The 57671-nt window shown below is 39.4% G+C and carries 49 protein-coding genes, 1 tRNA gene and 5 pseudogenes (2 of these 55 only partly in view); 37 read left to right on the top strand and 18 right to left on the bottom strand.

What is annotated here, in order from left to right:
• The 4 genes in view from E4O00_RS08775 to E4O00_RS08760 are tightly spaced (at most 15 nt apart) and all read right to left on the bottom strand, a layout consistent with a single transcriptional unit that may run on beyond the window.
• A protein-coding gene (locus E4O00_RS08775; protein WP_253676997.1) for a TRAP transporter large permease subunit crosses the window boundary here: on the bottom strand, window positions 1–164 show its start. It extends 1684 nt beyond the left edge of the window; only the first 164 of its 1848 coding nucleotides appear in the window; the start codon lies at window positions 162–164; its stop codon lies beyond the left edge, outside the window.
• Between the two features lie 15 nt (window positions 165–179).
• Window positions 180–1208: a TRAP transporter substrate-binding protein DctP gene (gene dctP, locus E4O00_RS08770; RefSeq protein ID WP_253676996.1), complete on the bottom strand. Its 1029-nt coding sequence runs from the start codon at window positions 1206–1208 to the stop codon at window positions 180–182.
• 2 nt (window positions 1209–1210) lie between these two features.
• On the bottom strand, window positions 1211–2179 hold the full coding sequence (locus tag E4O00_RS08765; protein WP_253676995.1) for a TRAP transporter TatT component family protein: 969 nt from the start codon (window positions 2177–2179) through the stop codon (window positions 1211–1213).
• On the bottom strand, window positions 2169–2429 hold the full coding sequence (locus E4O00_RS08760) for a hypothetical protein (protein ID WP_253676994.1): 261 nt from the start codon (window positions 2427–2429) through the stop codon (window positions 2169–2171). Before E4O00_RS08760 ends, E4O00_RS08765 begins: the two co-directional genes overlap by 11 nt.
• Window positions 2430–2554: 125 nt before the next feature.
• Here E4O00_RS08760 and glmS point away from each other — a divergent pair, with 125 nt between their 5' ends.
• From glmS to E4O00_RS08710, 10 genes are all read left to right on the top strand, one after another.
• Entirely contained in the window at window positions 2555–2974 is a 420-nt protein-coding gene (gene glmS, locus E4O00_RS08755; RefSeq protein WP_253676993.1) for a methylaspartate mutase subunit S, read from the top strand.
• A gap of 32 nt (window positions 2975–3006) precedes the next feature.
• Complete coding sequence (gene glmL, locus E4O00_RS08750; protein WP_253676992.1) at window positions 3007–4386, top strand: methylaspartate mutase accessory protein GlmL; 1380 nt, start codon at window positions 3007–3009, stop codon at window positions 4384–4386.
• Between the two features lie 123 nt (window positions 4387–4509).
• Complete coding sequence (gene rpmF, locus E4O00_RS08745) at window positions 4510–4698, top strand: 50S ribosomal protein L32 (protein ID WP_002670496.1); 189 nt, start codon at window positions 4510–4512, stop codon at window positions 4696–4698.
• A 13-nt stretch (window positions 4699–4711) separates the two neighbouring features.
• Window positions 4712–4948 (top strand): acyl carrier protein, encoded by a 237-nt coding sequence (gene acpP / locus E4O00_RS08740; protein ID WP_253676991.1) that lies wholly within the window; start codon window positions 4712–4714, stop codon window positions 4946–4948.
• Window positions 4949–4971: 23 nt separating this feature from the next.
• The gene (rnc, locus tag E4O00_RS08735) at window positions 4972–5712 is read left to right on the top strand and encodes a ribonuclease III (protein WP_253676990.1); all 741 of its coding nucleotides are present in this window, start codon (window positions 4972–4974) and stop codon (window positions 5710–5712) included.
• A 273-nt stretch (window positions 5713–5985) separates the two neighbouring features.
• Window positions 5986–6426: an Hsp20/alpha crystallin family protein gene (locus E4O00_RS08730; protein WP_253676989.1), complete on the top strand. Its 441-nt coding sequence runs from the start codon at window positions 5986–5988 to the stop codon at window positions 6424–6426.
• A gap of 113 nt (window positions 6427–6539) precedes the next feature.
• A complete protein-coding gene (locus E4O00_RS08725) occupies window positions 6540–7388 on the top strand; it encodes a hypothetical protein (protein WP_371922691.1) in 849 nt (282 codons plus the stop codon).
• A gap of 66 nt (window positions 7389–7454) precedes the next feature.
• Window positions 7455–8801, top strand: coding sequence for a CCA tRNA nucleotidyltransferase (locus E4O00_RS08720; RefSeq protein WP_253676987.1), 1347 nt, complete (start codon window positions 7455–7457; stop codon window positions 8799–8801).
• Between the two features lie 38 nt (window positions 8802–8839).
• Window positions 8840–9772, top strand: a complete 933-nt coding sequence (locus E4O00_RS08715) for a magnesium transporter CorA family protein (protein WP_253676986.1) — start codon at window positions 8840–8842, stop codon at window positions 9770–9772.
• 91 nt (window positions 9773–9863) lie between these two features.
• The gene (locus E4O00_RS08710) at window positions 9864–11471 is read left to right on the top strand and encodes an ATP-binding protein (protein ID WP_253679705.1); all 1608 of its coding nucleotides are present in this window, start codon (window positions 9864–9866) and stop codon (window positions 11469–11471) included.
• A 16-nt stretch (window positions 11472–11487) separates the two neighbouring features.
• Here the strand turns inward: E4O00_RS08710 and E4O00_RS08705 are convergent, their stop codons facing one another.
• On the bottom strand, window positions 11488–13047 hold the full coding sequence (locus tag E4O00_RS08705; protein ID WP_253676985.1) for an NAD-dependent epimerase/dehydratase family protein: 1560 nt from the start codon (window positions 13045–13047) through the stop codon (window positions 11488–11490).
• A gap of 101 nt (window positions 13048–13148) precedes the next feature.
• On the opposite strand from E4O00_RS08705, the gene E4O00_RS08700 reads away from it, so the two are divergent.
• The 12 genes and pseudogenes from E4O00_RS08700 to E4O00_RS08645 all read left to right on the top strand — a co-directional run bounded on the left by E4O00_RS08700 (window position 13149) and on the right by E4O00_RS08645 (window position 23977).
• On the top strand, window positions 13149–13994 hold the full coding sequence (locus E4O00_RS08700; RefSeq protein WP_371922728.1) for an FAD synthetase family protein: 846 nt from the start codon (window positions 13149–13151) through the stop codon (window positions 13992–13994).
• 3 nt (window positions 13995–13997) lie between these two features.
• Window positions 13998–14267: a 30S ribosomal protein S15 gene (gene rpsO / locus E4O00_RS08695; RefSeq protein WP_253676983.1), complete on the top strand. Its 270-nt coding sequence runs from the start codon at window positions 13998–14000 to the stop codon at window positions 14265–14267.
• Between the two features lie 114 nt (window positions 14268–14381).
• A pseudogene (gene pnp / locus E4O00_RS08690) lies at window positions 14382–16480 on the top strand (polyribonucleotide nucleotidyltransferase).
• Between the two features lie 63 nt (window positions 16481–16543).
• Window positions 16544–16978 carry a dUTP diphosphatase gene (gene dut / locus E4O00_RS08685; protein ID WP_253679703.1) on the top strand — a complete coding sequence of 145 codons (435 nt, stop codon included), beginning with the start codon at window positions 16544–16546 and terminating at the stop codon, window positions 16976–16978.
• Window positions 16979–16996: 18 nt separating this feature from the next.
• A complete protein-coding gene (locus tag E4O00_RS08680; protein WP_253676982.1) occupies window positions 16997–18130 on the top strand; it encodes an LptF/LptG family permease in 1134 nt (377 codons plus the stop codon).
• The gene (locus E4O00_RS08675; RefSeq protein ID WP_253676981.1) at window positions 18127–19200 is read left to right on the top strand and encodes an LptF/LptG family permease; all 1074 of its coding nucleotides are present in this window, start codon (window positions 18127–18129) and stop codon (window positions 19198–19200) included. Before E4O00_RS08680 ends, E4O00_RS08675 begins: the two co-directional genes overlap by 4 nt.
• 85 nt (window positions 19201–19285) lie before the next feature.
• Window positions 19286–19699 (top strand): YbaN family protein, encoded by a 414-nt coding sequence (locus E4O00_RS08670; RefSeq protein WP_253676980.1) that lies wholly within the window; start codon window positions 19286–19288, stop codon window positions 19697–19699.
• Window positions 19674–20036, top strand: coding sequence for a nitrous oxide-stimulated promoter family protein (locus tag E4O00_RS08665; RefSeq protein ID WP_253676979.1), 363 nt, complete (start codon window positions 19674–19676; stop codon window positions 20034–20036). The genes E4O00_RS08670 and E4O00_RS08665 overlap by 26 nt, the downstream gene beginning before the upstream one ends.
• A gap of 105 nt (window positions 20037–20141) precedes the next feature.
• Window positions 20142–20516 carry a 30S ribosomal protein S12 gene (rpsL, locus tag E4O00_RS08660; RefSeq protein WP_253676978.1) on the top strand — a complete coding sequence of 125 codons (375 nt, stop codon included), beginning with the start codon at window positions 20142–20144 and terminating at the stop codon, window positions 20514–20516.
• A gap of 10 nt (window positions 20517–20526) precedes the next feature.
• A complete protein-coding gene (rpsG, locus tag E4O00_RS08655; protein WP_002670537.1) occupies window positions 20527–20997 on the top strand; it encodes a 30S ribosomal protein S7 in 471 nt (156 codons plus the stop codon).
• Window positions 20998–21193: 196 nt separating this feature from the next.
• The gene (gene fusA / locus E4O00_RS08650; RefSeq protein WP_253676977.1) at window positions 21194–23281 is read left to right on the top strand and encodes an elongation factor G; all 2088 of its coding nucleotides are present in this window, start codon (window positions 21194–21196) and stop codon (window positions 23279–23281) included.
• Between the two features lie 12 nt (window positions 23282–23293).
• Complete coding sequence (locus E4O00_RS08645) at window positions 23294–23977, top strand: P-loop NTPase family protein (protein WP_253676976.1); 684 nt, start codon at window positions 23294–23296, stop codon at window positions 23975–23977.
• An 89-nt stretch (window positions 23978–24066) separates the two neighbouring features.
• Here the strand turns inward: E4O00_RS08645 and E4O00_RS08640 are convergent, their stop codons facing one another.
• The 3 genes from E4O00_RS08640 to E4O00_RS08630 form a co-directional block, all read right to left on the bottom strand.
• Entirely contained in the window at window positions 24067–24351 is a 285-nt protein-coding gene (locus tag E4O00_RS08640; protein WP_253676975.1) for a hypothetical protein, read from the bottom strand.
• An 81-nt stretch (window positions 24352–24432) separates the two neighbouring features.
• The gene (gene rd / locus E4O00_RS08635; RefSeq protein ID WP_253676974.1) at window positions 24433–24591 is read right to left on the bottom strand and encodes a rubredoxin; all 159 of its coding nucleotides are present in this window, start codon (window positions 24589–24591) and stop codon (window positions 24433–24435) included.
• Between the two features lie 68 nt (window positions 24592–24659).
• Window positions 24660–26393: a tetratricopeptide repeat protein gene (locus E4O00_RS08630; protein ID WP_253676973.1), complete on the bottom strand. Its 1734-nt coding sequence runs from the start codon at window positions 26391–26393 to the stop codon at window positions 24660–24662.
• A 188-nt stretch (window positions 26394–26581) separates the two neighbouring features.
• Here E4O00_RS08630 and E4O00_RS08625 point away from each other — a divergent pair, with 188 nt between their 5' ends.
• The 6 genes from E4O00_RS08625 (at window position 26582) to E4O00_RS08600 (ending at window position 33511) form a co-directional block, all read left to right on the top strand.
• Window positions 26582–27868 (top strand): sigma 54-interacting transcriptional regulator, encoded by a 1287-nt coding sequence (locus tag E4O00_RS08625; RefSeq protein WP_253676972.1) that lies wholly within the window; start codon window positions 26582–26584, stop codon window positions 27866–27868.
• A 43-nt stretch (window positions 27869–27911) separates the two neighbouring features.
• Window positions 27912–28595 carry a sigma 54-interacting transcriptional regulator gene (locus E4O00_RS08620; protein WP_371922690.1) on the top strand — a complete coding sequence of 228 codons (684 nt, stop codon included), beginning with the start codon at window positions 27912–27914 and terminating at the stop codon, window positions 28593–28595.
• Window positions 28596–28775: 180 nt separating this feature from the next.
• On the top strand, window positions 28776–29948 hold the full coding sequence (locus E4O00_RS08615) for a MalY/PatB family protein (protein WP_253676971.1): 1173 nt from the start codon (window positions 28776–28778) through the stop codon (window positions 29946–29948).
• Window positions 29949–29958: 10 nt separating this feature from the next.
• Window positions 29959–31293 carry a Na+/H+ antiporter NhaC family protein gene (locus E4O00_RS08610; RefSeq protein ID WP_253676970.1) on the top strand — a complete coding sequence of 445 codons (1335 nt, stop codon included), beginning with the start codon at window positions 29959–29961 and terminating at the stop codon, window positions 31291–31293.
• A 135-nt stretch (window positions 31294–31428) separates the two neighbouring features.
• On the top strand, window positions 31429–33309 hold the full coding sequence (locus E4O00_RS08605; RefSeq protein ID WP_253676969.1) for a methyl-accepting chemotaxis protein: 1881 nt from the start codon (window positions 31429–31431) through the stop codon (window positions 33307–33309).
• 1 nt (window position 33310) lies between these two features.
• The gene (locus tag E4O00_RS08600; protein ID WP_253676968.1) at window positions 33311–33511 is read left to right on the top strand and encodes a hypothetical protein; all 201 of its coding nucleotides are present in this window, start codon (window positions 33311–33313) and stop codon (window positions 33509–33511) included.
• 13 nt (window positions 33512–33524) lie between these two features.
• Here E4O00_RS08600 and E4O00_RS08595 read toward each other — a convergent pair whose 3' ends face one another.
• The 4 genes and pseudogenes from E4O00_RS08595 to E4O00_RS14280 form a co-directional block, all read right to left on the bottom strand.
• Window positions 33525–35294, bottom strand: coding sequence for an ABC transporter ATP-binding protein (locus tag E4O00_RS08595; protein WP_253676967.1), 1770 nt, complete (start codon window positions 35292–35294; stop codon window positions 33525–33527).
• On the bottom strand, window positions 35291–36223 hold the full coding sequence (locus tag E4O00_RS08590; protein ID WP_253676966.1) for an ABC transporter ATP-binding protein: 933 nt from the start codon (window positions 36221–36223) through the stop codon (window positions 35291–35293). The genes E4O00_RS08595 and E4O00_RS08590 overlap by 4 nt, the downstream gene beginning before the upstream one ends.
• Window positions 36165–37094, bottom strand: coding sequence for an ABC transporter transmembrane domain-containing protein (locus E4O00_RS08585; RefSeq protein ID WP_253676965.1), 930 nt, complete (start codon window positions 37092–37094; stop codon window positions 36165–36167). The genes E4O00_RS08590 and E4O00_RS08585 overlap by 59 nt, the downstream gene beginning before the upstream one ends.
• Before the next feature lie 111 nt (window positions 37095–37205).
• Window positions 37206–38547 (bottom strand): annotated as a pseudogene (locus E4O00_RS14280) (MATE family efflux transporter).
• Window positions 38548–38741: 194 nt separating this feature from the next.
• On the opposite strand from E4O00_RS14280, the pseudogene E4O00_RS08570 reads away from it, so the two are divergent.
• From E4O00_RS08570 to metG, 7 genes and pseudogenes are all read left to right on the top strand, one after another.
• Window positions 38742–39940: pseudogene (locus tag E4O00_RS08570) on the top strand (AAA family ATPase); the annotation flags it as partial.
• Window positions 39941–40075: 135 nt separating this feature from the next.
• Window positions 40076–41939 (top strand): annotated as a pseudogene (locus E4O00_RS14275) (ABC transporter ATP-binding protein).
• Window positions 41936–43810 (top strand): ABC transporter ATP-binding protein, encoded by a 1875-nt coding sequence (locus tag E4O00_RS08555; protein WP_253676960.1) that lies wholly within the window; start codon window positions 41936–41938, stop codon window positions 43808–43810. Before E4O00_RS14275 ends, E4O00_RS08555 begins: the two are co-directional and overlap by 4 nt.
• Window positions 43811–43841: 31 nt before the next feature.
• Window positions 43842–43930: transfer RNA gene (locus tag E4O00_RS08550), tRNA-Sec, on the top strand.
• A 79-nt stretch (window positions 43931–44009) separates the two neighbouring features.
• A complete protein-coding gene (locus E4O00_RS08545; protein ID WP_253676959.1) occupies window positions 44010–44735 on the top strand; it encodes an ISAs1 family transposase in 726 nt (241 codons plus the stop codon).
• Entirely contained in the window at window positions 44695–45111 is a 417-nt protein-coding gene (locus E4O00_RS08540) for an ISAs1 family transposase (RefSeq protein WP_253676958.1), read from the top strand. The genes E4O00_RS08545 and E4O00_RS08540 overlap by 41 nt, the downstream gene beginning before the upstream one ends.
• Window positions 45112–45186: 75 nt before the next feature.
• Complete coding sequence (gene metG / locus E4O00_RS08535; protein ID WP_253676957.1) at window positions 45187–47571, top strand: methionine--tRNA ligase; 2385 nt, start codon at window positions 45187–45189, stop codon at window positions 47569–47571.
• Between the two features lie 58 nt (window positions 47572–47629).
• On the opposite strand, the gene E4O00_RS08530 is transcribed toward metG, so the two are convergent.
• The 6 genes from E4O00_RS08530 to E4O00_RS08505 all read right to left on the bottom strand — a co-directional run bounded on the left by E4O00_RS08530 (window position 47630) and on the right by E4O00_RS08505 (window position 53881).
• On the bottom strand, window positions 47630–47839 hold the full coding sequence (locus E4O00_RS08530; protein ID WP_253676956.1) for a hypothetical protein: 210 nt from the start codon (window positions 47837–47839) through the stop codon (window positions 47630–47632).
• Window positions 47839–48996 carry an ABC transporter ATP-binding protein gene (locus tag E4O00_RS08525; RefSeq protein WP_253676955.1) on the bottom strand — a complete coding sequence of 386 codons (1158 nt, stop codon included), beginning with the start codon at window positions 48994–48996 and terminating at the stop codon, window positions 47839–47841. The genes E4O00_RS08530 and E4O00_RS08525 overlap by 1 nt, the downstream gene beginning before the upstream one ends.
• Window positions 48989–49981, bottom strand: a complete 993-nt coding sequence (locus tag E4O00_RS08520) for an ABC transporter ATP-binding protein (protein WP_253676954.1) — start codon at window positions 49979–49981, stop codon at window positions 48989–48991. Before E4O00_RS08520 ends, E4O00_RS08525 begins: the two co-directional genes overlap by 8 nt.
• Window positions 49978–50991, bottom strand: coding sequence for an ABC transporter permease (locus tag E4O00_RS08515; RefSeq protein WP_253676953.1), 1014 nt, complete (start codon window positions 50989–50991; stop codon window positions 49978–49980). Before E4O00_RS08515 ends, E4O00_RS08520 begins: the two co-directional genes overlap by 4 nt.
• Window positions 50992–50993: 2 nt before the next feature.
• Window positions 50994–52019 carry an ABC transporter permease gene (locus tag E4O00_RS08510; protein WP_253676952.1) on the bottom strand — a complete coding sequence of 342 codons (1026 nt, stop codon included), beginning with the start codon at window positions 52017–52019 and terminating at the stop codon, window positions 50994–50996.
• A gap of 89 nt (window positions 52020–52108) precedes the next feature.
• Complete coding sequence (locus tag E4O00_RS08505) at window positions 52109–53881, bottom strand: ABC transporter substrate-binding protein (RefSeq protein WP_253676951.1); 1773 nt, start codon at window positions 53879–53881, stop codon at window positions 52109–52111.
• Window positions 53882–54054: 173 nt separating this feature from the next.
• Between E4O00_RS08505 and E4O00_RS08500 the strand changes: the two genes are divergently transcribed.
• Both E4O00_RS08500 and E4O00_RS08495 read left to right on the top strand, forming a co-directional pair.
• Window positions 54055–56670, top strand: coding sequence for an ABC transporter substrate-binding protein (locus E4O00_RS08500; protein ID WP_253676950.1), 2616 nt, complete (start codon window positions 54055–54057; stop codon window positions 56668–56670).
• 111 nt (window positions 56671–56781) lie between these two features.
• Window positions 56782–57671: pseudogene (locus E4O00_RS08495) on the top strand (FprA family A-type flavoprotein) (it continues 339 nt past the right edge of the window).

Below are 57671 nucleotides of genomic sequence, written 5' to 3'. Positions count from 1 at the left end.
GTGATTATACCTGCAAGACAGGAAAAAACAAAGACTAATTGAACAATAAGTCTTTCAAATTCTAAACTACTATTTCCAAAGGCGGCTGCTATACGGCTTAGAAAGGGCAGTACAAGAAGTACTGCCGTAAGTGCTAAAATAAAACCTGTAACTATCTTTTTCATTCGAATATCATATACTTATTTTCTGTATGCTTCAAGCTCTTTTGTTATTTTTTCGTATATTTCTATATTTATAAGGTTCGGCATTATTTTGTGAACTTTTTTCATGTCTTCATAAAATTCTTGTGTCCAGTCCTTTTTTTGCTGAGGGCTCAGACTTATTATTTTTATACCTTCTTGCTTCATTTTTTTTACATATTCTCTTTCCATGTCCTCAAGGGCTGCATTTAAATTTTTTGTCGTACGATCCATAGCTTCTAACATTGCTGGTTTGTACTGATCCGGTATAAGAGCCCAGGATTCGTCCGACATAACAAAGCCGGCCATTATGGGGCATAGACGGGCATCAAGCATATAGGATGCATCCTTATATAGCCTGAGCGTGTAACTAAGGATAGAAACAGATGCAAAACTTTTTGCTCCGCCTGAGGCTTTGAGCTCCTGTGTGAATTTTGCAGGATCTACAGGTAATACATTGAAACCTGATATTTTTAAAACATCGGAAAAATCCTTTGTGTCGTTTGAGCATATCATCTTGATTTTTTTTAGCTCATCAAGATTTGAATAAGAATCCTTTGTATAGAAAGAAAGCCAGCCTACATTCGACCATGTTACAAGCTTACAGCCGTTTTTTTGAATTTCATTTTCAAAGGCATATCCGTATTTGTTTAAAACCAAATCAAGTTCTTCTTGGTTTTGGATTAAAAAGGGGAGAGAGAGGGTAAAAATTTTTGCATTAGGTGCAAGCTCATTTAAGCCTACAGGGCTTAGAATAGCTCCGTCTATTTGGGGTCTTTGCCCCGGGCGGGAAGGTTTCATCTTTACGACCCCTGCTTTTTCTCCTCCAAGGACAGTCATGTCCATAAACCTGACACTTACAAGTCCGTTGGTTATCTTATTCCACTCTTGGGCTAACTTTTTTAATTCGATATCCCAAGGTGTCCTAGCTGGAGCACTGCTTGCAATCTTTAAAACAATTTTCTTTTGAGCAAAGATGCCTGAAACCGTTATAATTGCAAAAAACAAAAACAATAATTTTTTCTTCATTTTCATTCTCCTAATATAAACATATCTTTATTTTCTTTTAGCCAACCGGCATATTTTTGTGAAATACCGATTACCAGCTTATTATTCGGATCAGATTCCGGATTTATTGCCATGGCTTTTTCTATTGCCTCATCAAATCCCTTACTGTCCTGCTTAGGTACACAAAAAGAAAGGGCATAGGTTACATATATTGAAGGATTTTTTCCTTCGGATAGTTCTAGGGCTTTTTTATAGGCCTTTTCGGCTTTTTCAATATTTCCGCCTAAACTTTCCGGTGCTGAGGCATAAAATTTTGCAAGAATTTCCCATGTTGCTCCTCCTGAATAGGCCGGATCAAGGCTGCATACCTTTTCAAGCATTAAGACGGCTCCCTGCAAGACCTGCAAACTTTGAATATCCAATGGGTCAAGGGAAAAGGCCGCTAAAATACCGGCTCCTGCCCAATGCAGGGCTTCTGTGTCGTAAGGTTTGCATTTTTTTAGCATTTTTTCTATATTTTCTGCATTATCTGAGTTTACTGCTTCAGTAAATCCCGGATAGGCCGTGTTTAGGGCTGAGAGGATTTTGTTATATCCTCTTTTGTAGAATTTTTTTGCTCTTAGAAAGGCCTTATCCTTTTTATCGTATTCATCATCAGACAGGTAGTTGGCAGGGCCTTCCACAAAGACATTTGAATACATTATATAAAGCTCGCCCGTCATTATGGCAAGTCCTCGATGCGAAGGATTTGCAATGTGCATTCCCTCATATAGCTTTAAAATAATGGGAAAAACCTCTCCGACAAGCTCTGCATCTTCTTCTCCCGTTAGGGCCGTAACCGGATTAGGAGCATCGGTGTCCGGTTTTACTTTTTTTTCCGGTAAAGGAGCCAGTGCGTTTGCTGCCGAGTTGTAGGCCATCTTTTTTATCGAACAAGAAGAAAAAATCAGGCTGACTAGAAGGAGCAGCATAAAGATAATCTTATTTTTCATTTTTCCAATCCTCTATAAATTTTTCATAGGCAGCAATAGATGCTGAAAGAGCTATTTCATGAACCTTACTTCTCCCCCCAATATTGTTTCCTTCAAGAATATAAAGGGCATCTAAGGTTCCCTGAATATCTTCGATGGTGCAGTCCTTAGAATTAGCTCGTCTTCTGGTTAAAACTCGTATTTCATCATCAAAGAGTTCGTTAAATTTTTTTATTTCCCAGTCCGTAATTTCCGATACATTTTCTGACATGAAGATAATATACCCGATTTTTACAATTTTTACAAGAAGCGTTTTGTCTTTTTAGCGTACTTGACATATCTTAATTTTAAGAATAGACTAACCCCTAACACGATAAATTTTTTAGGAGGCGGAATATGGCAAGAAAAATAAAACTTGTATTGGGCGTAATAGGTTCTGATTGTCATGCTGTCGGAAACAAGATTTTGGATTACTCCTTGACCGAGGCCGGTTTTGAAGTAACCAATATAGGCGTTTTAAGTCCGCAAGAAGACTTTATAAATGCAGCTCTTGAAACAAATGCGGATGCAATCTTGGTATCCTCGCTTTACGGTCAGGGAGAGCTTGATTGTAAGGGGCTACGTGAAAAATGCGATGAAGCAGGCTTGAAAGGTATCAAGCTTTATGTAGGCGGAAACATTGTTGTAGGTAAACAAGATTTCAACGAGGTGCACAAGCGTTTTACCGCTATGGGCTTTGATCACGTTTATCCGCCGGGAACACCGGTCGAAACGACGATAAAAGATTTACATGCTGACTTTCCTGATCACGCATAGGACTTAATATTTAACTTTAAGATTTACTTAAAATGAACTGTTATTTATTTGTTGACTTTGGAAGCACGAATACGAAGATAACCCTTGTGGATATCGAAAAAGAAGATATAGTGGGTACGGCAAAGGCCTATACGACTGTAGAAACCGATGTTATGATCGGCTATAATAATGCCTTGGCTCTTTTACACCAAAAGGTCGGTAAGGACTATACTGTAGTAAAAAGTCTTGCCTGCTCCTCGGCTGCCGGCGGCTTAAAGATTATCGCCATAGGCCTTGTGCCAGAGCTTACAAGCGAGGCTGCGAAAAGGGCTGCCCTAGGTGCCGGAGCCAAGGTAATCCATACTTACAGCCACAACCTCAATAAGAGCGAGGCAGAGGAGATAGTAAATTCCAATGCCGATATCATCCTTTTGGCAGGCGGCACAAACGGCGGCGATTCACGCTGTATAGTTCACAATGCAAAGATGCTTGCCGATTACGGGGTAAAGGTTCCTGTGGTTGTTGCCGGCAATAAAAGTGCAGAAGACGAAATCATCGAAATTTTTAAGGATAAGGTCGATTTTCACTTGGCCGAAAATGTAATGCCCAAGATAAACAAGCTCAATGTTGAAAGTGCAAGGGAAACAATCCGAAGTATTTTTATGAACAATATTGTGAATGCAAAAGGCATGACCCATGTTGAAAACAATATCGATAACATACTGATGCCGACACCGGCCGCCGTCCTAAAGGCTGCCCAAACTCTTTCAGAGGGTACCGAAGATGAAGACGGATTGGGTGATATAATAGTTTTGGATATCGGAGGGGCTACAACCGATGTTCATTCCGCTGCCGAAGGGGAACCGACGCAAGGCTCGGTCTTTTTATACGGTCTTCCTGAAGCCTTTTTAAAACGGACGGTTGAAGGCGACCTAGGTATGCGCTACTCCCTTCCTACAGTTGCTGATGTTCAAGGTCCTCACGGGCTCCGTCACTACCTTTCAAAAGAATATAAGTACAATATTGAACAAGAAGTCAAAAAAAGAAACGAGCACACCGATTTTATTTCGGAAAACGAAAAAGATTTGGCCTTTGATTGTGCCGTTGCCAAGGTTTGTGCCGATGTTTCTATGAGCCGCCATGTAGGAGTTTTAACCCCTGTCTACACCGGCTGCGGAGCCAGCTTTCAGCAAGAAGGAAAGGATTTAACTGATCTTAGACACATAATAGGAACGGGCGGAATTTTAGTTTATAATCCTAACTATAAGGAAATTATGGAAGCCTGCAAGTTCCGTGAGGATGACCCTTTTAGCTTAAAACCCAAAAATCCGCAATTTCTCCTTGATAAAGAATATATTTTGTCGGCTATGGGGCTTTTGGCCACCGAAGATCCGGATATGGCTATCAGGATAATGAAAAAACATTTGGTATAGGGGCGTTTTGTATTGACTTTTTGTTGGTTTTATTGTAATATGAACCCTTAAATGTATAACAGGGCCGCAGCGGTGCGGCAGATACGCTTTTAATTTTAGATATTTTGTAGTGGAGGATTGAGTATGGCTGTACCAAGAGCGAATACATCAAAAGCTAGAACAAGACGCCGACGCGGTGTTAATATGCGTTTACAAGCGCCAAATCTTGTTGAGTGTTCCGGATGCGGTAACCTGATTATGCCTCATCATGTATGCCCCAAATGCGGGTTTTATAAAGGCAAGCAGGTTATTAACCCCGATAAATTAGACTAAAAGGAGATAGTTTATGGACGATTTATTCAAAAAGATTCAGCAATTAATTGCAGCAAAGTTGGAAATTGAGGAAGATAAGGTTACCTTGGATTCTTCATTCCGGCAAGATTTAGGTGCCGACAGTCTTGACACCTATGAACTTGTTTATGCTCTCGAAGAAGATATGGGTATTAAGATCCCGGACGAAAAAGCAAATGAGTTTGAAACTGTCCGAGACGCCTATGAATTTATCAAATCTCAGCAAAAATAAGTTTTGTTTTAAGGAGCAGCTCTTTGTTTCCGATAAGATGCGGTCTTGAACCCAAGAGGAAGCAGGAGCTCCTTGAGTTCCAAAAGCAAGCGGGATTGAAGTTTAAAGATTTACGCTTGCTTGATCTTGCTTTCCATCACAGGTCCTTTTCCAACGAACATAATAATTTCCACGCAAATAACGAACGCCTAGAGTTTTTAGGGGACTCCGTCCTTGGGCTTGTTGCAGCTTCCTATCTTTATAAGTCCTTTGAAGATAAACCGGAAGGAGAGCTTGCAAAGATAAAGGCTTCCTCCGTTTCCGAAGAGGCTCTGTCCAGGGCTGCCTCTGAATTAAACATAAGTAAGTACTTGGTTTTGGGCCGGGGAGAGGAAATGTCCGGAGGCAGAGAAAAAAAAGCCATCCTTGCCGATGCCCTTGAAGCGGTTATCGGTGCTTACTATCTTGATTCCGGCTTTAAGTATGTTCAAAAATTTGTCCTAAAACTTTTGGAGTCTACAATCAATTCGGTTTTAGAAAAAAAGTTTATAAGCGATTATAAGTCCCTCCTCCAAGAATTGGTTCAGAAGAAATTTAAAACAGTTCCCAAGTACGAGCTTAAAAAGGCGAGCGGCCCCGACCATGACCGCACATTTTGGTTCTCCGTGTCGATAAGCGGGAAGGTTTACGGGCCTCTTTCAGGTAAAACAAAGAAAGAAGCAGAGCAGTCTGTGGCAAAAGTGGCCTATGAAGACCTCTCTTCAGACTATACTGTGTCAAAATAACTCTATTTAAGATGAAATTTTGGCACAATAGTATTTTTTGTCACTCTTTCATTTATATTTTTCTATTCTTAAAATTTAAAAATCACTTAATTTTATTCTTTTGAATTTTATAATTCTATATTGAATATATAGTTATAAAATTGTGCCGAAATGTACAGCTTTTTATTACATCTTGGCATAAAAATTGCTTGTATATAAGTGAAGCTTAAAAGGCAGGTTAATAAAAACCGCTTGAATAGCTTAATAAAACAAATAATAAGCAGGAGGTGCTTTATGAATAGTTTAAGTCTTTTTAGTCCGTCCTTTACGGACAGCGTGTTTGATGCCCTTGATAGGAGTTTAGCTCCCAATTTTGGAGTATTTGCTCCGATCAAGAATGCAAATTGCGGAATGCCCAGCGTGGATATCCGCGAAACAGAGAAGGCCTATGTCATGGAAATGGATCTTCCGGGATATACCGAAAAAGATGTTGAGATCAGCTTAAAGGATAGGCTCATGACAATCTCTTCTTCCAAAAACGAACAAAAGGAAGATAAGGGTGCAGAGTACATCATACGGGAACGAAGCACAAGGCATTTTATGAGGCGGTTTACCTTGCCTGAGGATATAAATCCTGATGAAGTTTCTGCAAAATTTGAAAACGGGGTCTTGGTTGTAGATATTCCGAGAAAGCCGGATACTCAGCCCAAACAAATTGAAATTAAATCTGCATAAGATTGAATTTTACCTCTGTTAACTAGCGGACTGCGTTCTGCCGTATGACTTGCCTTACGGCAGAACGCAGTTTTTTATAATGCTTTTTATAAAAACTGCCGATAAGATTATCGATGGTTTCCGTATATAGACAATATGAAAATTCCAACTTCTCGGTATTGAGCAATTCGCTTTTGCGCAGGGAATTCCTTTACGGCTTAAAATTTTTTTCCGTACAAGAGAATTTTATGAGCGAACAAGGAGAGGTATTGCGTATGAGAATTTCTTTGGCCTGTGTCGAAGCCAGAGCGGTGGTTATCGATGCCTATATTCAAACGGACGGAAACCTTTCATACCTCTTTGTTTTATGCTCATCCATTCTGTCCCCTCAAATTTTTTCTGAAGCCGTAAAAAACATTCTTCCGAATGCGGTTATAGAGGAATTTTATAAGACCCAAGCCGAAGGTTACTTGGAATCTGCCTCTGAAGAAGACCTTGCAAAAAAGCCTATTCCGTTTTTTTCTCCTATAGGGATAAATTCCGAATCAAACCATCTTCTAATTTCACTTTTTATTGAGCATAGGGCTGTCCTTTTGGAGAATAAAAAAGGAGGTCTTTTGGAAAGAGGTTTAAAACAAAGGTCGAAGAGTCTTTTAAATGAGGCTTCCGAAATAAGGAAATATTCTGCCGTTAATTTTAATGTAAACATTTTGTTGTTTGAAAAAGAAAATATCATCCTGTCTATTCCGGTTTTTCAGATTAAAAAAATGGATAAGGATGTTTTTCAAAAAAAGTTTATTCAAATTCTTCCCGAATACGGAGGAAAAAAAATCTATGTAGACGATATTTTTTGCATAAAGAGCATCAATCTTTCAAAGGTAAATTTTACTAAAAAATTGAGGAGGGGAATATATAAAATTATAATCCCTGGTGCTAAGACAATATTGGAATTTAATCTTTTAGTTCCTGCGATGTATGACTGAGGCTTGAAAATAATAGCAAAAAAGCCTATAGACAGACCATAAGTTTTTGTGTAAACTCGAATCCCTATGCGTTATCCTATTTCACAAAAAATGAGAGAAGTTGCTTCTATTTTATCAAATGCCGGTTTTTCGGCCTACCTTGTTGGCGGAGCCGTGAGGGATTGGGTTTTAGGAAAGCCGTGCAAGGATTACGATATAGCGACCGATGCCGAACCCAAGGAAGTTCAGTCCCTTTTCCGAAAGACAATTCCGACGGGGATAGCTCACGGTACAATCACTATTTTGTATAAGGGCGAAAAAATAGAATGTACCACCTTCCGCTGCGAGGCCGATTATTCTGACGGAAGGCGGCCGGACAGCATTAGCTATGTGCGTTCTATCGAAGAAGATTTAAGCCGCAGGGATTTTACGATGAATGCGATAGCCGTTTCTTTAAAGGACGGCTCCGTTGTAGATCCCTTTGAGGGTGTAAAGTCGATAAAAGCAAAGATTATTAAAACCGTAGGGGCTCCCCTTGACCGCTTTGGCGAAGACGGCCTAAGGCCTATCAGGGCAATCCGCTTTGCTTCACAGCTGGGATTTAAAATAGAAGAAGAAACCTTAAAGGCGATTCCTTTAAGTATTGAAGTGTGCAAAAAAGTTTCGATAGAAAGGTTTCGGGACGAATTCGTAAAAATGCTTTTAAGCGGGCATCCTATAATTTCCTTTAAGCTCTTGGAAGAAACAGGACTTTTACAAGTTTTTTTGCCTGAGCTTGCAGCCTGCCGAGGAGTTGAGCAAAAGGGGGTGCACTCCTTCGATGTGCTTGACCACAGTTTTTTAAGCTGCGATGCCGCTCCGCAAGATAATCTTATTGTACGGCTGGCTGCCCTCTTCCACGATATAGGAAAGGTGAGCACCAGAGAAAAAAATGAGTACGGGGACTACACCTTTTATAAGCACGAGGTAGAATCGGAAAGGCTTACAAAAAAAATAATGCAGCGTTTAAAATTTTCTAATAAGGAAATCGAAGATGTCTGCCATCTTGTGGGGCTCCATATGTTCCATTATACGGAAGATTGGAGCGATGCTGCCGTCCGCCGCTTTATCGTAAGAGCCGGAACCGAAAATATACCCAACCTCTTCGATTTGAGGCAGGCCGACGGTTTCGGGATGACAGGAAGGGCTCCCGATTTGAGCAACTTGGTTTCTTTTAAAAAACGGCTTGAAAAGGTCATAGCCGAAGAATCTGCCCTCAGCTTAAAGGACCTGGCTGTAGGCGGCAGGGATTTAATGGAAATCGGAATTGAGGCAGGACCCAAGCTAGGAACAATCTTACAAAAGCTCTTTGAGGCAGTCCTTGAAGACCCTGCACAAAATACCAAGGCACAGCTTTTAAAAATTGCGGCAGCAATAAACGCAAATTTGAGCTAAATTATTGATATAATATAAAAAATATGATAGGTTAAGCTATGTTTGTAAAATTAGATGCGGAATTAACCCCGATTGATCCTCGGACCGAAAAAATAACCGGCCCTGTTGCAGGCTACATAAAATTTAAGGAACTTATCGAGCTGCAAAGCCTCTTAGATCTAGATCCTCTTTTTATCGAGCAGTGCAGCGATTTTTCACAGCAAAACACCCTCGGCGTTTGGGAAGACTACAGTTTCGGCGTTATAAACATAGTCGAAATGGAAAATATTTTTAAAGACCGCGATACTATAGGTCTTTATATATCAAAAAATCTTTTTTTGGCCATAGAAATTATTGACAAGGACTATTCCACACAAAAAGCCTTTGAAGCTGCCTTACAGCAAACTATAGTTAGGGAAAGAAACATTCCTCGTATTTTGAACCGCTTTTTTAAGGAGCTTATCAAGTCCCATGCAGGTGTTTATCACCGCTTTAGAAAAAAAATAGCTGAGCTTGAAATGAGGGTTTGGGAAAAGATTGAAGAAGACAGTCACTTTGAAACAGAGCTTTCGAATATAAACAACGAGCTTTTAACCCTCTTTAGCTATTACGATCAGCTGGAAGATTTTTGCCAAGAATTGGCTGAAAACGAAAACGAGATTTTTACCGAAGAAGAGCTAACAATTATAAACCTTCTTTCAAAAAGGGTAGAGCGTTACGGAGCAAATATCCGTATTTTGAGGGAGTATTCAAATCAGCTGCGGGAGTCCTATCAAGCCCAGCTAGATCTGCACCTAAATAAGATTATGAAAATCTTTACGGTTGTAACTACAATCTTTCTTCCCCTCACCCTTGTAGTAGGCTGGTACGGCATGAACTTTACCCATATGCCCGAACTTTCATGGAAATACGGCTATCTTTCCGTAATACTTTTGAGCGTTGCAATTGTCGTTTTAGGATTAGCCTGGTTTAAGAAGAAAAAACTGATATAAAAATCCTTAGTTGAAGGCTTAAATTACTTATCTTCAACGGCATCGGCCTATAATTGACAAGCTATACTGCTTGTGCTAAACTTAAGATATGATGGATTTTAGTAGAAAACTGCCGATAGGCGTACAGAGTTTTAAGGTACTTCGTAATGATAATTATCTCTATGTTGACAAGACTGAATATGTTTATAAGTTAGCTTCTACAGGACGCGTTTATTTTTTAAGCCGTCCTCGGCGGTTTGGAAAGAGCCTTTTTCTTTCGACATTAGAAGCCTATTTTTTAGGCCAAAAAGAATTGTTCAAGGGCCTAGCGATCGAAAAACTTGAAGAGGCCGAAAAGGGTAAAAGAGAAATTTGGCAGGAGTATCCCGTTTTTTACTTGGACTTTAATGTCGGAAAATATGACTGTATTGAAGCTCTAAATGAAAACCTGCATTTATTTTTAAAAGAAAAGGAGGCGGAATATAATTTAGAGCCTGAAGAGATGTCCTATGCAAAAAGGTTTTCTGCTTTATTAAAAAGAGCTTACGAAAAAACCGGAAAACAGGTAGTTGTACTGATAGACGAGTACGATAAGCCTCTTTTATATTCTATGGAAAATCAGCCTTTGAATGATGAGTACCGTGCCGTCTTAAAATCCTTTTACTCCGTTTTAAAAAGTTCCGACCAATATATACGCCTTGCATTTTTAACGGGAGTGACAAAATTCAGCAAGGTCAGCATATTCAGCGATCTAAACAACTTAAACGATATTAGTTTAGTCCCTCAATTTTCAGGCATCTGCGGAATAACTCATACAGAGCTGCTAAAAACCTTTGAGCCCGAAATAAGGGACTTAGCCGAAGCAAATGAGCTAAGCTATGAGGACTGTATCAAAACCTTACAGCAAAAATATGACGGCTATTGCTTTGTGCCTGAAACAGAAAGAATGTACAATCCCTTCAGCTTACTAAATGTATTTTTCGGGAATCAATTTGAGTATTATTGGTTTGCGACGGGAACGCCTACATTTTTGGTAAATTCTTTAAAGCGGAGCGATTATCACATTCCCAATCTTGACGGCAATGTTGAGATGACTTCGGCTGGACTATCCGATTACAGGGCTGAGGCGGGCTCGGAAATACCCGTATTGTTTCAAGCAGGTTATTTAACGATAAAGGGCTATGATAAGCTCTTGCAGCTTTACAGGCTCGGCTTCCCGAATGACGAGGTTCGTTACGGCTTTTTGTATAATCTTTTCCCGAACTATTGTAATGTAGTTTATGCGGAAGGGCCGTTTTGCATAGCTCAATTTTATCGGGATATAATCGCGGGCCGGGTAGAGGAGTTTATGCAAAGGCTAAAGTCGATAATGGCAAGCCTCCCCTATGATACCGTAAAAAAAGAAAGCGGTGAAAGCATCGCCTTGAGGGAGCACAATTTTCAAGTGTGCGTATACTTGGTCTTTGCTCTTTTAGGACAGTTTATCGAGCTTGAAACTCCTGTTTCCAATGGAAGAACGGATGCCGTAATAAAAACTGACTCAAGCATTTACATCTTTGAGTTTAAGCTAAAAGAAGGTGCCGCTGCCGCCTTAAAACAAATCAAAGAAAAAAACTATGCCGAAAGATTCAAGGCAGAAAACAAAAAAATCGTGCTAATCGGTGTCAGCTTTGATGCGGAAGAAAAGACCGTCGGGGAGTGGATTATTGAAGATGTATAGCCGAATTTAATCAAAATTATGATCGGTGTAAAATATCCCTAAAACAGTCCTTGTCATAAAAACTACTTTCATCGTGGCTGTGGTCATCATACCAAACTTGAGCATAAAAGGGCGATTTTTGCGCCTGCTCGTCAAAATTCCACGGAGGGCACGCACATTCGGGACACCAGTGTCCGGTTTTTAAAACAAGAAAGGGGCTTGCCCTAAATTTGTGCCCGAAAGCACATTTCCACTCAAGCGGAGTGTAAAGGTCTCCTTCTTTCATTTCGGTGCTTAAACAATCTCCTCCCCTAAAGCGGGCAGCTTCCCTTACATCGCTTATATCAAGTTCGCTTTCTTTTTTTGATTCATCATAGCCGTGATTCAGCAAAAAGGATGAAGCCTTGCTTTCTTCTTTTAATTCACTATAGTCCAGGTTTTCACCCGTTTCGGGATTTTTATTTTCGCATAAGAGATTATAGTCCTCCCAGGTTTGAGGAATTTTATCAAAGCTCTCTTTTGAGCCGAAAAAAGCCCTTATTCTTCCTTCAAAATTGTGTTTAATCCAATAAAGAGGGGCGTTGCTGGTTTTTAAAAGAGGTTCTATGGCAAATTTTCTGATAAGACGTGGAAAGGGTTTTCCCAGTTTAAAATACCAAAACTTTTTATCTAGCTTTTTAAAAAAGTCTTCAAAACCTTCATATTGAAAATCAAGATAATCGTTTAAAATATGGGAGTCGTAGAACCAGCCGCAGTGAAAGTTTCGTGCCGCATTCCAATGCGGTTTAAAAACATCCTTTACTGATCTGCCCATGAGCTTAAAGCCCCTATCGAGGGTTTCATAACCTGTCACACGGGCTTCTTTTCCGTTTCCTATATTGTAAACTCTTTTCCAAAAATCTTCAGGCAGGGTTCCGTCTTCATCTTTTTCGATAAGTTTTTTCAGCATGAGGCCTGAGGTGCGGGCTGTTGCCCATTCGATTGGAGTGTTCCAGCCTGTATGGAACATGAGGCCGTCATCCATGTTTTTAAGCATGATGTCATCGTATAAAACTCCCGACTGCCTCAAGGAAACCCAATAGTTTAATCCCGACTCTATTACCTCCCGTTCGGCCATAATCTTTGTAGCCCCGTAAAAGTCAAAAGCTGAAACCAATAGCGGGTCTCCTGTTCTTATCCATGGGTGTTTAAATGTGCGGTTTCCGTATTGGGCTACCGTTCCTATATGGATAAACTTGACCTTGTTTTTGTAAGGCAGCTTTTTTACGGCATTTATCAAATTCAAGGTGCCTAAAAAGTTTGATTTATAGCCCTCGTCAGGATTGTGGTCTATTACGGGAGGAATCATTGCTGCACAGTGTATTATATAATCGGCACTTTCGACGGCTCTTTCGCAGTCTGAAAAGATAGATATGTCGCCGAAGATAATTTTTAAGTTTTCACGGTATTTTTTTTGCAAAGATGCTGCCAATCGGCGGTTTGCTTTTTTTTCGCGTAAGATAATTCTTATATTGTATTTTCCGGTTTCGGCAATTTGTTTTAAGACTTCAGAGCCCATTGAGCCGGATGCTCCGGTAATTAAGATTGTCTTTTTCATTTGTGTATAGTATAAGACTTTTTTTACTTTTTCAAGCCCCCGATATTCTGAACTGCTACTTGAAACAAAACAAAAAAAAAGATATAATCCCCTCCGTAGTAATGGATGATTTTAGAATAATTTCGTGGGATGAGCTTGTTGAATCAGGCTCGTGTGTTTTCCCCGAAGGAAAAGAAACAGCGATTAGTGTCGGAGGCTTTGACGGTCCTCACAAAGGCCATGACGAACTTCTAAGACGGGTCTTGGATTATGCTTCTCAAAAAGCCCTTATTCCGGGGCTTGTTACTTTTTTCCGTTCTCCTGCAGCATCTAAAAATAAGGCTTACGCGGGGGATGTTTCGTCATTGAGGCTTAGATTAAAAAAGTTTCAGGAATTAGGTTTTCATTTCATTGTACTTATTGACTTTTCCGCAGGATTTGCTAAAATAGAAGGAACTGCGTTCTTTGATATTCTTATAAAGACTATCCGTATGAAGTATTTGGCTGTAGGCAGCGACTTTTTATGCGGATATCGCCGAGGATTAGGGGCTGCCGATTTAAAGAAAATAGCCCCTCAGAAAGGCTTTTGCTTTGATTCCATCGATCCCATGAATCACGGCCCCGTTAAGGTTAGCTCAAGTGCTATCAGGGAGGCTGTAGGTTTAGGGGATTTTTCCCTTGCAAAAGATCTTTTAGGTTATCCTTTTTTATTTGATTTCGTAAGTTTGCCGTGGGAGGTAAAGGACAAGAATAATATTTTTGCTCCCAAGGCATATATATCGCAGATTCTTCCGCAAAGCGGGAAGTATAGGGTGTTGGTTAGAAAGGTAGACGGAAAAGAACAAGAAGCTCATTTGTTTGTAAATGCCGACTGTATTCTTTTAAGCTTTACCGAAGAGGCTGCAAAGGCCTTTGACCTAAAAAACCTAAATAATTTTGACACCATAGAGTTTATTTGTAAGGAGTAAGTAATGGCAGTTACTAAAGAACAAAAAGCATCGATTGTAAAGAAATTCGGTGCAAGCGAAAAAGACACAGGTGATGTAAAGGTGCAAATTGCTTTATTGACCGAAAAAATTAACCAGTTGACAAGCCACTGCAAAGTGCATCCGAAAGATGCAAGCAGCCGACGAGGTTTGATCAGCATGGTAGGTCACAGGCGCAGTTTGCTTAAATACTATCGCCGAACAGACATTGAAGGTTATAGAACTATTCTTAAAGATCTTAACCTTAGAAAGTAGTTTGATAAGGTACAAGGGCTGTTTGTATTATGACTTTTCCTTGTACCTTTATCTTTATTTATTGAGTTTTAAAATTGATTTAATTTTAAAGAAGAAATTTTGAAAGAGAAGAAGATGAGAAAAAGAGTAACTTATAAAATCGGCGAACATGATTTAATTTTAGAAACCGGTTATTTGGCAAAACAGGCCAACGGTTCTATTTATGCGGAATATGCCGGTTCCGCAATTTTAGCTACAATCTGCGCCTCGGGACAGGCTCAGGAAGGTTTAGACTATGTCCCCCTAACGGTTGACTATAACGAAAAATATTATGCAGCCGGAAAAATCCCCGGCGGCTTTATAAAGAGGGAGGGTAGACCCAAGGACAAAGAGATCCTTGTATCCCGCCTTATAGACAGGCCCATGCGCCCCTTATTTAAAAAAGAATTCGGAAGAGAGATTCAGCTGGTTCCTACCTGCATTTCGACCGATATGATAAATCCGCCCGACATCCTTGCAGTTATTGCAAGCTCTGCGGCTGTTCATATTTCGGACATTCCCTTTGACGGCCCTGTTGCAGCTGCCCGTGTTGCCTATAAAAACGGCGAATACATCATAAACCCGACCTTCAGCCAAATTGAAACTGCCGATATGGAAATTGTAGTTGCCGGAACAAAGGAAGGCATTACCATGGTTGAAGGCGGCGCTAACGAAGTTTCCGAAGAGGTTATGCTCACAGCCTTGGAAAAGGCCCATGAAATGATCAAGGCTCTTTGTAAGATGCAGGAAGACTTGCGCGAACTTGCAGGAAAAGAAAAACTTCCCCTAGTTCCCCTTGAAGCCGAGCTTGAAAACAAACAGGCCATTTATGACGAAGCCTTCCCCCGCTTAAGCAAGACCCTCTATCTTTCCACAAAGATGGAGCGCCGCGAAGAATCGGACAAAGTAAAAAAAGAATTGGCCGAAAAATATGCCGAGCAGCTTGAAGACGAAATTCAGCTGAAGCTTTTTAATGCCCTCTTTGAAGAGATGGAATATAATATTTTAAGAACAAACATCTTGGACAAGGGCTTGCGCGTTGACGGAAGAGGAACTAAGGATATCCGTCCCATAACCTGCGAAATCGGAGTTCTTCCCCGGCCCCACGGTTCGGCAGTCTTTACTCGAGGCGAAACCCAGTCCTTGGGGGTAGTAACAATCGGAACAGTCTTTGACGAACAAATATACGATGATATCGAAGGCGACAGAAGAGAAAACTTTATTCTTCACTATAACTTCCCGCCCTTCTCTGTAGGAGAGGTCGGAAGACTCGGAACAGGAAGAAGAGAAATCGGGCACGGTAACCTTGCTCACCGCTCCCTCTATCCTATGGTTCCCGAAAGAGAAAAAATTCCCTTATACTGTCCGCGTAGTTTCTGAAGTTTTGGAGTCGAACGGATCTTCTTCGATGGCTACAGTATGTTCAGGAACCCTTTCCATGCTTCATGCCGGTGTTCCCATGAAAAAGCCTGTTGCAGGTATTGCCATGGGTCTTATCACCGAAGGAAATGACCGCTACGCCATTCTTTCCGACATTCTCGGGGAAGAAGACCACTTAGGCGATATGGACTTTAAGGTCGCAGGTACGGCCGACGGAATTACGGGCTTCCAGATGGATATAAAGATTGCAGGTGTTTCGCCTGAAATTATGAAAAATGCCCTTGCTCAGGCCAAAGAAGGAAGAATGCACATTCTCGGTATAATGAATCAGTGTATTTCCGCTCCTAACGAGGAGCTTTCCCAATATGCTCCAAGGGTTGAAGTTATGACCATCCCCGAAGACAAAATCGGAGCTTTAATCGGCCCCGGCGGAAAGAATGTAAAAGCTATTTCCGATAAGTATAACGTAACAATCAATACCGAAAATGACGGAACGGTAACCATTTACGGCAAGGACGGTTCTTCCGACCTCAAGGGTGCAAAACTCATCGTTAAGGGTATCACAAGCGATCCTGAGGTAGGCATAATCTATGACGGAGTTGTAAAGAAGATTATGGACTTCGGTGCCTTTGTCGAAATCCTTCCCGGAAAAGAGGGGCTTTGCCATATTTCAAAGCTTTCTCGCTCCAGAGTAGAAAAAGGTCTCTGATGTGCTTAAAGAAGGACAAGAAATTCCTGTAAAGCTTTTGGAAATCGATAAGCTCGGAAGGCTCAATCTTTCTTATATTGATGCTCTTGAAGATCGTTCAAAATAAAAAAAGAAGCATGAGCCGATTTATCGGCCCATGCTTTTAAAATTTGCAGGGGAGTAGGTTTTGATGGAAGTTTTTACAAAATTAAAAGAGGGGACTGTTTTACCCGAATACAAAACAAGCGGATCTGCCGGTGCGGATTTGCGAGCTTTTATCGAAGAGCCCATTATCCTAAGACCCATGCAAAGATGCTTAATTCCTACAGGCCTTTCGGTTGAACTCCCTAAGGGAATTGAGCTTCAGGTGAGACCCCGTTCCGGGCTTGCCCTAAAACACGGTGTTACGGTTTTAAACACTCCGGGCACTGTGGATTCGGATTACAGGGGTGAGTTAGCTGTACTTTTAATCAATCTCGGCACCGAGGATTTTAAGATAGAAAACGGAGACCGCATTGCCCAAGCCGTTATTGCCCAAGCTATTCAGGCCGACTTTGTTCAAAAAGATGAATTATCCAATACGGAGCGGGGAACAGGAGGCTACGGCTCTACCGGAATTGCATGATCAAAAAGAGCTTGGTTTATGAAATGTCCATCATTTAATCATAAAATAATCTTTTTCTATGTTTTTAAAGAACTTCTTTTATATTTTATAGTTTCTTTTTTGTTCTTCTTTTTTATTTTTTTTGTAAACCAGATTCTTTTGATGGCCGAAGAAATTTTATCGAAAAAAGCTCCCATAAAAGATGTTTTATTGCTCTTGTTTTATTCTCTTCCTTTTATAATAGCAACTACAGCACCCTATGCAGCCTTGATAGGAACCCTCATGTGCTTAGGCCGTTTTTCGGCTGATCATGAATTTATTTCGATGAATGCCTTGGGGGTTTCGACCTCATTTATTTTGATACCGGTTTTTGCTCTTGGAGTGTTTGTTTCTGTAGGTTCATTTATAACAAACGATATTTTGATTCCCAGAGGGACTATAAAATTTAATGAGGTTCTTTATAACATTGCGTCTTCAACCCCAGCCCTTGAGCTTGAATCGTATTCGGTAAAACGAAATGACAATTCTATAGTTGTTTCAGGCTTGATAAAGGATAATTCCATCCATGATCTTTTGATAATAGACTCAAGCCAAAAAGGTGCAAAAAGATTTTTGTCAGCTTCAAGAACCGATGTAAAAAAATCCAACGATATATCGATTATTATGCAGCTTGAGATGCTCAATCCTCGTCTTATAAATTTGGACTTAAACAATAGGGCTAAATTTGATGCCGTATATGGAGAAAGTATAATCTACAATGTTCTTGCAAAGGATGTAGCTCCTAAATTTATTTCAAGCTCAGGTCCGGATAAGATGACCTCATATGATTTAATAAAGGATATAAGACAAAAAAAAGAAGCGGGGGATACAAGTCCGCGCCTTTTAAATATCTATATTATGGAACTTCACCGTAAATTTTCCGTTCCCTTTGGTTCCTTCTTTTTTGTATTGTTGGCCTTCGCGATAAGCCGTGCCGGAAAAACTTATGATCAGAGTACGGGCTTTATTGTTGGGCTTTTAATTTCCGTAGCTTATTGGGCCTTTTTGATAGGCGGGCAAATGCTCTGCCTTGAATCGGGCTTAGATATAAACGGGGCCATGGTAATGTGGTTTCCCAATGTTTTGTTGGTTATATGTACGGCAGTGATTGCAATCAAGAGGATTTTCAAATGAGTCTGCTTCAAAGGTATTTGCTTAAACTTTTTATTCCGGCCTTCATTGTTGCAATGCTTTTTTTTATTTTGCTCTTGCAGCTGGGCGACTTATTTGCTAACATAGTTGCATATCTTCAAAATGGGGCTCAGTTTAAAGATATTGTAATGGTTATGTGGCTCTATATTCCTAAATGTATTGCCTACTCCGTGCCTTTGGCCATTCTTTTTGCCGGTTCATATACGATGGGAAATTTATATGTGCAAAATGAGCTTACCTCGATATTTTCGGCAGGAATCTCTTTGGCTCGTTTTACGCTGCCGCTTTTGGTTTTGGGATTTGTCTTTTCGGTCGGTATGATTTTTTTTGAAGACAATATTGTCATAAAATATTTTTATGAAAAAACAAAGCTTTCAAAAAAACTTTTGCAAGAGGAAGAAAGTTTGGATACTCAGGATTTGGTAATTTTATCCGAACTTGGCAAAACCGTATACACGGCTGACTATTTTAATGCCGAAAATCAAACTCTTTTAAATGCCTACATAATAATCCGTGATGAAGACGGAAATTTGTCTTTTATTATTAAAAGTAACAGAATGATATGGCAGGATGACCGTTGGACTGCCGACAGTGCAGAGGTCTACGGCTTTGATTCAAAAGATACTGTAAGTTTTTTGACCTCTATTCCCGATGAGATCGTTCTTGCTGAACCTCCATCCAATTTTCAAAAAAATTTAAGCTCTGTAGACGAAATGAGAATTTCGGAAGCGAAAGAATTTATAGCAGCTCTCAAAAAAAACGGCCTTCCGTATTATGAGGCTCTTTCAAAATACCACAGGCGTTTTTCGTTTCCTTTTACTATTTTTATAGTTTTGTTTTTTTCGATTTCTTTGGGCGGTAAATTTAAAAAAAATATCCTTCTGATGAGTATCTTGTTCAGCTTAGGAATAGCGACCCTGTTTTATGTTACCGAAATGGTTACCATGTTAAGTGCCAAGTGGGAATACATCTCCCCCCTTGCAGGAGCTTGGACTCCTATTTTTATATTCTCAATTTTAAGTATCTTATTACTAAAAAAATCTAGAACTTAAAACAAGAATTTGCCTAAGTATAATTCATCTCTCTTGATAAAAATTAAAAAATAATGTAAAGTATGTCTTACTAGAGGTGAAGAATATGAAGATAATAAATATCTTTTGGATTGTGCTGGGCTTTATTTGTCTGGGTCTTGGAATTCTGGGAATTATTATGCCTATTTTACCGACAACTCCGTTTTTTATGGTAACTCTTGTATGCTTTGCTAAGGGTTCCGAGCGGCTAAAAAAATGGTTTATAGGCACATCTTTTCATAAAAAATATATTCAAAGTTTTTACGAAAAAAAAGGTATGACTCTAAAAAATAAAATTATCATTCTCTCTTTTGCCTCAATAATGCTTGCAACAGCCTTTTACTTTTCGGCTAAACCATATGCCCGCATCTTAATAGCCGGCGTTATAGCTGCAAAATACTATGTTTTTATCTTTAAAATCAAAACGCTTCCTCCCGATACGGCTTTAGAAGCAGATGCTGCCTGTGTTGAAAACAGATAAAAAAGAACAAGAGCAAAGACTCATCACAAAGATGGTAGAAATGTACCGTTCTTTTAAAGGCCGGGAAATAAACGATGATGAGCTCGATGAGCTTTTACTTTATGCCTTTAAAAGAAGTGAAAGCTGTCTTTATAGAAAAAACGGTGAAAAAAAGCCCTTTTGTAATGTTTGTCCTGTGCATTGCTATAAAAAAGATATGCGTGAAAAAATAAAAAAGATAATGAGGTATGCAGGCCCCCGGCTCTTATTTAAGCATCCTATTTTGAGTTTGGATCATCTTTTTAAGACAATTTATTCAAAAAAACACCCTCCGCAGCCTCCGATGAGATCTAATTAAGATAAAAACGCTTTTTTACGGCATTGACATTTTTTTTAAATTTATGTTATAATATACTTTCTGATATTCCGTAGTGCTGGCGGATAAATTAAGGAGATAAGGCTTATGCCTACAATTAATCAATTGATAAAGAAGGGACGCAAATCTGCTGCGGTTAAGACAAAGAGTCCTGCCTTGCAGTCTTGCCCCCAAAAGCGCGGTGTTTGCACCAGCGTTAAGACGATTACGCCTAAAAAACCGAACTCGGCTTTAAGAAAGGTTGCCCGTATCCGTTTAAGTAACGGTATCGAAATTACCGCTTATATTCCCGGTATCGGACACAACTTGCAGGAGCACTCTGTTGTTCTCGTAAGAGGCGGACGTGTTAAGGACCTACCGGGTGTACGCTATCACATTATACGCGGTACCAAAGATGCTCTCGGTGTAGAAGACAGAAAACGAGGCCGCTCCAAGTACGGAGCCAAGAGGCCCAAGGCTTAAGGAGTAAAAAATGGGTAGAGGAAAAATTACTGCAAGACGCCCTGTTGCTCCCGATAGCAAGTACAATAGCGTGGTCGTTACCCGCTTTATCGGAAGAATGATGCTTTCAGGTAAAAAAAGCATTACTACAAAGATCATGTACGATTCTTTTGATAAGATTAAAGAAAAAACCGGCGAAGAACCATTAGCCGTTTTTTCAAAGGCCTTGGACAATGTAAAACCTGTTGTTGAAGTAAAATCCCGCCGAGTCGGAGGAGCTACTTATCAGGTTCCTATGGACATTCCGGAGGGAAGGCGTGAAGCCTTGGCTATGCGCTGGATTATCGGCGCCGCCCGAAAAAGAAGCGGTCACGAGATGTCTGAAAGATTGGCTTCTGAGCTGATCGATGCATACAACAACACCGGAACAGCCTTCAAAAAGAAGGAAGAAGTTCACAGAATGGCCGAAGCAAACAAAGCTTTTGCACACTTCAGGTGGTAGTACAAAAGGGAGTTCAGACTACGAACTCCCTTTTTTTGTATTTAAATTTTATATCGCCCTCTTGTATATTATTGTTTTTTTTATTATATTGTAACATCTTGTATCTTGAAAAGTATTATAAACTTTTCGGTTTTATGAAAACATTTAGGGGAAAGCGTTTTTTCTCCTAAAAATCTATAAAAATGAGGTATTGATTATGGGTAATGATATTTCTAAGATGAGAAATATCGGTATTAGTGCTCACATTGACTCCGGTAAAACTACTCTTTCGGAACGAATTCTTTTTTATTGTGATAGAATTCATGCTTTACACGAGGTCCGCGGAAAAGACGGTGTGGGTGCAACGATGGATAATATGGAGCTTGAAAAGGAACGAGGTATCACGATTCAGTCAGCTTCAACTCAGGTTAAATGGAAGGATTATACGGTAAACGTAATTGACACTCCCGGGCACGTAGACTTCACTATCGAGGTTGAGCGTTCTTTACGCGTTTTGGACGGAGCCATCTTGGTTCTTTGTTCGGTTGGAGGTGTTCAGTCCCAGTCTATCACTGTTGACAGGCAGTTAAAACGCTACCATGTTCCTCGAATTGCATTTGTAAATAAGTGCGACAGAACCGGTGCTAACCCATTTAAGGTTAGAATGCAGCTTAGGGAAAAACTCGGCCTTAATGCTTATATGATGCAGATCCCGATAGGTTTGGAAGACAAACTTGAAGGTGTTGTAGACCTTGTTACGATGAAGGCTATGTATTTTGAAGGCGAAAACGGTACCCAGATCCGCATGGCCGAAATCCCTCAACATCTTTTAGCCGATGCTCAAAAATACAGGGAAGAAATGGTCGATGCAGCTACTATGTTCTCCGATGAATTGGCAGAAGCCTTTTTGGAAGGTGCCGAAACAGAAGAAATGATCAGAGCCGCAGTTAGAAAGGGAACTCTTGCAGAACAGTTTGTTCCCGTCTTCCTCGGTTCAGCTTATAAAAATAAGGGAATTCAGCCTCTCTTGGATGCAGTAGGTTATTATCTCCCCGATCCGACCGAAATTGAAAATACGGCTTTAAATATCGATGAAGATGAAAAGCCCATCGTATTAGGAACGGATGAAAATGCTCCTGTAGTAGCTTTAGGCTTTAAGCTTGAAGACGGAAAATACGGACAGCTTACCTATGTCCGAGTTTATCAGGGAACATTGAAGAAGGGTGAAGAGCTCTTTAATACCCGTGCCAAAAAGAAGTTTAAGGTAGGCCGCTTGGTTCGAATGAACTCAGCAACCATGGAGGATATCAACGAAGGCGGCCCCGGCGACATCGTAGCCCTATTCGGTATTGACTGTGCTTCAGGAGATACATTCTGCGGAGGAAACCTAAACTATGCCATGAGCTCCATGTATGTTCCGGATCCCGTTATCTCTCTTTCTCTTACACCGAAAGATAAGCAGGCTGCCGACCAAATGTCCAAGGCTCTTAACCGCTTTACAAAGGAAGACCCGACTTTCAGAAGCTATGTAGACAAGGAATCAAACCAGACCATTATTCAGGGTATGGGCGAACTTCACTTGGAAGTTTACATTGAGCGAATGAGAAGAGAATATAAGTGCGATGTTGAAACAGGTATGCCTCAGGTTGCTTACCGTGAAGCCATCACCCAAAGAGCAGACTTTAACTATACTCACAAAAAGCAGACAGGCGGTTCCGGTCAGTTCGGCCGTGTTGCAGGCTTTATCGAACCCATCACCGAGCAAGATTATGAGTTTGAAAATCAGATAAAGGGAGGTGCAATTCCTTCGGAATTTATACCTTCTTGCGATAAGGGCTTTAGAGAAGCTGTAAAGAAAGGAACTCTCATAGGATTCCCGATTGTAGGAACAAGAGTTACAATAAACGACGGCCAGTCCCACCCTGTAGACTCTTCGGATATGGCCTTCCAGGCTGCCGCAATCGGTGCTTTCCGCGAGGCTTATAAGGCCGCAAAACCTGCCATCCTTGAGCCCATTATGAAGGTTTCTATTGAAGGTCCTCAGGAATTCCAAGGTAATATCTTCGGTCTTATAAATCAAAGACGAGGAATTATTGTTTCATCAACGGAAGACGATAGCTTTACCCGTGTAGATGCCGAAGTTCCCTTAAGCGAAATGTTCGGATTCTCTACCATTCTGCGCTCTTCCACACAGGGAAAGGCGGAATACTCCATGGAATTTGCCAAGTACGGTAAGGCTCCTTCAAGTATTTCGGAAGAATTGATAAAAGAATACGAAGCTAAAAGGCTTGCAGAAAAGAAATAAGGAGGCTCTGTAATGCTCAAGGAAGATTTGATTGAAAAAAGCCCCATGAGAAAACTTGAGAAAGCTCTCGGCGGCGGTTTGGCTGCAGGTGAAGTAGGTGTTGTTACATCCAAAAAGGGTGTAGGAAAAACATCTATCTTGGTCCAATTCGGCTTGGATAAGCTCTTACAGGACCAGCCTGTTGTTCATATATCGTTCAGTCAGCATGTTGATTATGCCATCACATGGTATAACGATATGTTTAATGAACTCTCAAAGAAAAAGAACCTCGGTAATGCTCAAGAAGTAAAGGCTCAGGCCTTTTCAAAGAGAATTGTCTTAAACTTTAACCAAGACACGGTTAGAACAACTCAGATTTTAAAGACAATCAGAGCCTTGTCAGAGGGCGGCTCAAAGCCCGCTGTCGTTATGATTGACGACTTTAACTTTGCAAAGGCCCTGCCTGAAGCAATGAAAGAAATGAAGGCCTTTGCCAAGGAAATGGAAATAGCAGTTTGGTATACGGCAGCTGCAGATGTTTCCTCTTTTGAAATTGACGAGAGTTTAAAAAAGTATGTTGACGAGATTGATGTACTTCTCTATCTTGAAAATGATGGAGACTTTGTAAGGATTAAAACCTTAAAAGAGCACGGAAACGGAGCCTCGGATACGGGCTCTTCTTTTGATGCTAAAACCATGCTTTTAAGCGAAAAATAATCCGTCAAATAGGCATACAAAAAGCCGTGTAAGGTTGATACCTCGCACGGCTTTTTTATTTTTAATTTAAATTAATCTTAAAAGAGTGTTTACCAAATAAGTCTTTTTTTGACTTCAACCTTGGATACGCCGAAAAGCCGTCTGATTTGTTCTTTTTTGTAATTTGAATGGGAAATTTTATTATATTCATCTGCCACTTTTTGGAGATCCTCGCCGGATTCCATATAAACGGCATAGGCTGCCGCAGCCCTAAAGGCTCCTGCCTCCAAGAGTTGGTCAAGGTTTTTGTTTGAATTTTTTGATAGCCTTGCCTTATCTACTATGGCAGAATTTCCATCGTAACCTATTGTGTTTATAAAATCATTGATTTCCATAGCTTCTCCCGAATTGAACTTTTTATAAAATAAAGCCGGCCTTATTTTAAAAGCCGGCTTCGTATTTAGTACCCTAAAGCATCATACCTTTGTAAAGCTTTCTTTACCAACTCCGCAAAGGGGGCATACCCAATCATCAGGGATATCTTCAAATGCTGTTCCGGGTGCAATTCCGCCGTCGGGATCGCCTATGGCAGGATCATACACATATCCGCATAAATCGCATACATATTTATCCATACTTATACTCCTTATCATATTTATTTTTGCATAAAATGCAATATAATCTAATAATACACTTTTTTTTGTTAATCGGCAAGTAATCTGTCAAGGTTTTCCGATAAATTAATGATATTTTTATTTGAAGGATCCAGAGCCAATACCTGACCCAAATAGTATTTTGCCTTTTTAGGGTCTTTATTCTTTAGGTACCATTCATACATGGCAAAAAGAGAGTCTTTGTTTCTTGGGTTTGACAAAAGGCTTGATTGCAGAAAATTCAGATAGCCGGCCGGATTGCCTTGTTCTAATTTTGCATTATAATAATATAGGATAGATTTAAGCTCAGAATCTGCACCTTTCATTTTTTGGCCTATCAGCTGTCTTATAGCCGCATAATCCTTGCCTGCATATAAGGCTTCCAGATAAAGATTTATAAAAGAGTTTGAAGGATTTTTTGTGTTTGAATAAAGCTGTTTTGCAAGGGCTAAAGCCTTTGCTGTTTGTCCTGCACCAAGGTAGGATGTTAATAATAGCTCCTTGTTTGCCGATACGGGATATTTTCCCACTAAGTTTTCCGCCAGCTCGGCAGCCTGATTCCATTTTCCGTTATTAATATCGTTTTTCACCAAAAGAGCCAAGGCTGCCGCATTTTCGGGATAGCCTTCCAATACCTTTCGTATAAAAAAGTCAGCCGGCTTATTATCTATTTTGGTTGAAGCTTCAAAGCAAATTTCTGCACAGGCTAAAAGAACATTAAAATCTTCGGGGTAGTATTTATAAGCTTCGGTTAAAAATTCCGAAGAGCGAATCAGGTTTTTATTCCATTCTCTTGTTAAGCGTGCCCTGTACAAGAGATAGTTTTTTGCCGTTTTGTTCTTTGTAGCATAGGCATCTAAAAGAGAGTTTGCCTTTAGGTACTCCTTTTGTTCTATCAATATTCTGATCCGTAAAAGAAGGGCTGAAATATTTTCAGGTTCTTTTTTGAGCACCGATACAATATTTTCCGAAGCCTTGTTAAAATCATTTTTTGCTATATGGGCCCTAGCATATAGGAGTTTTACCTCGGTATTATCACTATAGAGACTGTTCAGCGTATCAGCTATTTTTAAGGCTTCCGCTCCGTTTCCCGATTCGGCGGCAAAGTGTCCGTATTTAAAACCTGCAGGGTAGCATGAAGAGTCGAGCTGCCATGCCTTTTGATATAATGCAACGGCTTCGGTCAATTTATTGTTTTTTTCTTTAAAGAGGCCTAAAAGATAATAGGGCAGAACTGATTGAGGTCTTAACTTTTGGGCCGCGGTAAGCCTTGATTCTATATCTTCGGAGTAGGGTGCAAGTATCGCGTCCGAAAAATCGTCATAGGTTAAAACCAAGGCCGGAATTATCAGGCCTAAAAACCCGTCTTTTTTTGTTGAAATGGGATATAAGCCTACTTTTACCTCTTTTAGAGCCTGTAAATAAGGTTCATCCTCGGCAGAAATCGGGGGCTTTACTCCGTTTGTTTCTAAGGGGTATGCAAGATACATTATATCTGCAATTATTTTTAGATAGAGTTTATTTTCGGCTGTGAGTCCCTTGCTGTCATTTTGAATAAAAAGTATTGCTTCTTTTAGGCTTGAAGGCGAGCCTTTTTCAATTAAGGATGCAAGGGCTGAGTCCAGCCTTTTTTCGGCTAGCTCATCTTTTCCAGGAAGGGAAAGAATAGTTCCCTCTCCTATAGGCTTTAAGCCTGCTCCATTTTGCTCTATAGATTCTATGGGGCTTTCATCTGTAACTGATTTTTTTGTGCTTACACACGAAAAAAAGGACAGACAGCTCATTACAGCTGCAAAAATTAATAGAGAAAAACATCTGCCTGCAATTTTTTTTATGTAAGACTTCACATTTCTATTATAATATATTTTAATGATGTTGCCAATATCTTTTTGAAATCTTAATTATGAATTTTAATTGCAATTTTTTTTAAGCTATGATAGCATATATCGATAGGCCGATTCAGGAGATGAGAATGCAAAAGGTTCTTATTATTACTATTTCCTCAAAGGTTGCTGAGGGATATAAAAATTTTTTAAAAAACTTTTTTGATGAAGATATCATTATCGGCACTAAAAGTGTAGATGCCGATAATTTCGATTATATCGAATGTGCCGATGTTTATTTGATAGGTGCTACTTCAAGTGAAAATTTTGAGCCTATTATGGCTAAAATCGATAAATCAAAAGCTGTATTTATACGTTTGACTTTCAGGCAAAAAGAGATAGATCAGCTTAAGGCTATAAAAAACGGAACTGAGGCTCTTCTTGTAAATTTGAGCAGGCAGATGGCTATAGAGACCATCTCTGACTTACACAGGCTCGGCGTAACAAATATTATCCTGTATCCCTGTTATCCTCATCAAGAAAATATACCTAATCTTGATATGGCGATAACACCCGGAGAACGCCGTTTTGTTCCCGGACATATTTCTGAAGTTATGGATATTGGAGACAGGCTTTTAACGGCGAATACTATAGCTGAACTGGCTTTAAGGCTTGATTACGCTCATATCCTTCAAGGCGAAAGTTATAGGCAATATGTTTCTACCCTTGCCGAGCAAAATTACAGCATAGATCTTCTTACAAATAAGACGATGAGCATTGAGAATGCTTATCAAATGCTGATGGAGTCGCTGGATGTTGCCGTTATAGGTATTGATGTAAGGGATAAGATATTTGTATGCAATAATGCCTTTTGCAAGATTAGGAATATTTCGAAGTTTGAACTTATCAACAGGGAGTTTAAAACTGCATTAAAAAATATTTATAATCATTTGGAAGATTCCGGGCTCACAAAAAAGGTTTCAAAAATTATCCGGATCAACCAAACAAATTTTGCTTTAAATGTTTTTCCGTTTTATTGGGAAAATCAATATGCAGGCAGATATATTCTGCTCCAGCGTTTTAGCGACACGGAAAAAACTCAACACCATCTTAGGATGCAGCTTATGAAAAAAGGGCACTCCGCTAAATATACCTTCGATGATATAATCGGTAACTGTCAGGCAATCCGTAAAATAAAGGAAATAGCGGAAAAGGCTGCAAGGTCTGACGCCTCTATTCTTTTGACGGGTGAAAGCGGAACAGGAAAAGAGCTCTTTGCTCATTCAATTCACAAGGCATCAAAGAGGTCTTCTATGCCCTTTATTGCCTTAAACTGTGCCGCCTTCCAAGACAGCCTTTTGGAAAGTGAGCTCTTCGGTTATGTAGAAGGCTCTTTTACAGGGGCAAAAAAAAGGCGGGAAGCACGGGCTTTTTGAATATGCTCACGGCGGTACTCTTTTTCTTGATGAAATAGAGGGGATGAGTGCAAACCTTCAGATTAAACTTTTGCGGGTCCTTCAAGAAAAAGAAATAATAAGGGTGGGCGGAAACCGCATCATCAAAATTGATGTCAGGATAATTGCAGCCTCAAACGAAAATATAAGAGAGCTTACCCTTCAGAACAAATTCCGAAAAGACCTGTACTACCGTTTAAATACAATACCTATCGAAGTTCCTCCTTTGAGGGAAAGAGAAGAAGATGTTTTGGTTATATCCGAGTACATTATGGAAAAAATAAAAGCCGGCTTTGTTTTATCTCCTCAGGTAAAAGAATTTTTTTTAAAATACCGCTGGGAAGGAAATATAAGAGAGCTTTACAATGTTCTTGAATATTTAAAGTATCTGGATGAAAAAGAAATAAGGATTGAACACCTGCCTAAATATATCACCGACTTTGAACCTCAGGAGCAGCATGCTGCCTTATCATATCGGGAAAAAGAAGTTTATATTTTAAGACTCTTGGAAAGCTCTTTTCCTGTCGGTATTGGAAGAAGAAAAATTTTAGATAGATGCCGCAAGGATGGGGTAGGTATTTCCGAAAGTCTTATACGCAAAATTCTTTCCGATCTTGAAAAAAAAGATTTTATAACGATAAATGAAGGCCGCTGCGGTACAACGATAAACGATAAGGGTGTCATGTATCTTAGGAGCTTAGTCCTTTAAATTATGCTTAGTAATGGGATGTAAATGGGCTTATCGGGATACCTCAACCAATTTATGCTTGTATAAAAATTCTATAAAAAGCCATTCTTTTCAATAAAACCGTAAATTTTTCTTATTGATTTTTGCTTGGTATACTTTTTGCTTTGTATAAAATAAAGTATCATTTTGGAGTAAAGTTGTATGAAGTATGATTTTGATGAAATAATAGACCGATCTTCAAACTACTCGGCAAAATTTGAAGAAGCTTATTTGCATTACGGTACAAATGATGTAATTCCCTTATGGATAGCCGATATGGATTTTAAAACTGCAAGACCCATAATTGATGCAATAATAGAAAGGGCTGAACAGGGTATTTTCGGCTACACCTTCAGGCCTGATTCTTATTTTGAAGCTGTTGCAGATTGGCAGATTAAAAGAAACAATTACAAACCCGATACGAATCTTATGGCCTTTGCTCCGGGTGTTGTGCCTGCAATGCGTATTATATTGCAGATGTTCAGTACCGAGCAAGACCGTATGATGATAACGACCCCTGTTTATCATCCCTTTACCGATATAGTTTTAAATACAAAAAGAACATTGGTGAACATTCCTCTTATAGTAGAAGGGGAAAAATATAAAATGAATTTTGAAGGTATTGAAGCGGAGTTTAAAAAAGGAATTAAGTTTTTTATATTTTGCAATCCTCATAATCCTGTCGGCCGTGTTTGGACAAGGGATGAGCTTGAAACCTTAACTTCCCTTTGTTTAAAATACAAGGTCAAAATCATTTCGGACGAAATTCATTCGGATTTAATTTTTTCAGGCTTCAAGCACATACCTACGGCTTCTATTTCGAAAGAGGTTGAAACAATTACATACACTATGATAGCTCCCAGTAAAACGTTTAACCTCGCAGGCTTGCAAGCCTCTACGATTATTTTCCCCAATGTAGAAGAAAAAGATCAATATATTGCAAACTTAAAAGAGATGGATGTAGCACGCAATAATTGTTTTAGTCTTGTTGCAACTATTGCTGCCTACCGAGAAGGAGAAGAGTGGCTTAATCAGGCAATAGATTATATTCACGGCAATATGGAATTTATATATGAATATTGCAAGAAAAAGATTCCGGTTTTAAAGCCGAACAAACCTGAAGCAACCTATCTTTGCTGGATAGATGCAAGAGATCTAAAAATGAATGACGATGAGCTTAAAAAATTTCTTGTAGAAAAAGCAGGACTTGCTTTGGGAAGCGGAATAGAATTCGGTGAAGGCGGAAGCGGTTTTGTACGCTTTAATGCTGCAACATCCCTCCGGGTAGTTGAAAGGGCTCTTATGCAGTTGGAAGCTGCAATAAAAAAAATATAGGAGAAAAATTATGGATGAAAGTAGAAGTTCAAAAAGGTACGGCTTTATAGCCTTTGTTCCGTTACTGGTCTTTTTAGCCTTGTACATCGGATTCGGTTTGTTTTTTACAGCTCAGGGAGTTCCGAAGGCTTTTAAACAATTCCCGCGACACGTTGCTCTTTTAATCGGTATCTTCATTGCAGTTCTTATGAACCGCAAGGAAAATTTCGGTACAAAGATTGATGTGTTTTCTAAAAATGCAGGAAACGAAGGGGTAATGCTAATCGGTCTTATCTACCTCTTGGCCGGAGGTTTTCAAGGTGCTGCAAAGGCGATGGGCGGTGTAGACAGCATTGTCAATTTGGGTTTAACTTATATTCCGAGTGCATTGTTGATTCCGGGTGTATTTTTAATGAGCTGTTTTATTTCAACGGCAATTGGAACATCTATGGGTACGATTGCAGCTATGGCTCCTATTGCTATCGGAGTTGCAACAAAGTCGGATCTAAACTTGGCTGTGGCTTGTAGTGCCGTAATCGGCGGTGCCTATTTCGGCGACAATCTTTCAATTATATCGGATACGACTATTTCTGCAACAAAGGGTGTAGGCTGCGAAATGAAGGATAAGTTTAGAATGAACCTTCTCATTGCTCTTCCTGCTGCTGTTTTTGCCTTTATCTTATATGCTATTATGGGCGGTAAGGGTACAATTACGGGAGACTTGGATTTCCACTTGATAAGAATTATTCCTTATATTGTAGTTTTAATTACAGCCCTAACGGGTATGAATGTTGTTGCCGTTCTTTTTGTCGGAATTGTCATGGCCGGTTTGATAGGCATTTTACAGGGCACCTTGACCTTTATGACCTTTGTTCAATCCTTAGGAGAGGGTATGGAAGATATGATGAGTATTACCATCGTTGCTATCTTGATATCCGGTCTAATCGGTTTGATAAAATACTACGGCGGTATTGATTGGCTTATAAATAAAATCACTTCAAGAATCAAGAACAGAAAAGGTGCAGAATACGGAATCGGTTTGTTATCGGGGCTTCTATCTATATCGTTGGTAAACAATACAATAGCAATAATTATATCTGCTCCTATTGCAAAAGAGATAGGTTTGCAATATAAGATTTCGCCGAAACGATTGGCAAGTTTACTTGATATCTTTGCTTGTGCCTTCTTGGCTCTTTGCCCGCATGACGGCGGTATGCTGATTGTAACAGGTCTGTCGGGGGTAGCTCCTACGGCAGTACTTGCTCATTCCTACTATATATTCGGATTGATAGCGGCTGCTGTCATTACTATCCAGTTCGGACTATTGCGGACCAAAGAAGAAAAGGCTGCTATCGGATTAAGTTAAAAAATAAGGTTTCCTAGAAAACTGTCCCGTTTTTAGAGTTAAATTCTCTGAGTGCGGGACTTTTTTCATTTTATTACTAGATATTTTTGATAAAATATATTAAAATAAGCAATAAATATTTAGTTTGAGGCTGTAATGAAAATTCGAACATCAGTAAATTTGTTTTTAACCCTTACCTTGGTGATTGTTGTATGCGGAGCTTTAACTTCCACTCTTTATTATACAAGATCTTTTATTGAAAATCTTTTTTATAAAAATGTTCAGTACATTTTGGACGCGTCTTTTTCTGAGCTGCAAAGCGATCTTGAAAGCGGTTTAACTCTTTCAAAAAATTTTGCAAGTCAGGATAATTTGATAAGATGGTTCGAATCTTATGAAGAGGAAGGAATAGACGGTGAAGATGTCAAAGCTTTGATGTTAAAGTTGGCAAATGAGGAAAAATTCACAACCTGTTTTGCGGCTTCCGGATTGACCGGCTCTTATTATACGGTGGATAAAAATAAAAATGTCGTTAGGGATCAGCTGTCCGAAACGGAACCGGCTGACTCATGGTTTTACGGCCTTTTAAAAGAAAAAGAAAGCATCTTTTATAATGTAGATTACAATAAGACATTAGGAACTACAAATTTTTGGTTCGATTGTAAAATTTTTAATAATAGAGGCAAAATCTTAGGCTTTGCAGGTTTGTCCGTAAACTTGGATAATACAATAGAAAAACTGAAAAAATCAGTTCCAAGTAATAACTCTTGGCTTGGTTTTATCGGAAACGATGATTCTGTTTTAATGTCTTCAAATTCCGAATTGATAGGAAAAAAGATTGATCTTATTACGGGAAATCTGCTTCCGCTTGAAGGCTTTCCGGGGCTTTATTATTACACGGATAAAAAACTTGGGAAGGTTATTATTGCAAAAGAGCAGTTAAAGCATTTTCCTTATTCGGTTATGCTTGCAGCTCCCATGAATGAGTTTATTCCCTCAATACTTTTGATTTTACGCTTACCCTTTATATGGTCGTTTGCAATTTTGTTAATTACGCTTGTACTCAGCTCTTTTTTGTTACGCCTCTTTTTTGCCCGCTTTGCAAAAATGACTTCCGTATTTAATAAGATCGCCGAAGGAGATTTTAGTATAAGGGCTGATGTTTCAAATGATGAAATCGGAGGCATAACCTCAGTTTTAAATAATGCAATCGAAAAAGTAAGTGCTGCCCTTGCAAGTATAGGTAAACATACTGATAGGATGCAGGGAATATGTGAAAATTTATCCGCAAATATGGTTGAATCTGCCGCTGCCTTAAATGAGATTACTGCAAATATTGAAGGGGTTAGGGGACAGGTTCTAACTCAAAATTCCAGTGTCGAAAATGCCGTCAGCAGAATTGACGAAATATCAAAAAATATTTCGGAACTTGATGCTCATATAGATAATCAGGCTGAAATTTTTACATCATCTTCAAGGGCTGTGGGGGAGATAGTTTCAAATATTGAGGGTGTAAGAGGAAAGGCTCAAGACAATTTAAAAGCCATCAAGGAGCTTGAACAGGCTACCCATCAAGGAAAAGAAACAGTAAAATCTGTAGTGGATATTACTAGAATCGTAACCGAACAATCCGAAGGACTTTTGGATGCAATTTCTGTTATTCAAAATACGGCAAGTCAGACAAACCTGCTTGCAATGAACGCTGCAATTGAAGCCGCTCATGCTGGAGAATCGGGAAAGGGCTTCGCCGTTGTTGCCGACGAAATCAGAAAACTTGCCGAAGAGTCAGGAGAGCAGGGCAAAAATATTACAAAGGTTTTGGAAGAATTAAAAAGCAAGATCGAAAACCTAAACGGTGCAGGCCCCCGTGTTTCCGGGCAATTTGAAAAGATAAGCTCTATGATGGATTTTATTTACCGTCATGAAGACGGAATGATACGAACCATGAATGAACAGCTCAAAGATGCTGAGTCTGTCTTGCATGAAATACACGGAATGGAAGAGGTAAGTCATGCCGTAAAAAAAAGGTTCCGATGAGATGCTTGTCAAAATAGAAAAAATATCACAAGAGCTTAAAACGCTTTCTTCCCTTTCAGAAAACATAACTCAAAGTATGACCGAGATGTCGGTTGGGGTAGGTCAGGTCAACAAAACGGTTCAAGATGTAACCGATATTGCAAGCCTTAATAAAGAAACGGCTATAGGGGTTGCTTCCGAGATTGCAAAGTTTAAGGTGTAGGTTGACAATAATTTTATTCTTCTTTTGCTCCTATTAAATTTACAAAGTAGGGGCAACTTTCTAAAAGTTCATCAAAGCTGCCTTGTGCAAGGGCCTTCCCCTCCTTTAACACCACAATTTTATCGGCGCTTTTTATTGTCGAAATTCTATGAGCAATAACGAGGCAGGCTCTTCCTTCCTTCAATTTTTTTAAGGCTAAATTTATAAGTCTTTCATTTTCTGAATCGAGATTTGCCGACGCTTCATCTAATACCAAAACGGGAGAATTTTTTAAGAAGGCTTGGGCTATCGAAAGCCGCTGTTTTTCTCCGCCTGAAAGTTTTAAGGCTCGCTCTCCTATTACGGTATTTTTACCTAAGGGAAGCTTTTCGATAAACTTATCTGCTTCGGCTTCATTTATTGCATTTTGGATTTCTTCCGTACTTGCCTCTCTTTTTGCAAGCCGCAAATTTTCTTCTATACTTATATTAAATAAGTATACATCTTGAGGAACTACGGTAATAAGATCCCTTAAAGACCTCAACCTTAATTCTCTTATATCGGTACCGCTGATTTTTATTGAACCTGCATCGGGTTCTCTAAATCTTTGCAAAAGACGGGCTGCGGTAGTTTTTCCGGAACCGGAATGTCCTACAAGGGCAAGGGTTTCGCCTGTTTTAAATTTGAACGAAAGTCCGTCTAATATTTTAGGATTCTGCTTCTCCTCATTTTTTTGAGGATAGGTAAATTCTACATTGTCGAATTCTACGCAAATTTCTTTTACATTGTGTTCTCCTTTGGCGATTATTTCTTCAGCCGTTTTTGTTCCCGTATCGTAAACTTCGGGCTCCATAAAAAGAAGATTAAATACTCTTTTTGAGGCTGCAGCGATGAGACCGTATTGGGTACTCATTTGCAGGGCATCGGCTATGGGATTTAAAAATGCCGAAGAAATTACCAAGACGGGCAAAAACCAAAGAGGGGCTAAGGAACCGTTTTTTACTAAAAAGGCTGCGGTAATCATTACAGAAAAAGAAGCCGTCAGCATTAGAATCGATAAGATTAAATTTTGGTCTGTTCTCCGTTTGGCATCCGTAAACACAGCCTTATTAAAACCTGTCACGGAGTTAAACATTTTTTTTAGATAGTGTTCTTGGTATCTAAAAGAAATAATATCCTTTAAGCCTTGAATGCAGTCAACAGATTCGGCATTTAGGCCGCCCGCAGCCTTCATGTAATCGAAGCCGTGTTTGTCTGCCTCTCTTTTTTTAAATTTAGGAAATAGCATGAGTAAGATAAGTGTGGGTAGGAGAACCAGAGAAAGATAAATTGAAAGGCTTCCCAAAAATATTAAAACTGCAAGGGGAATAAAAATTGCAACAAAAATCTGAGCAATGGTGTGAGCATAAAACCATTCGAGAATTTCGACATCGTTTAAAACTATTGAAGTTAAATTGCCGCTTCTTTCATTTTCAAGTCCTGCAGGAGCTATCTCATTTATTTTTTCGTAGGCTAACATTCTTAGCTTTGTCAAAATTCTATAAGCCATGTCATGGCCAACATAAATATCAAGATAGGCAAAGACTGCTTGCAGGGCAATAAAAATACAAATCAAAATGAACAGTAGTTTTATTCTTTCAGTTTGGGCTAAAAGTATTGCGCTTATGGTATAGGAGGTTAAAAGTGAAAGTACTATTGGAATGAGTTTAAATATTGCATTGCACAATATCGAAATAAATAAGTAAATTTTAAAACCTTTAATATATTTGGTCAGGGTAAAGATAGTGTCGTTTACTTTAATCATAGGGCTTCCTTTTTATTTTTTTGTTTTAAGATTTGCTCTCCCATGAGCTTACGGTAAGATTCCGACTTTGAGGAGAGATCTTCATGTGTTCCTGTATCTTCTATTTTTCCGTTATCGATTATGCAAATTTGTTCCGCTTTTTGAATAGTTGCAAGCCTGTGGGCAATTATCAAAACGGTTTTACCCTTACATAGTTCCGAAAAGCTTTTTTGGATTTCCATTTCGCTTTGCCTGTCAAGAGAGGAGGTGGCTTCATCAAAAATTAGAATAGGAGAGTTTCTTAAAAAGGCCCTTGCTATGGCAATGCGCTGTCTTTCTCCTCCTGAAAATTTTGCACCTCGTTCACCTAGGACTGTGTTATACCCGTCAGGGAGACTTGAGATAAAATCGTGAATGCGTGCTTTTTTTGCAGCCTCTATTACTTCTTCTTTTGTTGCATCCGGCTTGCCTATTAAAATATTTTGGTAGGCTGTCCCGAAAAAAATATGACTGTCCTGCCAAACGGCAGAAATCAAATTTTGAATTTCATCCACTGTTTTTTCGGATAGAATTTTTTCGCCCACCCTTATTGTTCCGTTTTTAATAGGATAAAAACCTGCAAGGAGATGTGCTATTGTGGACTTTCCGCTGCCTGAAGAACCGACAAGGGCCGTTGAAGTACCGTTCGGAATTGTAAAAGAGATATCTTTTATTACGTCAGTTTCCTCATAGGCAAAGTTTACATTTGTAAAAGAAATATCTCCGGTAAAATTATCTGTTGCCTGTTTTGATTTAAGTTCGCTTCCTTCCTTTAGATTATCTTTTTTGCTTACGTTTAAAAGATTTGCCGAAAGAGAAAGTTTTACCGGTGTTTTTAAAAAATTATAGATTTCATAAGAGGCCGTAACACCTCGATAACCCAAGTGCCAAATATTTATGAGAATATACATGGGTGAGAAACAAGCTGCGGTTAAAAAATAAAATGTAGATAAGGTTGTCGGGCGAAGAATATAGGTAAGCTCTTAATGCTGCAACTGCCGCCGATAAGGTTCCTCCGATTGCCGCACAAAGCTGTAAAACTCCGCTGTCGATCATAGTAACCTTTAAGTGATTCATAATTGTAACACGCAAGATTTCGCCCTGCTTTTTAAGTTTCTCTTTTTGGTACTCATCGGCATTTAAGGCTTTTAAAGAAGTAAGGCCTTGTAATGCATCCAGACAATCAGAATAGTATTTTGAATGGGCTGCATGTTCTTCCTTTCCTCTTTCTTGCATAATTTTAAAAAAGAACATTGGAAACCCCAACATACCTGCAGCTCCTAAAAGGCAGATTATACCTACTACATAATCAAGGTAAAATAAAATCGAAATTAATACTATGTCTAGTAATATGGTACCGCTTACAAAGGGAAGGTATTGGTAAAAGTATGGACTTAACCATTCTGTTTTTGCAAAAACCATGGAGGCAAGTTCTCCTGAACGTCTGTTGATAGTATAGGCTGGGCCTAGAGCAAAAAGTTTTTTAAAAACTTTTTCGCGCAAGATATCTTTAATTTTAATACTGCATTCTTGTCCTTTTAAGCTTGTTGTACGCTGTAATATGATGGAAAAAACCGCTAAAATTCCCAGACAAATAAATATTTGATTTAAGGAGGTAAAACATAAAATTTTTTCTTTTCCGAATATTAACTGCACCATCAACGCCGTGCATAAGGTAATCAACACCTTTGACGAAAGTAAAAGAAAATTTAAAACGGAAGAAAGAAGTAAAAGTTTTCTTCCTCCCTTTGAAAGAAAAATGAGTTGTTTGTTTATAAACATAAAAACTCCGTATAACCTTGATTATAAAGTTAATTTACTGTAAGCAGTTTATATGTTTTTTTTATTTTGGTCAAGTTAGATATTTCAAACAATTTAAAATTCTTTCTTCTCTTAACAAATCTTTTTTCTGTAAAAAAAATAATAAACCGTGAATATGATGCTTGTCAAAGTCCATGAGATGGGAAAGGCTAGTACAATCATTTCGATTACAGGGTTTATCGGAACAAAAAGAATTACCCACAAGATTCTAGTAACACAAACACCGATGAGGATCATCAGCATTGGCTTAAATGTTTCTCCTGTTGCATGAATTACTGCTGAAAAAATTTCCGTCAATACAAAGATGGTGTAAAATGGTGCAAGAAGCTGCATGAGCCTTTCGCTTATTATAAGAACCTCATAATCCTTTGCGTTGATAAATAGTTTTCCCAAGGGTACATTCCAAAAATAAAGAACTACACAAATGCTTCCTATTAGGATGCCGGACATTATAAGTCCTGACCGCACAACTCCGGTTATGCGGTCATATTTTTTTGCTCCGTAATTTTGAGCGACAAAGGCTGCAAGAGATGAGGTCATAGCCTCGAGTAAGATCCAAATTAAAAAATCAAGCTTGCCGCAAAGTGCCCAAGCCGCAATGTTGACTGTTCCTGTTCCGTTTACCTTAGCCTGAATTATCATATTGGCTATGGGGAAAAATGCCGACTGTATGCCGATAGGAAGCCCCAGCCTTGTAATCTTGATAGAAGCGAGTCTGTTAATTTTTATCTTGGTAAGTTCTAAGGGACAGTATGCTGTTTTTTTTGATGAGGGCAAAAAGAATTATTAGAGCGCTTATAAGCTGTGAAACTACCGTTGCAAGAGCTGCTCCTCCGATTCCCCAATTAAAGATTCCTATAAAGATCAAGTCTAAGATTACGTTTAATGCCGAAGAAACTATCAAAGCATAAAACGGAGTTTTGGAATTTCCCATTGCGCGTAAAATTCCCGAACCGATATTATAAAAAAGAGAAACGCCCATTCCTGCAAAATAAATTCTAACATAGCTTAGGGTCATCTCAAAAATATCTTTAGGAACGCCCATCACTAAAAGAAGAAGCGGAGAAATAAGAACCCCGATTATGGAAAGACCTATGCCTAGAATAAGTGTTAAACCTATCGAGGTGTGCAAGGCATCAAATAGATCCTTTGTTTTTTTTGCACCGAATAATTGGGAAATAATAATTGCCGCCCCTGCCGAAAGTCCGCTAAAAAAATTTATAGGTAATTTTAAAAGGCTGATAACGGAGTCGATTGCAGCGAGCCCTTCCTTACCTGTAAACTTACCTACAATTACGGCATCGGCTGCCGTATATAAGTGCTGAAAAAAATTTCCGGCCAAGATGGGGAGGGTAAAGATAATTAAAGTTTTCCAAATTACGCCTTCGGTCAGATCCAAGTTTTTTTTGTGCATAGCTTTGTTCCGTTTTGAGCCTTATTAAATTTTGGTCTACATAATAGAGAAAACATTAGGGGCTGTCAATATTGGATAAAACCTTCCCCTTATAAAAACTTAAAAAATATGCTATAATGGATTAATGAGTAATGTTTAATGTGTAATTGTTAATTATCGATTACACATTACCAATTAAATCCGGAGGGTAGAAAATGACCAATAGAAAGCTGCCTATAGGTGTTCAAAGTTTTGAAGATTTGCGGTTAAAAAAATTTATTTATGTAGATAAAACCGAATATGTGAGTCAATTGGCTTCGGAAACTAAGGTTCATTTTTTGAGCCGTCCGCGCCGATTCGGGAAGAGTCTTTTTCTTTCTACATTAAAGGCCTACTTTTTAGGTAAAAAAGAACTTTTTAAAGGGCTTTATATAGAAGATGCAGAGCAAAAACATGCTGAAGCCGAAGGGTGCGAAGCATGGGTGCAATATCCCGTTTTTCATCTGGATTTTAATCCTGCAAAATATGAAACAAGGGAAGATTTAGAAGGTCTTTTACATAATTATCTTTGCAGATGGGAAGATTTATATTGCCGTAACGAGTCTGAAAGATCCTTGTCTGAGCGCTTTTTTGGTCTTATCCGCCGAGCTTATGAAAAAACCGGTAAACAGGTAACTGTGCTGGTAGACGAGTACGATAAGCCTCTCCTTGAAACCATGATTATAAATGAAGCCTTAAATGAAGAGTATAGGCGTATCTTAAATGGCTTTTACGGGGTTATTAAATCCTGCGACGAGTATATCCGCTTTGCCTTTTTAACGGGAGTTACAAAATTCAGTAAGGTCAGCATCTTTAGCGACTTAAACAATTTGCGGGATATTTCCCTTGAAAAAAATATGCAGGTATCTGCGGTATTACTGAAACCGAAATGAAGGAAGCTTTTAAACCTGAAATTGAAGCCCTGGCAGAAGACCGAAAGCTAAGCTATGAAGATACCCTTGCCCTGCTGAAAAAACGTTATGACGGCTACCTTTTTCATCCTGAAGGAGAGAGCTTGTACAATCCATTCAGCTTGATTAATGCCTTTGTAAAAAAAGAAACGGGGCTTTATTGGTTTTCGACAGGAACCCCGACCTTCTTGGTAAGAACCCTAAAAGAACAAAAAGAAATCTGTATCCGCGATATTTTGGAAAATGCCGAAATGACTGAAAATGCCTTACAAGATTACCGTCCGGATATGAATAACCCTGTACCCATTTTATTCCAGTCGGGATATTTGACTATAAAAGATTATGATGAAAGATTGGGCTTGTACAAACTAGGCTTCCCCAATGACGAGGTAAAATACGGCTTTTTAGATAACCTTGTGCCGGACTATACCTCAATTTCAAAGGATGCAAGCGGCTTATTTATAGGTGCGGTCTTCGCCGACGGTATCGATGAAGAAACCGCCGATACATGGGTTGCCGAGGAAGTTTAGAAAAGGTCTTGCGGTTAAAGTAAATCCTCCTTTGACACTTCCCCCTCTTTATGCTATTATCTTTAGTCTATGGAAAAAGAGGAAAATAAAAAAGAAGAACCTATAAAATACGGTATTTTAAGCAATGTTTTGTTTATGCTTAAAACATCTTTTAGAACTTATAAGTCTGTGCCTGTTTTGATTTTGCTGGAAGCCCTTTTATATGCGGGCGATAATTTAATTTCGATATTTTTTGCGCCTGCCGTTTTAACTTTAATTCAAAATAATGCATCTATTAAAAATCTTTTAATAATTATTTTCGGCTTTGCATTTTCTTTAATGCTCCTCCGCGGTCTCCTTTCTTATTTGCAGACAAACCATCTCTTTGGGCGCATCGGCGTAAGGAGTGAGCTTATTTTTATGATAGGCGATAAGGCGATGACCACCTCCTATAATAATCTTGATAATAAGGATTTTGAAGCAAAGAAAAATAAGGCGATGGATGTTACAGGCGGTAATTCGGAAGCAACCGAAGCGGTTTGGACTACCTTGCAGGAACTTCTTCAATACCTTCTTTGCTTTATCATCTATCTTATCATCCTTGCTTCCTTAAACCTTAATATCATTTTAATTACCCTTTTGACGGCTTGTGTGAGTTTTTTTATTACCAACAGTGTAAGCTCTTGGATGTATAAAAAGCGTGATGAGGAAAATAAACATGTAAATAATTTGCGCTATATATCCCAAACCGGAAAAAATAAAAACCTTGCAAAGGATATCCGCCTTTTCGGAATGGAGGCTTGGCTTAAAGAATTATACGAAAAGCATTTAAGACTTTACAGTAATTTTCACCTCGAAGGAGAAAAGCGTTATTTTTTTGCCGACCTTGCAGATATTGTATTAACCTTTTTGCGGAACGGACTCATTTATTTTTGGCTGATAAATCTTGTCCTGCAAAAAAAATATAAGCGTTCCCCAATTTATACTTTATTTTGCCGCAGCCGGAACCTTTACTCAATGGGTGAGCGGTATCTTAAATATGGTTTCGGTTCTGCATAAGCAAAGTCTTGATATTTCCCGCTTTAGAGAATTTTTTGAATTCAAAGAAGATTATCGCTTTGAAAAAGGTGAAGCAATTCCTCTAAAAAATGAAAACGTCATCGAGCTAAAAAACGTGAGTCTTTTATATTCGGAAGGCGGAACTCCCGTTTTGGATAAGTTTAATTTGACCTTGAAGCCTAAAGAAAAACTTGCCATTGTCGGCTTAAACGGAGCAGGAAAAACAAGCCTCGTAAAGCTGATTACCGGCCTTTATGACCCCACCGAGGGAGAGGTCTTGTTTAACGGAAGAAACATAAAAGACTTTAACCGGGACGAATACTATAAGTGTTTTAGTGCAGTCTTTCAGGAGTTTTCTATATTGCCTACAAGTATTGCGGTAAACATTGCTCAAACCAGAGAAGGCATTAAAAAGGAACGTATTGAAGAGGTCTTAAAACTTTCGGGGCTTTACGATAAGGTTCAAAGTCTTCCGCAAAAAGAAGAAACCCGTCTTTGCAAGGATGTCTTCTTTGATGCCGTAGAACTTTCAGGCGGCGAGACTCAAAAGCTCTTACTTGCAAGGGCTCTTTATCGGGACAGTCCCTTTTTAATCTTGGATGAACCGACGGCAGCCTTGGATCCCATCGCGGAGCATGAGCTTTACACCAAGTACAACGATTTATCGAAGGATAAAACCTCTATCTTTATTTCGCACAGGCTTGCTTCCACCCGCTTTTGCGACAGGATTATTTTTATAAAGGACGGAAAAATAATCGAAGAAGGTACCCATGATGCTCTTTTAAAAAAGGGAGGAGACTATGCTCATCTTTTTGAGGTACAAAGCAAGTATTATAAAGAAGAACAGGATAAAGAATCGCATGATGATTTAAAAGAAGACGGAGGAAATTTATGAAAACCGAAAAAAAAGATAATCAAAAAAGACATAACAAGGGCTTGAATCGGCGGGCTTTTTTTCTCCTATTTAAAAAGGCTCCTTTGTTTTTTATTTCCGTGCTTGGTGAAAAAGTTTTTACGAGCCTCTTGCCCTTTATAGGTATTTTCTTTTCGGCAAGGATTGTAAACGAGCTTGTTTTAATTTATTCGGGGCAAGGAGATTTATCGAAAATCAAAAGCTTGGTACTGCTCTCCCTTATTTTAACGGCTCTTTGTATGCTTGTTTCTTCTCTATTTAAAAGATGGGCAAACTATGAAGGCCGGAGTATAGATTATAAAATAGAAGATATCTATGTTCAAAAATTTTTAAGTATGGATTTTCAAGATGTAGAATCCGCAAAAACAAATGAGATTTATACAAGGATATGGCAAAATGCAAACTACGGAGGTTGGGGATTGTACAAAATCCTTTGGATTTATACAAAGTGTTCCACCCATCTTACTTCCGTAATCACTTCGGCAGCCTTGAGTATAAGCCTTTTTAGCTTTAAGGTTCAGACTGCGGAATTGCTTTTTTTAAACAATCCCCTTTTTATCTTTGTAATTCTTTTTAGCATTGTGCTTTTAATTATCATTCCTGCAAAACTTCAAACAATGTCAGACTCCTACTGGGCAATTGTTTCGGAGGAGGCAACAGAGGGTAACAGGGTTGTTAGTTTTTTCTTTAGGCTCTTTAACGAAAAAAATCGTGCAATGGATGTGCGTATGTACGGCCAGCAAAGCGAGGGTAACATAATAAGATATTCCAGCAATATTTTTCTGCCCGGAGGGCGGATGTCGCGGTATGCCAAAAAAGAGATGGGCTTTTTTGCCTTTTTATCGGCTTTTATTTCGACTTCCCTTTTAATAGTCATTTACGGCTTTGTGGGCCTAAAGGCTTTAGGAGGAGCCTTCCCCGCAGGTAACCTCATGCAATATGCTGCAAGTATAACGGCTCTTTCTGCCGCCCTCACCGAAATTTTCACGGTCGCAGGGGATGCAAAAAACAATAGGGCTTTTTTAAAGGATTTATTCGACTTCTTGGATATCAAAAACGAAATGTGCATGAACAATACTCCTCTCGATTATTCCGGCAACGCCGAAAACACAATCGAGTTTAAAAACGTTTCTTTTTCATATCCCGATTCGGAAAAAAGAGTTTTAAAAAATTTGAACCTCACCTTAAAGAAGAATGAGAGGCTTGCCGTAGTCGGTAAAAACGGAAGCGGCAAGACCACCTTTGTAAAACTTCTATGCCGCCTCTATGACCCTACGGAAGGTGAAATTCTTTTTAACGGAAAGAACATAAAAGAATATGACTATAAAGAATACCTAAATCTTTTTTCCGTAGTCTTTCAAGATTTTAAACTCCTTGCCCTCCCTCTTGCTCAAAATCTTTCCGGCGGAGAGGCTTACGATAGACCTAAGGTCTTGGACGTTTTAAAGAAGGCTGATCTTGATCTTTCTAAGTTTAAAAAAGAGGAAGAAACTTATCTTTATAAAAACTTTGATGATGAGGGCGTAAATATTTCGGGCGGAGAGGGACAGAAAATTGCAATAGCCCGTGCCCTTTATAAGGATGCTCCCTTTATAATCTTAGACGAACCTACAGCCGCCCTCGACCCCATTGCCGAAGCCGAAATATACTCCAAATTCGACGTCCTTGTAAAAAACAAAACCTCCCTTTATATTTCGCACCGCCTTTCCTCGTGTAAGTTTTGCTCCCATATCTTGGTCTTTGATGAAGGCCGAATAGCCCAAGAAGGCAGCCACGAAAAGCTCTTAGCTGAACAAGGCCTTTACAATAAATTATGGAACGCCCAAGCCCAATATTATCAAGATAAATCTTGACAAAGGCTTTGATTTTGTGTATATTCATTGCGGAAGCAGATGGGGTCTGGTGGCTCCCGCGGTCTTCAAAACCGTAGGTTGCATAATTCGCAATGGCAGGTTCGATTCCTGCCTCTTCCGTATTTCTTCCTTCCTAAAAATAGTGAAAAACCTTTATCCCACGGCTTACGCATGAAAAAAAATAGCCGATATTTAAAGTATGAAAACATTAAAAGAATATTTTAACGAACTTAATGATAATCGTCAGTCGGGCAAAGTAAAGCATCTAATCAGCGAAATATTGGTAATAGCACTGTGTGCTGTTTGTAGCGGAGTTCAAACTGTATTTGAAATAGGGGAATTTGCCGAAGTAAAAAAGGATTGGCTAAAAAATGAGGTAGGACTATTGTTAGAAAATGGAGTTCCTTCGCACGACACCATAGGAAGAGTCCTTGCGATGATTAATCCAAAACAATTTCAAAACCTTTTTATCTCGTGGATTGAACAATCCCTTAATATTCCAGCAGGTTCATACATTCACATTGATGGAAAAACATTACGTGGAAGTGCAAGTGAACAAAGTAGAGGTATTCATTTGGTAAGTGCATTTGCTCACGAAGCGGGAGTTGTACTAGGACAAATAAAATGTGCTGAAAAATCGAATGAAATCACAGCAATTCCTGAACTCCTTAACCTTTTAAAACTAAAAAGCTCGATAATTACTATAGATGCCATGGGTTGTCAAAAAGAAATAGCAAAAGAAATCACAAAGAAAAAATGTGATTATGTATTGGCTCTAAAAGAAAATCAACCGGCAGCGTATAATGATGTAAAAGATTATTTTTCTATAGAAGATAAAGACTTTCAAAACACACTTTTAAGATTTGAAACCTTGGATATAGGGCATGGCAGAGAAGAAAAAAAGAGAATACTTTCTTTCAAGTAATATAAACTGGTTTGCAGATAACAATAAATGGGCAAATTTAAAGAGTTTTGGAATGGTCAAAAGCACTGTAAGGTGCAAAGGCAAACAATACAGTGAAAAGCGTTACTTTATTAGCAGTATAGAGGATATAAATGAGTTTGTAACAGCTGTAAGAACACATTGGACAATAGAAAACACCTTACACTGGTCGCTGGATGTAATATTTAGAGACGATGAATGTCAAATTCGAGAAAAAAATACTGCTGAAAACATAGCAATTTTAAGGAGGATTTGCTTTAATCGAATGAAAATGTATCAAAACGGTAAAACTCTGAAAAGGAAGAAAATGCTTTGTACTTTTGATGATTCATTTAGGTTTAATGTTTTATTTAGCTAAGGAATTCATGCGTAAGCCGTGCCTTTATCCCCAAGGTAGTTGATTTTTTTTTCATAATAATTCATAATCCTCTTTATGAAACGAAAATTAGTAACCTCGGCTTTGCCTTATGTAAACAATTTTCCCCATCTGGGAAATTTAATTCAAGTATTATCCGCTGATGTTTTTGCACGCTTTTGCCGCCTAAAAGAATATGAAACCCTTTATATTTGCGGCACCGACGAATACGGAACTGCAACCGAAACAAAGGCTGCAGAAGAAAAAAAGACTCCCGAAGAGCTCTGTGCATTTTATCACGCTATCCATGCGGATATCTACAACTGGTTCAATATTGCTTTCGACTACTTTGGAAGAACTTCAACCCCCCAGCAAACGGAAATAACTCAGGGAATTTTTAATGACCTCGATAAAAACGGCTATATTACCGAGCACACAATAGAACAGCTTTACTGCCCCTCATGTAAGCGCTTTTTAGCCGACCGCTATGTTCTGGGTACCTGCCCCACCTGTTCCTATGACGGAGCGAGGGGCGATCAGTGCGAGCATTGCGGAAAGCTCTTAGATCCTACCGATTTAAGAGAACCGCGTTGCTCCTCCTGCGGGGCTTCGCCTGAACTGCGCTCTACAACCCATCTTTATATAAATCTTCCTAAAATCGTACCCGAATACGAAAAATGGATGCCTAAAACGGCAGAGGAAGGCCGCTGGTCAAACAATGCCCTTCAAATGTCAAAAAGCTGGCTTAGAGACGGCCTTCAGGAAAGGGCTATCACAAGGGATCTTAAATGGGGAATTCCTGTACCTAAAAAAGGCTTTGAAGACAAGGTCTTTTATGTATGGTTTGATGCACCCATAGGCTATATTTCTATTACAAAGTGCTGGGCCGACCTTGCAGGCAAGGATTGGAAGGCCTGGTGGCTTGATCAAAAAGATGTTGAGCTTTTTCAATTTATCGGAAAGGACAATATCCCCTTCCATACGGTAATCTTCCCTTGTTCTCTTCTGGGTTCCGGCAAAAACTGGACAAAGCTTTTCCATATGTCGGGAACCGAATACCTCAATTACGAGAGCGGAAAGTTCTCAAAATCTAAGGGTGTGGGCGTTTTCGGAAATGATGCCAAAGAATCCGGTATCCCTGCCGATATGTGGAGGTTCTACATCTTTTATAACCGCCCCGAAAAGAACGACACCCAGTTTACATGGAAGGATTTTCAGGAGAGGGTAAACAGCGAGCTTATCGGAAACCTCTGCAATCTTGTAAACAGGACGGCAACCTTTGTTCACCGTTACTATGAGGGTAAAATACCTCAAGTTGACGGAACAAAATCGGCTAGGGACGACATAAGAAATATGGTGCAATCTTTAAGAGATGCTGCTTCTGCAAGCTTCAAAAAGATAACCTGCCTTTCCGACTGGGCGGAGCTTAGGGACTCCTTCCATGAGGTCTTTGCTCTTTCTTCCGTTGCAAACAAGGCCTTTCAGGATGGAGAGCCTTGGAAGAGGCGTGAAACCGATCCCGAATATGCCGAAGCTCTTATGGCTGAACTTTGCTACCTCATAAAAGATATTTTAATCTTAATCCATCCATATATGCCCCAATACGCCGATCAGGCCGCAGGCTTTTTCGGTCAAAAGATTTGGTCAGGCAACATATTTGACGGCAAAGCTCCTCAATTCAATAAGCCTGACGGAGCTTTCCTTACATGGAAAAATTTGGGCGAAAGGGAAGGGCTTAAAACAATAGAAAACCCCGTAATAATTTTTAAAACCCTTGAAAATAAGGCCATCGATGCCTATAGGGAGCGTTATTCCGGAAGTCAAAAGGACAGAAAAAAAGCGGAAGAATGCTGTTCTTCAAAAGCCGATAAAAAAGCAGGCTCCTCAAAGTCCGATGCTCCTGCCGCATCCGAAAAAGAAGAAAAACTCTCTCCTGCAGAGCTCTTTTCAAAGAAGATTGCCTTAAAAACGGCTAAGGTAGTTTCTGTTGAAAGGCATCCCGATGCGGATAAGCTCTATATCGAAAAGCTCGATGACGGCTCAGGAGAAGAGCGAACAATCCTTTCAGGTCTCGTTCCCTTTTTAAAAGAAGACGAAATATTGGGAAAAACCGTCATAATTGCCGACAACCTAAAGCCCCGAAAAATGCGCGGTATCGAATCTAGGGGAATGCTTTTGGCGGCAAGCTGGTATGATGAAGAAGAAAAAGAACATGTCGAACTTCTCGAAGCTCCTTGGGCGGCTCCCGGCACTCCCGTAATCCTTGAAGGCGATGCCGACACTTCCGATCCTGAGGCAGTAAAAGCCTTTTATGCACAAAAGCCTGCCGCAATAGATGCCGACACATTCTTTGCCGCTCCCATATTAATAGAAGATTATATTCCTAAAATTGAGGGCAAAAAACTTTTAGTTGCCGGAAAAGAAATGAAGCTTGAAAAGGTAAAAACCGGAGAAGCCGGCTAGGCCGGTTATCGTTAAAAAAGGGATGCTCCTTTCGGATGCATCCCTTTTGTTTTAAGTCTTAACCGAATAAAAACATCGATATAAGATAGTAGGCTAAAAGGCAGATTACAGCGATAGGCACTAAGGTAGTAAAAGCTGCAATTATTATTGCAAGAAAATCTCCTTTTTCAAGAGGCTGATTTTCTCTAAGCTCATTTAGCTCTTCCATTTCTTCTATAGCTTGCCGTTTGCCGGATTTTAAGCTATGTTCATTATTTCTAAAAAACATTACAGCTCGGCTCCGCTAAAGTGACAGGCTACAAAATGTCCCGGCTTTTCTTCCTTAAATTGAGGAATTTCGCGTTTGCATATATCCTTTGCAATAGGGCACCGTGTATGGAATTTACAGCCTGTGGGCGTAATAATGTTGGATGGAATATCTCCTTCCAATAGAATTCGCCTCTTTGTCCTCATCTTCTGCAAGTCAGTTTCGGGAATTGCCGAAAGAAGAACCTTTGTATAAGGATGAAGAGGATTAGCGTATAATTCTTTCTTATCGGTAAATTCGACCATATTCCCCAAATACATAACACCTATTCTGTCGCTTATGTGCTTTACAACCGAAAGGTCATGCGAAATAAACAAATAGGATAGGTGGAATTCCTTTTGCAAGTCATTTAGAAGGTTGATGATCTGAGATTGGATTGATACGTCCAAAGCAGAAACCGCCTCATCGCATACTATGAATTTAGGCTTTAAGGCCAGGGCTCGGGCTATACCGACACGCTGCCTTTGACCGCCTGAAAATTCGTGAGGATACCTGTAAATCATGTAATCTGCCAAACCGCAGGTATTCATTATCTTCTTTACATATTTTTCGTATTCGGGATCTTTCTTTTTGAACATTCCGTGTTCAAGTAAGGCCTCTCCTATGATCTGTCCTACAGTCATCTTAGGATTAAGAGAGGAGTAGGGGTCTTGGAAGATAATCTGCATTTTTTTTCTTAAGGGCATCATTTGAGTCACAGTATAATTTGTAATGTTTTCACCCTCAAAAAAGATTTCGCCGGCAGTCGGTTTATACAGCTTGAGTATTGTCCTTCCTAAGGTGGATTTTCCGCAGCCTGATTCTCCTACGAGGCCTACGGTTTCTCCTTCGTATATAACGAGGTCTATACCGTCATTGGCTATTACGCACAAGTTTTGACCGTGTAGGGACGAATATGTTTCATAGTCCAAAACGAGGTCTGTAAGCTCCTTGCCGAGATCTTTGCCGCTTTTATGCATTTCAACAATCTGATGTATATCCGCCTCAGCATTGAACATTTTTTTGTAAAGTTCTATAGCTTCGTTTGCTGTTCTTTTGAGATTTTTCCTCTCATTGCGTGTTTTTCCGGTAGGAAAATACTGTTTAAGGCCCCGAGTTTCCAATAATATCTTACTCATGTCTACCTCCTGATTTCGGATAAAAGCATCTGATTAAGTGTCCTTCTTCTACTTCAACCAATTCGGGCTTTTCGTTTCGGCATTTGTCGGTTGCATACTCACACCTTGTCGAAAATCTGCATCCCTTGGGAAGTTTAAGAGGATGCGGTACACTTCCCTGAATTTGAGCGAGATATTCTACTTCTTCATCCAAGAGGGGGATTGACTCAAGTAAGCCTTCCTTGTACGGATGAGAGAATTGAGTTTTTCGGTCAAAGATAACATCTACGGGAGCTCTTTCAACGATTTCGCCTGTGTACATTACGGCAACATCATCGGCTAATTCTGCAATAGCTCCTAAGTCATGGGTTATAAACATGATGGCCGTGTTGTGCTTTTTCTTTAAATCGTTCATCAACTTAAAGATCTGGGCCTGTATCGTAACATCAAGGGCTGTTGTAGGCTCGTCAGCTATCAAAAGGCGGGGCTCACAAGCCAATGCCATTGCAATCATTACACGCTGCCTCATTCCTCCCGAAAGCTGGAAGGGGTAGTTATAAACTACGTTTTCAGGGTTAGGGATTTTTACTTCCCGCAAAAGATCTATGGCGGCATTCCAAGCCTCTTTTTTAGACATATGCTGATGAAGGATTAAGGGTTCACTAAGCTGCCTGCCTACCCTGTGAACAGGGTTAAGAGAGGTCATGGGTTCTTGAAATATCATGGATATGTCGTTACCCCTTATCTTTCTTATTTCTTTTTTGCCGAAATTTACAAGGTTTTTTCCTTCAAAATTTATTTCTCCTTGAACAATGCGTCCGGGATATTCCAATAAATTGAGAATACTGAATGCAGTAATAGACTTGCCGGAACCTGATTCTCCTACTATTCCTAAGGTTTTACCGGCTTCAATAGTAAAATCTACACCTTGAACGGCTTTTACCGTACCCTTGTTTGTAAAAAAGTATGTATGTAAATTTTTAACTTCAAGCAGGGGTTTTTTCATACAGCCGCCTCCTTTACCGCTTGTTTAGCTTGTTTTGCAAGAGCCTTTTCTTCTTTGCGTCTGGCCCTGGCTTCTTTTCTCTGTTTTTTTGTTGTATATTCGGCTTTCGGGTCGATAGAATCTCTAAGCCCTTCGCCTACGAGATTTATACTCATTATAAACAAAAAGAGCATTGTTCCGGGAAATACCCAAATCCACCAAAAGGCTCTAAGGTTTGTGCTGTTTTCTGCAGCCTTGGATAAAAGAGCTCCCCATGTCGGAATAGGTTCTGTTACAGATAAGTTTAAAAATGATAAGAAAGATTCGGTTAAAATTGAGGAAGCAAAGGTAAGGGTTGCCGATACTACAACAGTCGGCAATACGTTAGGAACAAGGTGGCGTAAAATTTGGTTCCGTCTTTTTATACCTAATGCCCTTGTGGCTACAATAAATTCCTGCTCTCTTAGTGCTAGGATTTGCCCCCGTATCAAGCGGGCAAGTCCTGTCCAGCTTAAAAGTCCTAAGATTATAACTATTACATATAGCCTGAACTCAGGCGGACTTTCTCTGAATATTGCCGAAATTGTATAGGCAATCGCCAAGAACGGGAATGAGGAAAGTATTTCGATAAGCCTCATAATAATATTATCAACCCGTCCGCCGAAAAAACCGGCAATTGCACCCATGGTTAAACCTATAGTTACTCCCATAAATGTGGATAAAAAACCTACTTGTAAAGAAATCCATCCGCCTTCAAGAACTCTCATAAAGGTGTCTCTTCCGTATTTATCTGTTCCGAACGGATGTGCCCAAGATGGGGGATTATTCCTCAATGTAGGATCGGTTTTTGCAAAGTCATAGCCTGTGAATTTGGTGTAAAAATGCGTTACTATAACAAGGAGAACTATAGTAACAAACATATAAAAGCCTATCATTGCAAGCCTGTTATTTTTGAATTTGATCCTTATTTGTTGTGTCGGGGATAGAATAACCTCATCTTTTTCGCTGAAATTTTTGTCTTCGTTAGTCATTTTTAAACCTTTCCTTCCCGAATTCTCGGATCTACAATCATATATCCTACATCTATAAATATATTTCCTAATAATGTAAGAAGCCCAAAAAACAATAGAACAGTCTGCAATACAGCCCTGTCCTTAAAGCCGTATGCATAATTCATCAGTAATCCCATTCCGGGGTAAGCGAATATTTTTTCGACAACTATAGAACCGCCGAAAAGACTGGGGATGTATAAACCTATGAGGGTAACAACCGGTATCAATGCATTTTGGAAGGCGTGTCTATATATAACTACCTTTTCTGCAAGACCCTTTGCTCTTGCCGTCCTTATATAATCGGATTTTAAGATTTCTATCATAGCTGATCTTATGTATCTTATAAGACCTACAAGGGAGGTAAGAACAACTACTGTTACCGGCAGTATTATATAATGCCAGTCAGGCAGAACTCCTCTTGGATCCGACATCCCGGAAAAAGGCAGAATTTTCATAAAAATAACGAATATCATAATTAAAAGCAATGCCAAAAAAAACGAAGGCAGAGATATTCCTATTATTGTAAGCACCGTTACGATTTTATCAAAAAAGCTGTTCTTTTTTACGGCTGCCGTAATTCCAAGCGGAATTGAAATTAAAAAGGCTAAAAGAAAGCCTCTTATATTTATTTTAAAAGATCTTCCTATGTAAGTTCCGATAAATTCGTTTACCGGTTTATTGTATTTTACCGAATAACCGAATTCTCCCCTGAATGTATCTCCCATCCATAAAAAATACCTTTCAATGGGCCCTTTATCATATCCTAAAAATTTTCTCATGTTTTCTACATAAAGCGCTTTTTCTTCAGGTGTCATAGCCTTGGTCTTTTCGGGATCAAGCATCGCCAGAATAGGATCTCCCGGCATCAGGTTAATAAGTATAAAGATCGCAATCGACATAATTATTAATACGGGGATTATTGATACTAAACGCTTGAAGATATATCGAATATATGGAAAAAGGATTTCAAACAGCGACTTTGAACCGCTGACACTATTATTTGCCATAAAATCTCCTTTAGGTAAAAAATAAGACCTCCCGATTAAAAATAAACAAGAGGTCTTATGATTAAATTAAACAATCAGTAATGCACTAATTATTTTTTCCAGTTAGCATTAGGTAATGCTCTTGCCCATCTCCATAAAGCGTTTGTATGGAAGTTTTCGAGCTTATCTGTGAAAAAGTCAAAATAATTATTTGAGTAAACGGGAATAACAGGAACTTCTTTGTTCATTGCTACTACAAATTTTCTCCAGTTTGCCCTATACTCATCTCTTCCCGTTACGGGGTGAGCATTTTCGATGTCGTCAAGAAGCTGATCCCATTCTGCAGGGGTATAGGAAGAACCGCCCGAGAACATTACATTGTTGCTTGAAGCCTGTCCCCAGGGCATAATAAGTTTTGTTCCATAGTCAGCTTTAGGATTGGCTTTGAGAACATAGCTTACACCGCCTACAAAAGCGTGGTACATTCTTTCTTCTTCGGTGTCTCCTGTCCAGTGGCTGTACATTACGGGCCAGTCAAGACCTGTTAACGATACTTTAAAAGCTAGCTTTGAAACATAGGCTTCGTTAAATACTAGGTTGTATGTATCCGACCAGAAAGGTGTGTAAGTTACCTTGATTTCAAGGGGTTTTCCTTCCCAGAGATAGCCTGACTTTGCATTACCTGTAAGTTTTGCATAATCACCGTCTGTTCTTGCAGCAGCCTTATCAAGGAGTTCGTTAGCCTTTGCAATGTTTGCAGCTTCATCGAATTTACCGTCTTTATCCAAGATATCGTAGCTGGTTAAGGTGCTTTCAAATTTACCTACGGCAGATGTTCCGATAAGGTTTTTTTCATCATCGTCCCACAATACCCAGTCGTTTTTGGAATAGGGGCCGTTGGATGCAATACCGTATTGGCCTAAGAAAAGTTCGATAATTTTCGGTCTGTTAAGAACATAGGCAAAGGCCTGTCTTACTTCAGTAAGGGCTGTGGGGCCGAAGTTACAGTGCAGGGCTATTGTTCCGCCTCCGTGCCTATAGTAGTTTGTATAAGCAAAACCGGGCTTGTCTTTTACTGCATCGATTTTTTCAGCCTGTCCCTGTTGTGTAAGCATGTCTACCTCTCCCTGCATGAGCTGATCAAGTTCAGTTTCGCTGGGAACAACCTTAACGATAACTTCCTTAATAGCGGGGGCTTTTCCTAGGTAGTCTTTAAAGGCTTCCAATTTAACATACTCGCCTTCTTTGTATTCGACCATCTTGTAGGGGCCGTAACCGATGGGCTTTGATATGTTCTTTTTAACATATTGCTGAACGGTAAGACCTTCTTCCTTTGCTCCCTTTTTAAAGGTTTCTTCCGGGAAGATGTAGTAACCGAATACGGCTGTGTCGATGGTGTAACTTGCCTTTTTAAGATGGAAGGTTACGGTATTTGCAGCTTCATCAATATCGATTTTTTCAACATAATCGTTAATGGTTGAAGTTCCGCCTGTATCGCCCAAAGCCTTGGTATCCATGTAAAATTCATAGGTAAATTTTACATCGCTTGCAGTTAAAGCTTCTCCGTTATGGAATTTTGCACCCTTTACAAGTTTGTAAGTCCATGTTAGAAGGTCATCGCTTACCTTTTTTTCGGCAACGAGGGGAGAGTCGATTATTTGACCTTCCGGTGTGTCTTCGATAAGACCAAATGCCCAAACCAGTATTCGGATATCGTTGTCATAAGATGAATTTGTCCAGCCTGAATAAAAATCTCCGTTAAATTCGGCTGTAGCGATAACGATTGGTTTTTCGTTTGTCTTAGCTGCTGTACTGTTTCCTCCGCATGCGATCAAGGAAAAAGCGAGCACAAGTGTTACAATTAGCACCATAAATTTTTTCATAGTGTCCTCCAAGTATTTTATTGTCGGTAATACAAATTACCGTTTAGTATTGTATCATAAAACAATAAATATGTAAAGGATAAGATAAAAAAATATTTGACAAAGTATCTAATCTGTGCTTTAATGTACTTGGTTTTTATAAACGAAGTTCAAATAATTTAGGAGGAAATTTAATGAAAAATTTTGTTAAATTTCTATCGCTTATGGCTGCATCAATGATGATATTTGCTGCATGCGGAAGATGGAATTCGGCGGCCTCAACCGGTTATGGTTCAGTAAGTGCCGGAACCTATGTTGATAAGGTTGTGTATTTGGTAAGTACCGATCAGACGGTTGCATTAAAAGATGTTGTTGAAGGAAGAGCCGATATTATGTTTAATGCCGTACCTCCTGCAATTTTATCAAAACTGAGCAATGAAGAAAGAGAAAAACTTGAATTTTATTCTGCACCAAGCGGCTATTGGTCTCTTCTATTTAATCCTATTCCAAATGAAGCTCCCTATGTGTTTAAGACAAAAAAAGGTGAAGAAATATTTAATCCGGCTGCAGTAAAAGAAATTCGATATGCCTTTAATTGGCTTATCAATAGGAAAAAGCTGGTCAATGATATTCTTTTAGGCGAAGGCTATCCGATGTATACTCCGTTTATTGCAGGGAGGCCTGATACCTACAGATATAATGCCTTAGCTGTTAAGATGGGAATGAACGAAACAGGAAATGAAAAAAAAGCTTTAAATATGATTGAAGATGCAATGAAAAAAGCTCAAGAACTTCCTGAGAATGCGGGTAAGCTTGTAAAAGAAGACGGCAGGTGGATGTACAATGGGAAGCCTGTTACAATGAAATCTTTAATGCGTATTGATGATCCTAATGGCCTTTTTCCTTTAGCCGTTTATATAAATGAACAAATTGAAAAAGCCGGATTTACGGTTGAAAGTTTTGAACATTCGCGTAATACGGCATCTTCTATTGTTTACGGCAGAGATCCTGCCGAGTATAATTGGTCCTTCTATCTTGAAAACAGGGAAACAGGCAGGATGTATTCAACATTGGAGAGGCATATTTCCGGCATATATGCTCCGTTTTTTGGTAATATGCCCGGCGGCGGCATAGAAGGTTTTTGGAATTACAAGAACGATAAACTGGATGATTATGGTAAAAAAGCCGTTTACGGCGGGTATTTAACCTCTGAAAGTTTTTTTAATGCATTAGAGGAAATGTGTGTTCTGGGTATGAATGATGCGGTGCGTATACATATTGCCGTAAAAAACAACTTTTTTGTTGCGAACAAGTCTAGGTTTAACTCCCGCCTATTTTACGGACCGGCTGACGGATTTAATGGCTGGACTATCAGATTTGCCGATGTTAAGCCGGACAAGGACGGCATCAATAAGGGTAAAAAAGTGCTGCGTGTGTTGCAGTTTTCGTCTAAAGATTCATTGTTTATGTCCGAATGGAATCCTATAGGAATTCAAGGTTTTAAGGATAGATATAGTCTGGCTTTTACAGGTGTTTTAACGGATGAAGGTTATTTTGATAATCCTGTTGCGAGAAATACCGAATTTGCAATGTTTCCGGTTGATTTTTCAAATGCGGCTTTTTCTCCCAAATTGGTTGCATCCGGCAAAAAAGACGAAAACGGTGATGACGATTTTATTATGGGAGGCGATATACTTATTCCCGATGATGCTGTTGTATATGATACTGCCCTCAAAAAATGGGTTCCGGCCGATACAGCTGAAAAAGCTGCAAGTGCGGCAACCGGCAGACTTGCATCGGGGTATTATTGGCATCATGGGTTTCCTGTAGATATAAATGATGTAAGATATGCTCTTGCATTTGCTTATGAGTGGGCTTTTAAAGACGGCGAAAAAGATCCTTATTATGATAGGCCTTTAAGCAATATAACGCTGTCGGCCCTTAAAACTATCAAAGGTGTAAAATTTAATACGGACGGTTCCTTTACTACATATAGTAACTACTTTTATGCTCCTGACAGGGAAAATACGGCGGTAAGAGTAGGCAGTTTGACAATAAAAGCCGGTAATCCGGATATCAAAACAAGCGTTCCTTGGGAAATTTATGAAGCCTTATCCGAAATGGTTGTTAAAGGGGCGAGAAGCGGAATAGCTTATAGCTTTGATAAAAACGGAGGCGGCATCGGCGTAGAAGTAAGTTTAAAATCTCCCGATTGCCTTTCAGATATTAAGGCTAAATTGCAGGAGTTTATAGCCGTTAAACATATTCCCGCTTCGCTAAGGGATTTTGTAACAGAAAATTATGTTATACAAAGGTACAAGGCTTCCATTGATTTTATAGAAAAATACGGCAATGCCTATATCTCGACAGGCCCCCTTATGTTTGAAAGAATAGAGCCTACTACGAGCTCCGTAATATTGACAGGGTTCGATAGATATCCTTATGATAAAGAACATTTTCCTAATTTTTTTAGGATGGATCTTACTACTATCGATAGTATACGGGCTCCTGCAGCTCCTTTTGCCGGAAGAGATGCCGTTTTTGAAGTAAATGTGTCTAAGTATAACTATCCTGACGGCGAAAAGAAAGACCTTGATGACGGAAAGGTTGAGGGCAGAATATATCTTGCTTCCGGAGAAGAAAAAATTTACCATGCTAAGGTTTTAGGCAGAGGCCGATTTATAATTACGGTACCCGGATACGACTTAACCTCTTTTGAAAAAGGAATAGAGTATGAGATGATTGTGTCAAGCTCTATCGCTAACGAGCAGCCTTCATATAAATCTGTAAGTTTTAAAGTTTTGAAATAATTTTGCTTACAGGTCTTAATTCTCTTGAGTAAATGCATTTCTTATGATATATTTAAGCTGTGGGTTACCTTTTAATCCGCAGCTTTTATTTTATGGAGGTATCAATTTTTTATGGAAGCAAAAAAACTGACAGAAACCGTATATTGTATTCATGCAGATATTCATGATAGAACTGCCCGCTTTGAAGGCATATGGCTATTGCCTCACGGCGTTTCTATAAATTCTTATGTTGTAAAGGGTGAAAAAACAGCCCTTATAGATATAGTAAAAGACTGGGACGGCTCGGTAGATTCTTACCGAAAGCAGCTTGAATCCATAGGCTTGTCTTTTTCTTCTTTTGATTATGTAATTTTAAACCATCTTGAGCCCGACCATGCGGACCTTATCAATCTTGTACGGGAAGAAAACCCTAGGGCCGAAATCTTGGCTTCTGCGAAGGGGGCTGCCCTTGTCGAAAACTTTTTTAAGATAAAAGATGGGGTTAGGGCCGTAAAGGACGGAGAAGTTTTGGATTTAGGCGGAGGAAAAAAGCTCGTTTTTTATGAAACTCCCAATATCCACTGGCCGGAGACCATGATGACCTATGACCCGGACGATAAAATTTTATTTTCCTGCGATGCATTCGGTTCCTACGGCTGTATAGGCGAAAAAATCTTTGATGATGAGCACACGGAAGATGAGCTTAAATTTTTTTGAAAACGAGGCTCTTAGATACTACGCCAACATTGTGGCAAGCTTCAGCACCTTTGTAAACAAGGGAATAGAAAAACTTGGTTCCCTTGAACTTAAATTTATCTGCCCGAGCCACGGCTTGGTTTGGAGGGGAAATCCTGCAAGAATCGTAAACCTCTATAAAAAGTTTGCAGATTACAATACCGGAGACGGAAGCGGGCTTGAAAAAACTATCTGTATTATTTGGGGCTCTATGTACGGCTATACCAAGGACGGCTTGGATGCCGTTATTGAGGGCATAAACGAAGAGGGTGTTGCATACTCTATTT

Source organism: Treponema sp. OMZ 788 (assembly GCF_024181245.1).
Lineage (GTDB): Bacteria > Spirochaetota > Spirochaetia > Treponematales > Treponemataceae > Treponema_B.
This window is presented reverse-complemented; position numbering and strand designations above follow the sequence as displayed.

Bases quoted from the DNA above. Each gene is read 5' to 3' on its own strand.
- E4O00_RS08600 (WP_253676968.1), top strand. From the start codon at position 33,311: ATGCTTGTCAAAATAGAAAAAATATCACAAGAGCTTAAAACGCTTTCT.
- E4O00_RS08765 (WP_253676995.1), bottom strand. From the start codon at position 2,179: ATGAAAAATAAGATTATCTTTATGCTGCTCCTTCTAGTCAGCCTGATT.
- E4O00_RS08520 (WP_253676954.1), bottom strand. From the start codon at position 49,981: ATGAAAAAACCCCTGCTTGAAGTTAAAAATTTACATACATACTTTTTT.
- E4O00_RS08715 (WP_253676986.1), top strand. From the start codon at position 8,840: ATGTTTGTAAAATTAGATGCGGAATTAACCCCGATTGATCCTCGGACC.
- E4O00_RS08500 (WP_253676950.1), top strand. From the start codon at position 54,055: ATGAAAAATTTTGTTAAATTTCTATCGCTTATGGCTGCATCAATGATG.
- E4O00_RS08625 (WP_253676972.1), top strand. From the start codon at position 26,582: ATGCAAAAGGTTCTTATTATTACTATTTCCTCAAAGGTTGCTGAGGGA.
- rpsO (WP_253676983.1), top strand. From the start codon at position 13,998: ATGGCAGTTACTAAAGAACAAAAAGCATCGATTGTAAAGAAATTCGGT.
- E4O00_RS08530 (WP_253676956.1), bottom strand. From the start codon at position 47,839: ATGTTTTTTAGAAATAATGAACATAGCTTAAAATCCGGCAAACGGCAA.
- E4O00_RS08545 (WP_253676959.1), top strand. From the start codon at position 44,010: ATGAAAACATTAAAAGAATATTTTAACGAACTTAATGATAATCGTCAG.
- E4O00_RS08645 (WP_253676976.1), top strand. From the start codon at position 23,294: ATGCTCAAGGAAGATTTGATTGAAAAAAGCCCCATGAGAAAACTTGAG.
- E4O00_RS08710 (WP_253679705.1), top strand. From the start codon at position 9,864: ATGGATTTTAGTAGAAAACTGCCGATAGGCGTACAGAGTTTTAAGGTA.
- E4O00_RS08670 (WP_253676980.1), top strand. From the start codon at position 19,286: ATGAAGATAATAAATATCTTTTGGATTGTGCTGGGCTTTATTTGTCTG.
- E4O00_RS08720 (WP_253676987.1), top strand. From the start codon at position 7,455: ATGCGTTATCCTATTTCACAAAAAATGAGAGAAGTTGCTTCTATTTTA.
- E4O00_RS08665 (WP_253676979.1), top strand. From the start codon at position 19,674: ATGCTGCCTGTGTTGAAAACAGATAAAAAAGAACAAGAGCAAAGACTC.
- E4O00_RS08620 (WP_371922690.1), top strand. From the start codon at position 27,912: ATGAGTGCAAACCTTCAGATTAAACTTTTGCGGGTCCTTCAAGAAAAA.
- E4O00_RS08725 (WP_371922691.1), top strand. From the start codon at position 6,540: ATGGTTTCCGTATATAGACAATATGAAAATTCCAACTTCTCGGTATTG.
- E4O00_RS08595 (WP_253676967.1), bottom strand. From the start codon at position 35,294: ATGATTAAAGTAAACGACACTATCTTTACCCTGACCAAATATATTAAA.
- E4O00_RS08730 (WP_253676989.1), top strand. From the start codon at position 5,986: ATGAATAGTTTAAGTCTTTTTAGTCCGTCCTTTACGGACAGCGTGTTT.
- E4O00_RS08610 (WP_253676970.1), top strand. From the start codon at position 29,959: ATGGATGAAAGTAGAAGTTCAAAAAGGTACGGCTTTATAGCCTTTGTT.
- rpsL (WP_253676978.1), top strand. From the start codon at position 20,142: ATGCCTACAATTAATCAATTGATAAAGAAGGGACGCAAATCTGCTGCG.
- E4O00_RS08555 (WP_253676960.1), top strand. From the start codon at position 41,936: ATGAAAACCGAAAAAAAAGATAATCAAAAAAGACATAACAAGGGCTTG.
- rd (WP_253676974.1), bottom strand. From the start codon at position 24,591: ATGGATAAATATGTATGCGATTTATGCGGATATGTGTATGATCCTGCC.
- E4O00_RS08540 (WP_253676958.1), top strand. From the start codon at position 44,695: ATGGCAGAGAAGAAAAAAAGAGAATACTTTCTTTCAAGTAATATAAAC.
- E4O00_RS08615 (WP_253676971.1), top strand. From the start codon at position 28,776: ATGAAGTATGATTTTGATGAAATAATAGACCGATCTTCAAACTACTCG.
- E4O00_RS08515 (WP_253676953.1), bottom strand. From the start codon at position 50,991: ATGACTAACGAAGACAAAAATTTCAGCGAAAAAGATGAGGTTATTCTA.
- E4O00_RS08605 (WP_253676969.1), top strand. From the start codon at position 31,429: ATGAAAATTCGAACATCAGTAAATTTGTTTTTAACCCTTACCTTGGTG.
- glmL (WP_253676992.1), top strand. From the start codon at position 3,007: ATGAACTGTTATTTATTTGTTGACTTTGGAAGCACGAATACGAAGATA.
- E4O00_RS08510 (WP_253676952.1), bottom strand. From the start codon at position 52,019: ATGGCAAATAATAGTGTCAGCGGTTCAAAGTCGCTGTTTGAAATCCTT.
- E4O00_RS08630 (WP_253676973.1), bottom strand. From the start codon at position 26,393: ATGAGCTGTCTGTCCTTTTTTTCGTGTGTAAGCACAAAAAAATCAGTT.
- E4O00_RS08590 (WP_253676966.1), bottom strand. From the start codon at position 36,223: ATGTATATTCTCATAAATATTTGGCACTTGGGTTATCGAGGTGTTACG.
- acpP (WP_253676991.1), top strand. From the start codon at position 4,712: ATGGACGATTTATTCAAAAAGATTCAGCAATTAATTGCAGCAAAGTTG.
- glmS (WP_253676993.1), top strand. From the start codon at position 2,555: ATGGCAAGAAAAATAAAACTTGTATTGGGCGTAATAGGTTCTGATTGT.
- E4O00_RS08585 (WP_253676965.1), bottom strand. From the start codon at position 37,094: ATGTTTATAAACAAACAACTCATTTTTCTTTCAAAGGGAGGAAGAAAA.
- dut (WP_253679703.1), top strand. From the start codon at position 16,544: ATGGAAGTTTTTACAAAATTAAAAGAGGGGACTGTTTTACCCGAATAC.
- fusA (WP_253676977.1), top strand. From the start codon at position 21,194: ATGGGTAATGATATTTCTAAGATGAGAAATATCGGTATTAGTGCTCAC.
- E4O00_RS08675 (WP_253676981.1), top strand. From the start codon at position 18,127: ATGAGTCTGCTTCAAAGGTATTTGCTTAAACTTTTTATTCCGGCCTTC.
- E4O00_RS08525 (WP_253676955.1), bottom strand. From the start codon at position 48,996: ATGAGTAAGATATTATTGGAAACTCGGGGCCTTAAACAGTATTTTCCT.
- E4O00_RS08760 (WP_253676994.1), bottom strand. From the start codon at position 2,429: ATGTCAGAAAATGTATCGGAAATTACGGACTGGGAAATAAAAAAATTT.
- rpmF (WP_002670496.1), top strand. From the start codon at position 4,510: ATGGCTGTACCAAGAGCGAATACATCAAAAGCTAGAACAAGACGCCGA.
- rpsG (WP_002670537.1), top strand. From the start codon at position 20,527: ATGGGTAGAGGAAAAATTACTGCAAGACGCCCTGTTGCTCCCGATAGC.
- E4O00_RS08705 (WP_253676985.1), bottom strand. From the start codon at position 13,047: ATGAAAAAGACAATCTTAATTACCGGAGCATCCGGCTCAATGGGCTCT.
- E4O00_RS08700 (WP_371922728.1), top strand. From the start codon at position 13,149: ATGGATGATTTTAGAATAATTTCGTGGGATGAGCTTGTTGAATCAGGC.
- E4O00_RS08680 (WP_253676982.1), top strand. From the start codon at position 16,997: ATGAAATGTCCATCATTTAATCATAAAATAATCTTTTTCTATGTTTTT.
- metG (WP_253676957.1), top strand. From the start codon at position 45,187: ATGAAACGAAAATTAGTAACCTCGGCTTTGCCTTATGTAAACAATTTT.
- E4O00_RS08505 (WP_253676951.1), bottom strand. From the start codon at position 53,881: ATGAAAAAATTTATGGTGCTAATTGTAACACTTGTGCTCGCTTTTTCC.
- dctP (WP_253676996.1), bottom strand. From the start codon at position 1,208: ATGAAGAAAAAATTATTGTTTTTGTTTTTTGCAATTATAACGGTTTCA.
- E4O00_RS08640 (WP_253676975.1), bottom strand. From the start codon at position 24,351: ATGGAAATCAATGATTTTATAAACACAATAGGTTACGATGGAAATTCT.